A 57671-nucleotide genomic window follows, 5' to 3' on the forward strand; every position below is an offset into this window, starting at 1 on the left:
GAATGGTCTTGGGAATGGGTTCAGGCGTTCAGGCCGTGGTCGGCCAGCAGCTTCAGCAGCCCTTCTTCGTCCATCACCGCCACGCCGAGTTCCTGGGCCTTGGCCAGCTTGGAGCCGGCGCCGGGGCCGGCCACCACGCAATGGGTCTTGGCCGACACGGAACCGGCGACCTTGGCGCCCAGGCTTTCCAGTTTCTCCTTGGCGACGTCGCGGCTCATGGCCTCCAGGGTGCCGGTGAGCACCCAGGTCTGCCCGGCCAGCGGCAGGCCCTCGGCCTGCTTCTTCTCGCTCGCCCAGTGCATGCCGAACTCGCGCAGTTGCTCCTCGATCTCACGGGTGCGCTTGGCATTGCCGGCGTCGTCGAAGAACTCGCGCAGGCTCTTGGCCGCGCGCTCGGGCAGGCGCTCGACCTGGCGCAGGTCGAGCCAGTCGGCGTGGATGATGCCCTCCAGCGAACCGAAGCGGCTGGCCAGCTTTTCCGCGCCGGTGGCGGCGATGAAGGGGATGTTGAGCTTGTCGATGAAGCCGGCCAGGGTGGCGCAGGCGGCGAACTCGGCAGCCACCTCGCCCTCCTCCTGCAACTGCACGCCGTGCTCGGCGTCGAGCAGTTCGGCGATCACCTTGCGGTTGTGCTCGTCGGCGAAGAAGTTGTGGATCTCGTAGGCCACCTCGGCGCCGACGTCCGGCAGGTAGGTCAGCACTTCCGGCAGGGCCTTCTGGATGCGCGCCAGCGAACCCAGGGCGCGGGCCAGCAGCTTGGCGGTCTCCTCGCCGACGTCGGGGATGCCCAGGGCGTAGACGAAGCGCGCCAGGCTCGGCCGGCGGCTGTCGGCGATGGATTTGAGCAGCTTGTTGCTGGACACCTCGGCGAAGCCTTCCAGCTCGATCACCTGCTCGTAGGTCAGGCGGTAGAGGTCGGCCGGCGACTTGACCAGGCCCTTGTCCACCAGTTGCTCGACGATCTTGTCGCCGAGGCCGTCGATGTCCATGGCCCGGCGCGAGACGAAGTGGATGATCGACTGCTTGAGCTGCGCCTGGCAGAACAGACGGCCGACGCAGCGGTAGATGGCGCCTTCGCTGACCGACTCGCGGCCCTTGGCGCGCTTGACCAGTTGCGTGCGCTCGACCTGCGAGCCGCATACCGGGCAGGTCTCGGGGATGTGCACCGGGCGCGCGTCGGCCGGGCGGCGCTCGACGACCACCTGCATCACCTGCGGGATCACGTCGCCGGCGCGGCGGATGATCACGGTGTCGCCGATCATCAGGCCCAGGCGCGCCACTTCGTCCATGTTGTGCAGGGTGGCGTTGGATACGGTGACGCCGGCCACCTGCACCGGCTTCAGGCGCGCCACCGGGGTCACGGCGCCGGTGCGGCCGACCTGGAATTCCACGTCGAGCAGTTCGGTGAGTTCCTCGCGGGCCGGGAACTTGTGGGCGATGGCCCAGCGCGGCTCGCGGGCGCGGAAGCCCAGTTCGCGCTGGAAGTCGATGCGGTTGACCTTGAACACCACGCCGTCGATCTCGTAGGCCAGGCTGTCGCGGCGCTCGCCGATGTCGGCGTAGTAGTCCTGGCAGCCCTTCACCCCGCGGGCCAGCTTCAGCTCGCGGCTGACCGGGATGCCCCAGGCCTTGAAGGCTTCGAGGATGCCGATCTGGGTGTCCGGCAGGCTGCCGCCCTCGACGCGGCCGAAGCCGTAGGCGCACAACTCCAGCGGGCGGCTGGCGGTGATCTTCGGGTCGAGCTGGCGCAGGCTGCCGGCCGCGGCGTTGCGCGGGTTGGCGAAGGTCTTGGCGCCGGCCTCCATCTGCCGGGCGTTGAGCGCCTCGAAGCCGGCCTTGGACATGAACACCTCGCCGCGCACTTCCAGCACCGCCGGCCAGCCCTCGCCGTGCAGGCGCAGGGGGATGTTGCGCACGGTGCGCACGTTGGCGCTGATGTCCTCGCCGGTGGTGCCGTCGCCGCGGGTGGCGCCGCGGGTCAGCCGGCCGTTCTCGTACAGCAGGCTGACCGCCAGGCCGTCGAGCTTGGGCTCGCAGCTGTAGTCCACCTCGGCGCCGCCGCCGAGCAGGTCGCCGCCCGGCAGCAGGTCGGCCAGGCCTTCGCGCACGCGGCGGTCGAAGTCCAGCAGGTCCTGTTCCTCGAAGGCGTTGCCCAGGCTTAGCATGGGGATTTCGTGGCGGATTTCGCCGAAGGCCGAGGCGGCGGCCCCGCCCACGCGCTGGGTCGGCGATTCGGGGGTGACCAGGTCGGGGTGCTCGGCCTCCAGTTCCTTGAGTTCGCGGAACAGGCGGTCGTACTCGGCGTCCGGCACGCTGGGCTCGTCGAGCACGTAGTAGCGGTAGTTGTGCGCGTCCAGCTCGCTGCGGAGCTGGGCGATGCGTTGGGCGGCGGTCTGGGTGGTCATAGAAGAAGCCATAAGCGAAAGGCTGGAAGCTGGAAGCTAGAAGCTGAAAGCCAAAAAGCAAAGCCGGAAGGACAGGGGTCGCTTCCGGCTTCGGGCTTTAGGCTTCCAGCTTATCTTTTCTGCGTCAGCGCGCGGCGTTCGAACTCGATGATGCGCTGGCGGTAGTGCTCGATGGTCTGCGCGGTCATCACGCTGCGCTGCTCGTCCTTCAGCTCGCCGTTGAGTTCGTGGGCCAGCTTGCGGGCGGCGGCGACCATCACGTCGAAGGCCTGCTTCGGATGGCGCGGGCCCGGCAGGCCAAGGAAGAAGCTCACCGCGCGGGTGCTGAACTGGTCGATGTTGTCCAGGTCGAAGGTGCCCGGCTTGACCGCGTTGGCCATGGAAAACAGCACTTCGCCGTTGCCGGCCATGCTCTCGTGGCGGTGGAAGATGTCCATGTCGCCGAAGCGCAGGCCGCTCTCGAGGATGTTCTGCAGCAGGGCCGGGCCCTTGAAGCCACCCTCGTCGCGACAGATCACGTTGATGATCAGCACTTCTTCCACCGGAGCCGGAGCCGGGGCGGCGGCGGGCGCCGGGCGCTCCTTGTCCTTTTCCTTGTCCTTCCTGCGTTCCTTGCCGCGGGATTTTTCCTTGGGCGCCTCGGCCAGGGGGTCGGGGAAGTCTTCCTCGTCCAGCGGGCCGAGCAGGTTCGGCGCCGGGTCGTCCAGGGCCAGGTCGCCCTGGCGCGGCTCGCCACGGCGCTTGCCGCGGGCCGGGTCCTTGGCGCTGACCTTGGGCAGGTCGTGCTCGTCCAGCGAAGGTTCGTGGTGCTCGACCACCCGCGAGGGGCCCAGCACCTCGGCGCTGCCGCCGTCGTCATCGTCGTCCAGTTGGTTGGCGAAGTGGCGGTCCAGCTTGAACTTCAGCTTGCCCTTTCCGCCCCGCATGCGCCGCCAGCCATCGAACAGAATGCCGGCGATCACGATAAGCCCAATGACGATCAGCCATTCGCGCAGACCGATATCCATCTAATCCCAGTGCCCCTGATAAAAATGATGATGAAAAAGGGATGTCCTATCCCGGTAAAACGCGAACCCCGAGTTGTATGTTCGCGCGTAACAAAGTGGGCATTAAGCTAGCATGCCCGACACAACTTTTACACCGTCTGCGGCTGTTGTCCGCAGCAATAATCGCAACTTTTCCCGAGCCCGCCCAAGATCAGGCTTACCCCAATCGAATCAAGGGGTTAGGCATATCCCCCAGTACAGCACAAGTCAGCGCCCGGCGCTGGCGAATACTGTACGAAATTTGTCCAGGAGGCACTTCGTCAGGCTTCCGCCAGTGCCACGGCTTCTTCCACGTCGACCGCCACCAGGCGCGAACATCCCGGTTCGTGCATGGTCACGCCCATCAACTGGTCGGCCATTTCCATGGCGATCTTGTTGTGGGTGATATAGATGAACTGCACTTTCTCGGACATTTCCTTGACCAGGCGGGCATAACGCCCGACGTTGGCGTCGTCCAGCGGCGCATCGACCTCGTCGAGCATGCAGAACGGCGCCGGGTTGAGCTGGAAGATGGCGAACACCAGGGCCAGCGCGGTCAGCGCCTTCTCGCCGCCGGACAGCAGGTGGATGGTGCTGTTCTTCTTGCCCGGCGGGCGCGCCATGATCGCCACCCCTGTATCGAGTAGATCTTCGCCGGTAAGTTCCAGGTAGGCGTGACCGCCGCCGAACACCTTGGGGAACAATGCCTGAAGGCCAGCATTGATCTGGTCGAAGGTTTCCTTGAAGCGGTTGCGGGTTTCCTTGTCGATCTTGCGGATGACGTTTTCCAGGGTGTCCAGGGCTTCCACCAGGTCGTCGTTCTGCTCGTCCAGGTAGCGCTTGCGCTGGGATTGCTGCTGGTATTCGTCGATGGCCGCGAGGTTGATCGCGCCCAGGCGCTGGATGCGCCCGGCCAGTTCCTCCAGGCGGGTTTCCCAGACCTTCTCGGCGGCGTCGTGGGGCAAGGTGCCGAGCACCGTGTGCAGGTCGTAGCCGTCTTCGCCGAGCTGCTCCTGCAGCGCCTTGCGACGAACGGTCAGAGCCTGCCACTCCATGCGCTGCTGCTCCAGCTGGCCGCGCAGCAGCTGCGACTGCTGCTCGGCCTGGGTGCGGCGCTTCTCGGCGTCGCGCAACTGGCGGTCGGCGTCTTCCAGGGTCAGGCGCGCGGTCTTGAGTTCCTCTTCCACGCCCATGCGCCGCTCCAGCAGCTCTTCCAGGCGCATGCGCAGTTCTTCCAGGGGCGCGGCACCCTCCTCCAGGTTGAGGCTGAGCTGCTCGCAGCGCTCGACCAGGCGCACGGCCTGCACGTCGAGGCGCTCCAGGGCCTGGCGGGTGGATTCGTGCTGGGCCTTGAGCGAGCCGACGCGCACCGCCAACTGGTGGGCGTGGTCCTTGTGCTGGCGGGCTTCCTGGCGGATGCGGTCGAGGCGTTCGCGCAGTTCGTCGCGCTCGGCCAGCAGCGCCTCGCGGCGGCCGGTGTCCTCGGCCATGGCGTCCAGCGCCACCTGCAGGTGCAGGCGCGCCTCGCCCAGCTGTTCCTGCTCCAGGGCGCGCTGTTCGGCCAGTTCGGCCAGTTCCTCGTCGAGGCGGCGGCGGCGCAGGGTCAGCTGTTCGACCTTGGCCTGCTGGGCCGAAAGCGCGGCCTTCAGCTCGCCGTGGCGGCGGCCTTCCTCCTGGATGCGCCGGCGCAGTTGCTCGCGGCCGTCCTCGGCCTGGCGCTGGGCCTGGCGCTGGGCTTCCAGCTGTTCTTCCAGGGCGGCCAGGCGTTCTTCCAGTTCTTCGCGTTCGGCGTACAGCCGCTCCAGCTCCTGGCCGCGGGCCAGCACGCCGGACTCGGCGGAGTCGCCGCGGCACACGCGCAGGAAGTGCTTGCCGACCCAGTAGCCGTCGCGGCTGACCAGGCTCTGCCCGGCGCCCAGCGAGGCGCGCAGTTCCAGGGCCTGCTCCAGGCTTTCCACCGGGCGCACCCCGGCCAGCCAGGGCGACAGGTCGTGATCGGCGCTGACCTTGTCCAGCAGGCTGCCGGCGGCACTGGCGGCGCCGCGCGGCAGGTCGAGCAGGCGCAGCTCGCCCTTTTCCAGGCCGGCATAGGGCAGCCCGGCGAAATCCTCCAGCAGCACGGCGTGCAGGTCGGCGCCGAGCACGGTTTCCACCGCCAGCTCCCAGCCCGGCTCCACGCGCAGGCCCTCGGCCAGGCGCGGGCGCTGCTCCAGGCCCTGCTCGCGCAGCCAGTCGGCGGCGCCGGCGCCCGGGTCCAGGGCGGCCTGCTGCAGGGCCTCCAGGGAGGCGATGCGGCCGTTCAAGCGCTGCAGTTCGCCCTGGGCCTGGTGCTGGGCGGCGTTGCCGTCCTGCAGGCCCTGGCGCACCTGTTCCAGGCGCTCGACCAGTTCCAGTTCCTCGGCCTGCAGTTCTTCCAGCTGCAGCTCGACGGCGGCCAGTTGTTCGCTCAATTCGAGGATGGCCGCGCCTTCCGGGTCGGCGGCCAGCTGTGCGCGCTCTTCGCTCAGGCGGCGTTCGCGCTCGCCCTGGCGTTCCAGGCTGTGCTCCAGGTGCTGGATGCTCGACTGCTGCACCTCGGCCTCGCGGCGCGGCTCGGCGCTGCGCTGGTTGAAGGCGTCCCAGCGCTGCTGCCAGTCGTGCATGCCGGCCTCGGATTCCTCCAGCGCGGCGCTGGCCTCCTCGGCGGCGGCGGCGCTGGTTTCCTGCTCGGGCGCGAGCATTTCCAGCTCCTCGGCCAGGGTCGCCAGCAGGGTGCGGTCGTGGCCCAGGTGCGATTCGGTTTCCTGGCGGGTGCGCTCGGCCTCGCGCAGGTCGTCCTGCAGCTGGCGCATGCGCTGCTGGCCGTGCTGGATGCTCTGCTCGACGCGGGCGATATCGCCGCCCACCGAGTAGAAGCGGCCCTGCACCTGGTTGAAGCGCTCGGACAGCTCGTGGTGGCCATCACGCAGGCGCTCGATGCTGGCGTCGGCGCTGCGCTGCTCGGCCACCAGGGCCTCGAAGGCCACTTCCTGGTCGCCGATCACCCGCTCCTTCTGCCCCACCTGCTCGTTCAGCTCGCGCCACTTCAGGGCGCCGAGCTGGGCCTTGAGCTGGCGCTCCTCGGCCTTGTATTCCTGGTACTTCTCCGCCGACTGGGCCTGACGGTGCAGGCGTTCGAGCTGGCGCTCCAGCTCCTCGCGCAGGTCGGACAGGCGCGCCAGGTTCTCCTGGGTGCGACGGATGCGGTTCTCGGTCTCGCGGCGGCGCTCCTTGTACTTGGAGATGCCGGCGGCTTCCTCGATGAAGTTGCGCAGGTCTTCCGGCTTGGCCTCGATCAGCTTGGAGATCATGCCCTGCTCGATGATCGAGTAGCTGCGCGGGCCCAGGCCGGTGCCGAGGAAGATGTCGGTGATGTCGCGGCGCCGGCACTTGGTGCCGTTGAGGAAGTAGGTGTTCTGGCCGTCGCGGGTGACGCGGCGGCGGATGGAAATCTCGGCGTAGGCGGCGTATTCGCCCACCAGGGTGCCGTCGGTGTTGTCGAAGATCAGCTCGATGGACGCCTGGGTCACCGGCTTGCGCGTGTTCGAGCCGTTGAAGATGACGTCGGTCATCGACTCGCCGCGCAGATTCTTCGCCGAGCTTTCGCCCATCACCCAGCGCACGGCGTCGATGATGTTGGACTTGCCGCAGCCGTTGGGACCGACCACGGCGGCCATGTTGCTCGGGAAGCTGACGGTGGTGGGGTCGACGAAGGACTTGAAGCCCGCCAGCTTGATGCATTTGAGGCGCATGCCGCTCTCCTCAGCGTTCGGCCAGGGCAGCCAGCACCAGCTGGCTGTTGTGGCGGCCGTAGTCCAGAAGCACCTCGCGGATGACCGCCTCGTCGCGGTCGATCACCGCCTGCAGCAGGCGGGCGAAGCTGTCGAGGAACTGGCTCATCTCGCTTTTGCGCCGTTCCAGGGCCAGGTGATAGGTGCGGCTGATGGCCGGCAGCAGGTTCTCCACCGTCTCCTGCAGGTAGGGGTTGGCGGCGAAGGGGAAGGCCGCGCGCATGATGTCGAAGCTGGACTCGACGAAGGCGTCGATGTCGCCGCGCTGCAGGCTTTCCAGCAGGCGCTGCTGGATGGCCAGGAACGGCTGCAGGTCGCCCTCCTCGCGCCAGGTCCGCGCCACCGCGCTGGCGAGCATGATGTACAGCTCCATGACCAGGCCGTAGAGGCTTTCCACATGGCTGGCGGACAGCTCCGAGACCTGCGCGCCGCGGCGCGGCAGTATCACCACCAGGTGGCGGCGTTCGAGGATCAGCAGCGCCTCGCGCACCGAGCCGCGGCTGACGTTCAGGGCCTGGGTGACCTTCTGCTCCTGGATGCGTTCGCGTTCCTTGAGCTCGCCCCGGATGATGCGTTCGGCGAGGTGGTGGGCAATCTGCTCAGCCAGGCTGTCCGGGGCCTTGAACGTCATGGGTGTCCTTATCGCTGGAGGGCTGATGGAATGGGGCTTGCGGCCGCGAAGTGTAACACAGGGTGTTACCCGGCAACGCCCCGGTCAAGGGGCTCGACTGAACGAAGGTTGGTGCGTACGAAGAAAGGATTGGGCGCAGGATTGTCTGACAATCCTACAACGAGAATCGCGCCATGTTCGCCTTCCTTTCCCCTGCCTGGATGCTGCGCCTGAAGAAGGCCGGCTACTGGATCTGGCTGGTGCCGGTGTTCGGCATTCCGCTGAGCTACTGGTGGTCCTACGGCAGCGACCACCCCAACGCCTGGGCCTGGTTCGTCATCGCCGTGGTGTTCCTGGTCATCCCCGTGCTCGACGCCATCGTCGGCCGCGACCCGGCCAACCCCGACGAGGCCAGTGAAGTGCCAGTACTGGAGCGCGAGGGCTACTACCGCTTCCTCAGCCTGATGACCGTGCCGCTGCTGCTGGGCATGCTGGTCTACGGCGGCTGGGTGATCACCCACTACCAGGCGTGGAACTGGGTGGGCAAGCTGGGCTGGACTCTCTCGGTGGGCACGGTGATGGGCGCCATCGGCATCACCGTGTCCCACGAGCTGATCCACAAGGACCCGCAGCTGGAGCAGCGCGCCGGCGGCCTGCTGCTGGCAGCGGTGTGCTATGCCGGCTTCAAGGTGGAGCACGTGCGCGGCCACCATGTGCACGTTTCCACCCCGGAGGACGCCTCCTCCTCGCGCTACGACCAGAGCCTGTACGCCTTCCTGCCCCACGCCTACAAGCACAACTTCCTCAACGCCTGGCGCCTGGAGGCCCAGCGCCTGAAACGCAAGGGCCTGCCGGCGCTGCACTGGCGCAACGAGCTGATCTGGTGGTACGCCGTCAGCGCCCTCTTCCTGCTCGGTTTCAGCCTGGCCTTCGGCTGGCTCGGCGCGGTGTATTTCCTCGGCCAGGCGGCCATGGCCTTCACCCTGCTGGAGATCGTCAACTACGTCGAGCACTACGGCCTGCACCGCCGGCGCCTGGACGACGGCCGCTACGAGCGCACCACCCACGAGCATTCGTGGAACAGCAACTTCCTGCTGACCAACCTGTTCCTCTTCCACCTGCAGCGCCACTCCGACCACCACGCCTACGCCAAGCGCCGCTACCAGGTGCTGCGCCACTACGACGACAGCCCGCAGCTGCCCAACGGCTACGCCGGGATGATCGTCCTGGCGCTGTTCCCGCCGCTGTGGCGCGCGGTGATGAACCCCCGCGTGCGCGCCTACTACGCCGGCGAGGAATACCAGCTGAGCGATACCCAGCGCGCCTGAGCCCATCGCGTTCCACGCCTTTGCGGCAGCCACGTACCCCCGGCTGCCGTTTTTTTTGCGCCGCCGGGAGCGTAGGGCGCATAACGCCTACGGCGTTATCCGCCGTTTGGCCTTGGCTCCCGGCGGCTCCGGGGTTGACCTGGGCGTTGGCTCTGGCCTCGGTGTATCGGCGGATAACCGCGAACGGTTATTCGCCCTACGTTACTGCGCTGCATCAGCCATGGCGTACCCATGTAGGAGCGCGCCCTGCGCGCGAATCGCGGGCAGGGCCCGCTCCTACACCTGCCGGTAAACACAACGCCCCGCTCCTACGAAAAAGCGCCTTGCCGGAAATAGCTGACCGAAAGATCAGAATTTTTGTTGACTTAAAAGTCAGCTTTTCCTAGATTCACCTCCATCGCGCCCCGCCCAACAACAAGAAAGCCTGGAGGCATGCCTTGATCAGGTTCCTGCTCAACCGCGAGCTGCGTGTCGAAGACCGCCTCGACCCGAATCTCACCGTGCTCAACTACCTGCGCCAGCACCTGGGCAAGACCGGCACCAAGGAGGGCTGCGCCTCCGGCGACTGCGGCGCCTGCACCGTGGTGGTGGGCGAGCTGGTCGGCGCCGAAGGCGCCGAGCGCATCCGCTACCGCACCCTCAACTCCTGCCTGACCTTCGTTTCCGCCCTGCACGGCAAGCAACTGATCGTGGTCGACGACCTCAAGCACCGCGGCGAACTGCACGGCGTGCAGCAGGCCATGGTGGATTGCCACGGCTCGCAGTGCGGCTTCTGCACCCCCGGCTTCGTCATGTCGCTGTTCGCCCTGCAGAAGAACAGCGCCGGCGAAACGCCCGAAGCACGCAAGGCCGAGGCCTACGAGGCGCTGGCCGGCAACCTCTGCCGCTGCACCGGCTACCGGCCGATCCTCGACGCCGCCGAGCAGTCCTGCTGCCAGAAGCGCCCGGACCAGTTCGATGCAGCCCAGCAGCAGACCATCGCCCAGCTCAAGGCCATCGCCCCGCGCGAGACCGCCGAGCTGAACAGCGGCGACAAGCGCTGCCTGCTGCCGCTGACCATCGCCGACCTGGCCGACCTCTACAGCGCCAACCCGCAGGCGCGCCTGCTGGCCGGCGGCACCGACCTGGCCCTGGAAGTCACCCAGTTCCACCGCGAGCTGCCGGTGATGATCTACGTCGGCCACGTCGAGGAGATGAAACGCGTCGAAGTCCTCGCCGACCGCATCGAACTGGGCGCCGCCGCGCCGCTGACCGACTGCTACGCGGCCCTGGCCCACGACTACCCGGACTTCGGCGAGCTGCTGCACCGCTTCGCCTCGCTGCAGATCCGCAACCAGGGCACCCTCGGCGGCAACATCGGCAACGCCTCGCCCATCGGCGACTCGCCGCCGCTGCTGATCGCCCTGGGCGCGCGCATCGTGCTGCGCAAGGGCGAGAGCAGCCGCGAACTGCCCATCGAGGACTACTTCATCGACTACAAGGTCACCGCGCGCGAGGAAGGCGAGTTCATCGAGAAGGTCATAGTCCCACGCCCGCAGGCCAACCAGGCGTTCCGCGCCTACAAGGTGTCCAAGCGCCTGGACGACGACATCTCGGCGGTCTGCGCGGCCTTCAGCATCAGCGTCGAGGACTGCCGCATCAGCGCCGTGCGCAGCGGCTTCGGCGGCATGGCGGCGATCCCCAAGCGCGCCCGCGCCTGCGAGGCGGCGCTGCTCGGCCAGCCGTTCAACGCCGCCACCTTCGAACGCGCGGCAATCGCCCTGGGCGAGGACTTCACCCCGCTCTCGGACTTCCGCGCCAGCAAGGAATACCGCCTGCTCACCGCGCAGAACCTGCTGCGCAAATGCTTCCTCGAACTGGAAGCGCCCCAGGCCGTGACTCGGGTGACCGCATATGCATAAGCACAACAAGACCCAGGAAGAACTCCAGGCGCTGTTCCGCGCCGACCTGACCACCGGCGTGGGCAAGAGCGTCAAGCACGAAAGCGCGCCCAAGCACGTCAGCGGCGAGGCGATCTACATCGACGACCGCCTGGAATTCCCCAACCAGCTGCACGTCTACGCCCGCATGAGCGACCGCGCCCACGCGCGCATCACCCGGCTGGACGTCAGCCCCTGCTACGACTTCCCCGGGGTGGCCATCGCCATCACCAAGGACGACGTGCCCGGCCAGCTGGACATCGGCCCTGTGGTGGCCGGCGACCCGCTGCTGGCCGACGGCAAGGTCGAGTACGTCGGCCAGATGGTCATCGCGGTGGCCGCCGACAGCCTGGAGACCGCGCGCAAGGCGGCCATGGCGGCGATCATCGAGTACGAGGACCTGGAGCCGGTGCTCGACGTGGTCGAGGCGCTGCGCAAGAAGCACTTCGTGCTGGACAGCCACACCCACAGGATCGGCGATTCCGCCACCCAGCTGGCCAGCGCGCCGCACCGCATCCAGGGCACCCTGCACATCGGCGGCCAGGAGCACTTCTACCTGGAGACGCAGATTTCCTCGGTGATGCCCAGCGAAGACGGCGGCGTGATCGTCTACACCTCCACGCAGAACCCCACCGAGGTGCAGAAGCTGGTGGCCGAGGTGCTGGGCATCTCCTTCAACAAGGTGGTGATCGACATGCGCCGCATGGGCGGCGGCTTCGGCGGCAAGGAAACCCAGGCCGCCGCGCCCGCCTGCCTGTGCGCGGTGATCGCGCGCCTGACCGGGCGCCCGGCGAAGATGCGCCTGCCGCGCGTCGAAGACATGCAGATGACCGGCAAGCGCCACCCCTTCTACGTCGAATACGACGTGGGCTTCGACGACGACGGCCTGCTGCGCGGCATCCACATGGACCTGGCCGGCAACTGCGGCTACTCGCCGGACCTCTCCGGCTCCATCGTCGACCGCGCCATGTTCCACTCCGACAACGCCTACTTCCTCGGCAACGCCACCATCAACGGCCACCGCTGCAAGACCAACACCGCGTCGAACACCGCCTACCGCGGCTTCGGCGGCCCGCAGGGGATGGTCGCCATCGAGGAAGTGATGGACGCGGTGGCGCGCCACCTGGGCAAGGACCCGCTGGAAGTGCGCAAGCGCAACTACTATGGCAAGGACGAGCGCAACGTCACCCATTACCACCAGCAGGTCGAGCACAACCTCATCGCGGAGATGACCGCCGAGCTGGAGGCCAGCGCCGAGTACGCCAAGCGCCGCGCCGAAATCCGCGCGTTCAACGCCGCCAGCCCGATCCTCAAGAAGGGCCTGGCGCTGACCCCGGTTAAGTTCGGCATCAGCTTCACCGCCACCTTCCTCAACCAGGCCGGCGCGCTGATCCACATCTACACCGACGGCAGCATCCACCTGAACCACGGCGGCACCGAGATGGGCCAGGGCCTGAACACCAAGGTGGCGCAGGTGGTGGCGGAAGTCTTCCAGGTCGACATCGACCGCGTGCAGATCACCGCGACCAACACCGACAAGGTGCCGAACACCTCGCCCACCGCCGCCTCCAGCGGCGCCGACCTCAACGGCAAGGCCGCGCAGAACGCCGCCGAGACCATCAAGCAGCGCCTGGTGGAATTCGCCGCGCGGCACTGGAAGGTCACCGAGGAAGACGTCGAGTTCCGCAACAACCAGGTGCGCATCCGCGACCTGATCGTGCCCTTCGAGGAGCTGATCCAGCAGGCCTACTTCGGCCAGGTGTCGCTGTCCTCCACCGGCTTCTACCGCACGCCGAAGATCTACTACGACCGCGACAAGGCCGCCGGCCGGCCGTTCTACTACTACGCCTTCGGCGTGTCCTGCTCGGAAGTGCTGGTCGACACCCTCACCGGCGAGTACCGCATGCTGCGCACCGACATCCTCCACGACGTCGGCGACTCGCTGAACCCGGCCATCGACATCGGCCAGGTGGAAGGCGGCTTCGTCCAGGGCATGGGCTGGCTGACCATGGAAGAGCTGGTGTGGAACGCCAAGGGCAAGCTCGTGACCTGCGGCCCGGCCAGCTACAAGATCCCGGCCATCGCCGACATGCCGCTGGACCTGCGGGTGAAGCTGGTGGAGAACCGCAAGAACCCCGAGCAGACGGTGTTCCACTCCAAGGCCGTGGGTGAGCCGCCGTTCATGCTCGGCATCTCGGTGTTCTGCGCGATCAAGGACGCGGTGGCGAGCCTGGCCGACTACCGCGTGCAGCCGCAGATCGACGCGCCGGCGACGCCGGAGCGGGTGCTCTGGGGCGTGGAGCAGATGCGCAAGCTGAAAGCTGCGCAGGCCGGGACCACCCAAACCCAAGCCGAACCAGCGTAACCCTGTAGGAGCGAGCTTGCTCGCGAACAACCCAACCACCCTTCGCGAGCAAGCTCGCTCCTACGAAGAGCCATCTACCGAGGTAGACGTCATGAACTGGATCAGCGCCCTCGCCGACCTGCAGCAACGCGGAGAAGCCGCCGTGCTGGTGACCATCATCGAGGAGCTTGGCTCCACGCCGCGCAACGCCGGCTCGAAGATGGTGGTCAGCGCCGACAGGCTGTTCGACACCATCGGCGGCGGCCACCTGGAGTTCAAGGCCCTGCAGATCGCCCGCGAAATGCTCCGGCAGCGCACCCGGCAGCCGCGCCTGGAGCGCTTCAGCCTGGGCGCCAGCCTCGGCCAGTGCTGCGGCGGCGCCACCGTGCTGCTGTTCGAGCCGATGGGCCAGCCGCAGGCACACATCGCGGTGTTCGGCGCTGGCCACGTCGGCCGCGCGCTGGTGCCGCTGCTGGCCAGCCTGCCGTGCAAGGTGCGCTGGATCGACTCGCGGGAGGCCGAGTTCCCGGAAAGCATCCCGGCCGGCGTCGAGAAAGTGCTGAATGACGAAGTGCTCGATGAGGTCGAGAATATGCCGGCGGGCGGCTACTACATCGTCATGACCCACAACCACGCCCTGGACCTGGAGCTGACCGCGGCGATACTCAAACGCGACGACTTCGGCTACTTCGGCCTGATCGGCTCGGACACCAAGCGCGCCAAGTTCGAACACCGCCTGCGCGACCGCGGCTTCGCCAGCGAGACCGTGCAGCGCATGCGCTGCCCCATGGGCATCGCCGAGGTGAAGGGCAAGCTGCCGGTGGAGATCGCCGTGTCCATCGCCGGCGAAGTGATAGCCACCTACAACGCCGCCTTCGGCCAGGAAAAGACCAGCGGCGAACACTCGGTGGCCAAACTCCTGCCCAGCAGCCGCCGCGCCCGTACCGCCGAAAACGGCAGGTAACCGACATTCGTAGGATGGGTTGAGCGAAGCGATACCCATCGTTGCCAAGATCGAGAGAACGACATGACCAGCAAAGCCTACCGCGCCAGCATCCTGCACAGCGTCGCCGACCCCGCCGAAGTGGGCGTCGACAAGTCCTACCAGTACTTCGAAGACGGCATCCTGCTGGTGGAAGACGGCAAGGTCGCCCGCCTCGGCCACGCCGCCGAGCTGCTGCCGCAACTGGCCGGCGTGGAAGTGGTGGAATACCGCGACGCGCTGATCACCCCCGGCTTCATCGACACCCACATCCACTACCCGCAGACCGGCATGATCGCCTCCTACGGCGAACAGCTGCTGGACTGGCTGAACACCTACACCTTCCCCACCGAGAAGCAGTTCGCCGACCCGGCCCACGCCGCCGACGTCGCCGGCATCTTCCTCAAGGAACTGCTGCGCAACGGCACCACCACCGCCCTGGTGTTCGGCAGCGTGCACCCGCAGTCGGTGGACGCGCTGTTCGGCGCTGCCGAGAAGCTCGACCTGCGGCTGATCGCCGGCAAGGTGATGATGGACCGCAACGCCCCGGACTACCTGACCGACACCGCCGAAAGCAGCTACCGCGACAGCAAGGCGCTGATCGAGCGCTGGCACGGCAAGGGCCGCCTGCTCTACGCGGTGACCCCGCGCTTCGCTCCCACAAGCACCCCTGAACAACTGGACGCCGCCGGCCGCCTGCTCAAGGAGCATCCGGGCGTGTACCTGCACACCCATCTATCGGAGAACCGCAAGGAAATCGAGTGGGTGAAGGAGCTGTTCCCCGAGCGCAGCGGCTACCTGGACGTCTACGACCACCACGGCCTGCTCGGCGCGCGCTCGGTGTTCGCCCATGGCGTGCACCTGTGCGACGGCGAATGCCAGCGCCTGGCCGAGACCGGCTCGGCGGTGGCATTCTGCCCCACCTCGAACCTGTTCCTCGGCAGCGGCCTGTTCGACCTGGCCAAGCTTGAGAAGCACAAGGTCAAGGTCGGCCTGGGCACCGACGTCGGCGCCGGCACCAGCTTCTCCCAGCTGCAGTCGCTGAACGAGGCCTACAAGGTGATGCAGCTGCAGGGCATCAAGCTCGACCCGTTCAAGTCGCTGTACCTGGCCACCCTCGGCGGCGCCCGCGCGCTGGAGCTGCAGGACAAGGTCGGCAGCTTCGCCCAGGGCAACGAGGCGGACTTCGTGGTGCTGGACTACAAGGCCACCCCGCTGCTGGACTACCGCCTGCGGCAGGCGAAGAGCCTGGAGGAAAGACTCTTCGCCCTGATCATCCTCGGCGACGACCGCACGGTACGCGAAACCTTCGCCCACGGCCGCTCGGTGCACCAGCGCGGCTGACGCTTACGGTCACCCCGGCCGGGCCCTTGCTCAGGACCGCCGGCCGGTGTGGCCGCTTTTCATTTCGCGGGGGGACGGGGTCGAACCGTAGGGCGCATAACGCCTACGGCGTTATCCGCCGTTTGGCCTTGGTCCCAGTCGAGCACGAAGCCCCCGGCCCAGCCACGCATTCAGCGATAAGAAAGGTGAGGCGGCGGATAACCGCGAACGGTTATTCGCCCTACGCTTGTCGGGGGCTTTGTGCAATGCAAGAGCCCCTCTCCCCAGCCCTCGGCTGCGCGCCCCGCCCTGAAGGGAGAGGGGGCTTGTCCGTGCCGAGAAAGGATTTGGTGTCAGTCGGGCACTCGGTACAAGCAGGCTAACGCCGAAATATCAGCATCTGCCCAACGGTCCCCTCTCCCTTCAGGGAGAGGGTTAGGGAGAGGGAGCGGAGTCAACCCCGCACACCAAATCCCCAGGGAAACTCCATTCGCGAGCAAGCTCGCTCCTACGAAAAACATCCCCCAACTACTCCCGCACCTCCACCAACACCGGACAAGGCGCCCGCTCGATCACCCGCTGCCCCACCGACGGATCCAGCAGCCGCTCGATGCGCCCCAGGTGGCGGTGGCCGATGACGATCAGGTCGCAGCCCAGGCGCTCGGCCTCGCGCAGGATCGCCCGCGCCGGGTCGCCGGCCAGTATCCGCCCCGTGGCGCGGCCCGCCGGCAGTTGCGCCAGCGCGGCGTCCAGCAGGGCCTGGGCCTCGTGCTGCTCGTGCTCGGCCGGCGGGTAGTCGAGCACGTCCGGCTGCGGCAGGGCGAAGGCGCGGTCGACCACGCAGACCACCTCCAGGCGCGGCGTGCCGGCCCCGGCCAGTTGCGCGGCGGTGGCGATGAGGCGCTGGGCCTGCGGGGTGCCGTCGATGGCGACCAGGATGCGTTCGAACATGGGGTTTCCTTAATGAAACGGTGCACGCCGATCATTCTTCGGGCTCCCGCGGAGTGCGTAAAGGCATCCTGGCCGCACGCCAGAGTTGCACCACACGCACGTATCGCCGAGCATCCCTGGGAACCAATGCTCCCGGAGGCACCATGGCCCTGCCCGACCTCAACCTGCTGGTCGCCCTCAACGTGCTGCTGGAAGAAGGCAGCGTGGTCGGCGCCGCGCGCCGCCTGCACCTGAGCCCGCCGGCCATGAGCCGCACCCTGGGGCGCATCCGCGAGGCGGTGGGCGACCCCATCATGGTCCGCGCCGGTCGCAACCTGGTGCCCACGCCGCGGGCGCTGCAGCTGCGCGAGGAAGTGGCGCAACTGGTGGAGCAGGCCACCTGCCTGTTCAACGCCCGCGAGAACCTGCGGATGGACCAACTGGAGCGCTGCTTCGTGCTGCGCTCGAACAACGTGCTGGTGGGCGGCTTCGCCGCGCGCATGCTGGCGGTGATGCGCGAGGAGGCGCCGCGTTGCACCCTGCGCCTGGTCCCGGAAGCGGAGATCGACGACGAGGCCCTGCGGCAGAACCGCATCGACCTCTACCTCGGCGCCACCTCCACCCTGGAACCGGAAATCCGCACCCAGCCGCTGTTCACCACCAGCTTCGTCGGCCTGGCGCGGCGCGACCATCCGATCTTCGACGCCGAGATCACCCCCGAGCGCTTCGTCGCCTACCCGCAGATCAGCGTGTCGCGCCGCGGCCGCGCCACCGGGCCGCTGGACGACGCCCTGGCCGACCTCGGCCTGCGCCGCGACATCCGCCTGATCACCCCGACCTTCCATTCCTCGATCTTCGCCCTGTTGGAATCCGACCTGGTGCTGCCCATCGCCGAGCACTCGCTGTGGCGCCTGGACCGCCTGGGCCTGGCGCTGCGCAAGTTCGACATCCCGCTGCCGCTGAAGACGGTGGTGGTGATCCAGGCCTGGCACCCGCGCTTCGACAACGACCCGGCGCACCGCTGGCTGCGGCAGACGGTGAAGCGGGTGTGCACCGAGCTGCGGGAAAGCGCGGGCCTGCTGCCTTGAGGGCCAATAAGTGCACTAAACGCACTAATTTGTTTTAGTCATTTCAATTTTCACACTGATCAGCGCTCCCTAGACTGGGCAAAACCCCAGAATCCAGTGACGCCATGCCTTGCACTCCCCTCTGCGCGGCGCCTGGCCTCCCCCGCGAGGCCCGGCCATGACCGCCGCGCTCACCCCGCTCGCCACCCCGGCCGCCGCGCAGCCGGCCAAGCCCGCCGCCCAGCCCTTCGGCCCGCGCATCCTGGTGGGCATGCTCGGCGTGCTGCTCGCCTCGCTCAGCGCCGGGCTCAACGACAAGGTCACCGACCTTGCGATGAACGACGTGCGCGGCGCGCTGGCCATCGGCCACGACGAAGGCACCTGGCTGCTGGCCCTGTACGCCGCCTTCCAGGTCGCCGGCATGGCCTTCGCGCCCTGGTTCTCGGTGACCTTCTCGCTGCGCCGCTTCACCCTCGGCGCCATCGCCGCCTTCGCCCTGCTGGCGCTGCTCTGCCCCTTCGCCCCCAACGTGCACACGCTGTACCTGCTGCGCGCCCTGCAGGGCCTGGCCGGCGGCTGCATGCCGCCGATGCTGATGACCGTGGCACTGCGCTTCCTGCCGCCGGGCATCAAGCTCTACGGCCTGGGCGCCTATGCCCTGACCGCCACCTTCGCGCCCAACCTGGGCATGCCCCTGGCGGCACTGTGGACCGAGTATGTCGGCTGGCAGTGGGTGTTCTGGCAGGTCATTCCCTTGTGCGCCCTGGCCATGGCCACGGTGGCCTGGGGCATCCCCCAGGACCCGCCACGCCTGGAGCGTTTCCGCCAGTTCGACTGGCTTGGCGTGGTCCTTGGGCTGCCAGGCATCCTCATGCTGGTGCTGGGCCTACTGCAGGGCGAGCGCCTGGACTGGTTCGAGTCCGACCTGGTCGCCCTCCTGGTAGTAGGCGGCGCGGCGCTGCTGGCGGCCTTCTTCCTCAACGAATGGACGCACCCGCTGCCGTTCTTCCGCCTGGACATCCTCAAGCGGCGCAACCTCAGCCATTCGCTGCTGACCCTCGGCGGCATCCTGGTGGTGCTCGGCGCCTGCGCCGGCGTGCCGGCCTCGTACCTGGCCGCCGCCCACGGCTACCGCCCGCTGCAGAGCGCACCCATGGCCCTGCTGGTGGCCCTGCCGCAACTGCTGACGCTGCCGCTGGTGGCCGCCCTATGCAACATCCCGCGCGTCGACTGCCGCTGGGTGCTGGCCATCGGCATCGCCCTGTGCGGCCTCTCCGCCTACGGCATGAGCCAACTGACCGGCGACTGGACGCGGGACAACTTCTACCTGCTGCTCTGCCTGCAGATCATCGGCCAGCCGATGGCGGTGGTGCCGCTGCTGATGTCCTCCACCAGCGTGGTGGCGCCCGTCGAAGGGCCCTTCGCCTCGGCCTGGTTCAACAGCGTGCGGGCCTTCGCCTCGGTGGTCGGCAGCGCCGTGGTGGGCATCCTCATGACCGCCCGCGAGCACTACCACTCCAACCGCCTGGTCGACCACCTGGGCGCCGCGCCCCAGGCCCTGGCGCTGCGCCTGGACCAGCTCGACGGCAACCTGCCGCGCCTGGCCGCACAGGTCCACGGCCAGGCCTCGGTGCTGGCCGCCGCCGACACCCTGTGGTGCATGGCCTGGCTGGCCGCCGCCCTGCTCCCGCTGATCGCCGTCATGCCGCTGCGGGTCTACCCGCCGCGCCCGGTCGCCCCCGCTCACTGAAATCCGGAAAGCCATCATGTCCAAGACATTCCTCACTTCCCGCCGCGCGAGCCTGACAATGGCCACGCTGCTGCTGCTCGCCGCCCTGGCCTGGCTGCTGCTGCGCCTGCTCGGCCCGGAGCGCGAACAGAGCACCGACGACGCCTACGTGCGCGCCGACTTCACCTTGGTGGCGCCCAAGGTCGCCGGCATCGTCGACAGCGTACTGGTGGAAGACAACCAGTCGGTGAAGGCCGGCCAGGTGCTGGCGCGCATCGACCCACGCGACTACCAGGCCGCGCTGGCGGCCGCCGAAGCCGACCTGCTCTCGGCGCGGGCGCGCCTGCGCCATGTCGGCGCCGACCTGGAGCGCCAGCAGGCGGTGATCGCCCAGAGCGCCGCCCAGGTCTCGGCCGACCAGGCCACCCAGCGCTTCGCCCAGCAGGAACTGCAGCGCTACCAGCACCTCGCCAGCCAGGGCGCCGGCACCCTGCAGAACGCCCAGCAGGCGCGCTCGCGCCTGGACAACGCCCAGGCCGCGCTGGACAAGGCGCGCGCCGCCAACCTGGCCGCGCGCAAACAGCTGGACGTGCTGCTGGCCCAGCAGGCCGAGGCGCAGAGCGCGGTGCAGCGCGACGAGGCGCAGTTGCAGCAGGCGCAGCTGAACCTGTCCTATTGCGAGATCCGCGCGCCCTTCGACGGCATGGTCGGCCGCCGCGGCGTGCGCGTCGGCGCTTACGTCACCCCGGGCAGCCCGCTGCTCGCAGTGGTGCCGCTGCAGCAGGCCTACGTGGTCGGCAACTTCCAGGAAACCCAGCTCACCGAGGTGCATCCCGGCCAGGCGGTCGAAGTGCGCGTGGACACCTTCCCCGGCCAGGTGCTGCGCGGCCACGTCGACAGCATCGCCCCGGCCACCGGCCTGAGCTTCGCGCCCATCGCCCCGGACAACGCCACCGGCAACTTCACCAAGGTGGTGCAGCGCATCCCGGTGAAGATCGTCCTGGAGCCGAACCAGGCGCTGCTGGCCCGCCTGCGCGTGGGCATGTCGGTGGTGGCCAGCATCGACACAGCCTCCGCCGACGAACAACGGGTGGCCGCGCAATGAAGCACGCCCCGCTCCTGCTCGCCTGCCTGGCCCTGGGCGCCTGCAGCTTCGGCCCGGACTTCCGCCAACCCGACGCCCGGGCGCCGGCCGCCTGGAGCGCCAAGGGCGACGACGTCGCCAGTCGCCCCGCCGGCGGCGCCGTGGAAAGCCAGTGGTGGAAGCTGTTCAACGACCCGCAACTGGACCGCCTGCAGGCCCGCGTGGCCGCCGGCAACCTCGACCTGCAGGCCGCCGCCGCGCGCCTGGAACAGAGCCGGGCGATCCGCCAGGCGCTGGGCGCCGACGCCATGCCGCAGGTGGATGGCAACGCCGGCTATGCACGCCAGCGCAACAGCGAGGTGGGCCTGTCCGATCCGTCCGGCGAGGCTGGCCGGCACAACTTCAACCAGCTCGACGCCGGCTTCACCCTGAGCTGGGAGCTGGACCTGTGGGGCCGCGTGCGCCGCGAACTGGAGGCCGCCGACGCGCAGGTGCAGGCCAGCGAAGCGAGCCGCCATGACGTGCTGGTGGCAGTGCTGGCCGAAAGCGCCCGCAACTACGTGCAATTGCGCGGCGAACAGGGCCGCGAGGCGATCCTGCGCGGCAACCTGGACATCGCCCGGCACAGCCTGCAACTGACCCAACTGCGCCGCGCTGAGGGCGTGGCCACCGAGCTGGACGTCGCCGAGGCCAAGGCCCAGGTGGCGGTGATCGAGTCGCAGCTGCCCGGCAGCCAGAAACGCCAGGCGCGCCTGCTCAACGCCCTCGCCTTCCTCCTCGGCGAACAACCCGGCGCCCTCGCCGGCGAACTGGCCCAAGCCGCGCCCATCCCGCGTCCGCCCCTGGCGGTGCCGGTGGGCCTGCCTGCGGAACTGGCCCGGCGCCGCCCGGACATCCGCCAGGCCGAGGCCCTGCTGCACGCGGCCACCGCCAGCATCGGCGTGGCCCAGGCGGACTTCTATCCGAGCATCAGCCTCAACGGTGACTTCGGCTTCCAGGCCCTGCAACTGGCCAACTTCGGCGACTGGAACAGCCGCACCTTCGGCATCGGCCCCAGCCTGCACCTGCCGATCTTCGAAGGCGGCCGGCTGAAAGGCACCCTGGCCCTGCGCGAGGCGCAGCAGAAGGAAGCAGCCATCGCCTACCGGCGCACCGTGCTCAATGCCTGGCGCGAGGTGGACGATGCGCTGAACGACTACGCCGCCGACCAGCGCGAGCTGGCGGCCCTGGATGAAGCGGTGGAGCATGGCCGCACGGCCTTGGCCAATGCCCGCGAGCAGTACAAGGCGGGGGCGGTGGATTTCCTCAATGTGCTGAGTGCGCAGCGTGAATTACTGGCCAGTGAGGAGCGCCAGGTGCGCAGTAGCGAGGCGGTGGGGGTGAACCTGGCGCTGCTGTACAAGGCACTGGGTGGGGGGTGGGAGTCGTAGGGCGTACAACCGTTCGCGGTTGTACGCCGTTACACCTGTCTCGTGGCTGGCTTCGTGGTTGGGGCCGGAGCGTTGTGGGGCCACGGTCAGGCGGCGGATAACCGCGAACGGTTATTCGCCCTACGTTTGTCTGGGGCTTCTGTGCGATGCGAGAGCACCCTCTCCCCAGCCCTCTCCCTGAAGGGAGAGGGGGCTTGTCCGTGCCGAGAAAGGATTTGGTGTTAGCCGGGCACTCGGTACAAGCCGGCTAACGCCGAAACATCCGACCGCACCGAACGGTCCCCTCTCCCTTCAGGGAGAGGGTTAGGGAGAGGGAACGGAGTCAATCCTAAGCACAGCAGCCCCCGGGAAACTCCATTCGCGAGCAAGCTCGCTCCTACAAAAAAGCACGCCCTAGCGCGAAGCCTTCCTCCGCAGCGCCGCCGGGCTGAACTCCGCCACGTCCGGCGCCGGCTTGCTGAAGTCGGCGGTGCCCGGCTCCTCGTTGTCCAGCCACTGCACGCTGTAGCGCCGCGACTGCAGGTCGTGGAAGGTGTCCAGCGCGGTCCAGACCATGGGCTGTTCGTAGAAGTTCTTCAGGTAGGCCATCGACACCCGCCACAGCTCGCCGCGGCCGTCGTACTGGTCGACCACCGCCGCGCCCCAGCTGTCTTCGTCGAGGTACAGGGTGCGCTTGCTGTAGATGTGCCGCGCGCCGGGCTTGAGCTTGCCTTCCACCACCCACACCCGGTGCAGCTCGTAGCGGGTGTATTTCGGGTTGATGTGGCCGGGGGTGAGCAGGTCCTTGTACTTCACCTCGGGGCTGGTGACCCGGTAGTTGTTGTAGGGAATGTAGATTTCCTTCTTGCCCACCAGCGTCCAGTTGTAGCGGTCCGGCGCGCCGTTATACATGTCGGTGTCGTCGGCGGTGCGCAGGCCGTCGGAGTCCTCGATCGGGGTGTCGTAGGCCAGCGTCGGGGCGCGCCGCACGCGGCGCTGGCCGGGGCTGTAGCCCCAGGCCTGGCGCGGCTCCTTGACCTGGTCGAGGGTCTCCTGCACCAGCGCGCCCTCGCCCGCCAGGCGCGCCGGCGCGGTGGTGAAGGTCATGTAGTAGAACAGGGTGTTGCCCAACTGCTCGAAGCTGCCCTTGGGATCGTAGAAGCGGAACAGCGCGGCGTCCTGGCTGGTGACCAGCGAGTAGGCGCCGTTGCGCTGCACGCCGGTCTGCGCCGAGCGCCGTTCGATGTAGCTGCCGCGGTAGCGGGCGATGTGGTTCCACAACGCTTCCAGGCCGCTCTGCGGGATCGGGAAGGGAATGCCGCCGTAGGCATCGGCGAAGCCGTTGCCGCCTTCCACCAGCTTGCCGCTGGTGGCGTTGCGGAAGGTGTTGTCGTACACCCACTGCGGCGCCGCGCCGCTGCGGCGGGTCGGGTAGACCGGCATCTGGAAGCTGTCCGGGTAGGTGTTGAACAGGGCGATCTGGCCGGGGGTAAGGTTCGCCTTGTACTGCTCCAGGTTGGCCTTGGTAATGGTGAATTGCGGCTTGTCGCCGGCGAAGGGGTCGACGTGGTGGCTGCCCGGGCCCTTGTAGCCGGCCGGGGCCTGGGTCAGGCCGCCGCTCCAGGCGGGGATGCTGCCGGCGGCGTTGCCGGCCTTCTCGGCGCCCAGCGGCGTCAGGCTGCTCTTGAGCTGTGCGGCCTGGTCGGCGCTCACCGCCGCGCGGGCGTCGGTCGCCACCAGGGCCGCCAGGGCCAGCAGCGCGATCATGGGTTTCTTGGCGATCATGCGAGTCTCCATCACCTGGCTGATCAGAACGAGTACTTGGCGCTGATCGAGACGTTGTCCCGGTCACGCATGGAGTTGTTCACCCCGGCGCCGTAGTAGTTGGTGTACTGCATGCCCACCTGGAAAGTGTTCAGGTAGGTGGCGTCGGCGCCGAGGGTGTAGGCCTTGCGCCCTTCGATGAAGTTGCCGGTGCGGTCGGAGTTGCCCTTGAAGTCGTCCTGGTAGACCACGTAGGGGCTGAGCTTCACGCCGGCGAACACGTCGTTCCAGGTGCCGCTGAGCAGCAGGGTGTAGCCGTAGCTGTCGCGGCTGATCTGGTCGCCGTCGTCGGAGCCGCCGACATAGGACTTGTCCTGGGCGCCGACGAAGCGGCGCTTGCTGCCGTCCCAGGCGGTGTACTCCAGGCTGCTGCCGCGGATGAACTCGCCGGCCAGCTCGGCCACGCCCACCACCGAGTCGAAGGTCATGTGCGGGCCGAAGTTGTAGATGCCGGTCAGCGAGGCGTTGTAGGTCTCGGCGCGCTCGTAGTTCTGGAACAGCGAGCCGCGGCACAGCTGCTTGCCGGACACCGCCGCGCAGGCCTGGTCGGCCGGGGTGTTGGCGTCGTAGAGGTTGGTCAGGCCGAGCACGCCCTGGGTCAGCAGGTCGCCGAGCAGGTCGTTGGTGGCCGCGATGCTGATCGGCATGTTCGGCCGGTAGGCCAGCTCGCCGGCCACCGAGGCGTCGCCCAGGGTGGTGTTGAAGCTGAAGCCGTACATGTGGATGTCTTCGACGTAGTCGCGGCGCGCCTGGGCGTTGCTGGCCAGGTCCAGGGTGGCCAGGCCGGGCACCGCCTCGCCCAGGCCCAGCGGGCCGAGCACGCCGTTGAGGGCGGCGATGTCGGCGCCCTGGTAGCTGCGCAGGTCCACCGCCACCTGGGGTTCCTTGGCGTGGTAGTTGACGAAGTACAGGCCGAACTCGGTGGAGTTGAGCTGCTCGGCGATGTAGCGGAAGGCCACGCCATACTGGCCGCTGTCGCGCGCGTCGAGGTCCTTGCCGATGCTGGCCACCTTGAAGGTGCCGGTGTTGGGGTTGAGGTAGGCGTTCGGGCCGGCCGGGCCGTTGCCCAGCAGGCCGAGCCCGGCCACCAGCGGGTAGCCGGCCAGCAGCTGCTTGAACTCCGGGCTGTCTTCGGTGGTGTAGGCGACGTCGCCGCCGTCGGCGAACAGGTCGGTGTCGGCGAAATAGGTGCCCACCGGGTCCAGGCGCGTCTCCTTCCACTTCCACTGGTAGTAGCTTTCCATCGACAGGTTGTCGGTCAGCCCGATGTTGAAGCTCAGCGCCTCCACCGGCACCAGCACTTCCTTGAGCTCCGAACCCGGCAGGTGGAAGCGCGAGGCGTCCACCGGGTTGATGGTGTTGATGCCGCCGCGGTAGAAGGTGCTCTCGCCCCAGTTCAGCACCTGGCGGCCGACGCGCCCGGTGACCGGGTGCTCGGCGACGTCCCAGTCGCCGGAGAGGTAGGCGTCGAGCAACTCGGCCTTGCGCCCGGCGATGTGGCGGGTGTCCTGGGTGAAGCGGTCGTCGTCGGGGTAGGACTGGCTGGGGCGCTCGACACCGTCGGTGGTGCTCAGGTAGTCGTTGCGCTTGTCCATGATCTGCGTGTCGTAGTAGGCGGTGCCACGCATGAACAGGCCGTAGTTCTGGTACTTGGCCGAGAGGTCCGAGGTGAGCTTGAACACCTGGGAGACCAGGCCCTTGTCGAAGTTGCGGTTGCCGTCGTCGGTGTTGATGTCGTCTATGTTCTCGGTGCCGCGGCCCTGCACACGCCACATGGCGCCATAGGACAGGGTGCTGTCCAGGGAGCCGGTGACCTGGTTGTCGGCGAAGCTGAATTCGACGGCCTGGACACTGCCCGCCACCAGCAACGGCAGCAGCCCCATGAGCGCGCCGGCGCGCCTGGGCGCCCAGAACGACGGGTTGCCCCAACCCCTTTCGATGCACGTACGACGGTTCATCGAAGCATTACCTCCATGACGGCCAAGATTTATCGCCCCGGGCATTGCGTCCGGCGCTGTTCTTATTCGTTTCTCGGCTGCTGGCCGGTCTGGCGGCCCAGCAGTACAACTCCTCGTATGGCGCTTGCCGGCGCCGGCTGGCTCCTCTGGCGAATCCCCTGCACGCGGAATCTGGCACGATAGTGCAAGCAAGGTAACAAACTGTTTCCCCCCTTGCCAACCCGAAAGCATGAACGCCCATCGCACGAAAGCGCGATCCAGACGGATTGGACTTCAGGCAGCGAAGGCTCCGCAATGACAGGTCGCGCCACTGCGACTCACAAATCTGACCGTCGGCCCGGCGGCGGCAGGCAGCCGGCGCACGAAACGAGGCGGCCTGCGCCCGGGCACAGCGCTGCGGCGGCGAGCGGCTATCCTATTGGCCATAGCCTTCCGGAAGCCTCGCCATGACCGCCGCCCCCTTCGCCATCCGCCCCCACGCCGACGACGTGGAGGGCATGCCCATCCTGCGCGCCCTGCCCTCCGCGCAGTTCCGCAGCATCGGCCCCTTCGTGTTCTTCGACCACATGCTGGCCACCGACTTCGCGCCGGGCCAGGGCATGAACATCAACCAGCACCCGCACATCGGCCTGTCCACCCTCACCTACCTGTTCGAGGGCCAGGTGCAGCACAAGGACAGCCTGGGTTCGGACCAGTTGGTGCGGCCCGGCGACGTCAGTTGGATGACCGCCGGGCGCGGCGTCGCCCACATCGAGCGAACCCCGCAGGCGCTGCGCGAAAGCGGCTCGCGCCTGCATGGCCTGCAGCTCTGGCTGGCCCTGCCGCGGGCCGAGGAAGGCCGCGAGCCCAGCTACAGTCATCACCCGGTGGCCAGCCTGCCGCAGAGCGAGAGCCTGGGGGTGCGCATCCGCCTGATCGCCGGCAGCGGCTTCTGCCTGGTCTCGCCGGTGCCGGTGCTGTCGCCGACCCTGTACGCCGACATCGAGATGGTCGCCGGCAGCACCCTGACGCTGCCGCCCGAGCATCCGCAAAGGGCGCTCTATCTATTGGAAGGCGAGGCGCTGCTCGACGACGATCCCGCGCCGCTGCGCCAGCTGCTGGTCCTGCCCGAGGGCGAAAGCCCGGTGCTGAGCGCCTGCGCCGACTGCCGCGCGGTGCTGATCGGCGGCGAGCCGCTGGACGGCGCGCGGCGGATGAACTGGAACTTCGTCGCCAGCGACCCCGCGCTGATCGACGAGGCCCGCCGGCGCTGGGCCGCCGGCGACTGGCCGACGGTCCCCGGCGAGCGCGAGCGCATCGAGCTGCCGCGCTGAGCCGCGGCCCTCCCCCCTTTCCTTCCACGTCCTGGAGCTGCCATGCCAGAGCAGAATCGTCACACCGGCGCACTCACGGTGCTCACCGTGCTGTTCTTCATGTGGGGCCTGATCACCTCGCTGAACGACATTCTGGTGCCGCACCTGAAGGCGGTGTTCACCCTCAACTACGTGCAGGCGTCGCTGGTGCAGTTCAGCTTCTTCACCGCCTACTTCGTCATGTCCTTCCCGGCCGGGCGGCTGGTGGAGCGCCTGGGCTACAAGCGCGGGATCATCGTCGGCCTGGTCACCGCCGGCGTCGGGTGCCTGTTGTTTCTGCCGGCGGCCGGCGCGCAGTCCTACCCGGCGTTCCTCGCCGCGCTGTTCATCCTGGCCTCGGGCATCACCCTGCTGCAGGTGGCGGCCAACCCCTACGTCAACGTGCTGGGCAGCCCGCAGTCGGCCGCCAGCCGGCTGAACATGACCCAGGCCTTCAACTCCCTGGGCACCACCGTCGGCCCGCTGGTGGGTTCGGTGACCATCCTGGCCATAGGCGCGGGCGCGGCCAGCGAACTGGGCAGCGCCGCCGCCGAGGCCGACTCGGTGAAGATGCCCTACCTGGTGCTGGCCGCCCTGCTGTTCGCCATCGCCGTGCTGATCGGCCTGTTCCGCCTGCCGCGCATCAGCCACGACGAACCCAGCGACGGCGCGGCCGCCGGCCGGCAGTCGCTGCTCGCCCATCGGCACCTGGTGTACGGGGTGGTCGGCATCTTCGCCTACGTCGGCGCCGAGGTGGCCATCGGCAGCTACCTGGTCAGCCTGATGGGCCAACCGGACATCGCCGGCCTGCCCGGCGAGCAGGCCAGCAAGTTCCTCTCGCTGTACTGGGGCGGCGCCATGCTCGGCCGCTTCATCGGCAGCGTGCTGATGCGCAGCATCCGCCCCAACCGCATCCTGGCCTTCAACGCGGTGACCAACGCCGTGCTGCTGGCGGTGGCCATCGGCGTGGGCGGCCATGTGGCGATGTGGGCGCTGATCCTGATCGGCCTGTTCAATTCGATCATGTTCCCGACCATCTTCTCCCTGGCCCTGGAAGGCCTGGGCAACCTGACCAGCAAGGGCTCGGGCCTGCTGTGCATGGCCATCGTCGGCGGCGCCCTGGTGCCGCTGGTGCAAGGCTTCTTTGCCGACCATATCGGCCTGTTGCAGTCCTTTGCCATTCCGCTGGTGTGCTACCTGTACATCTGCTGGTTCGGCGCGCGGGGGTATCGGGCGGATGAGGCCAGGGTGACGCGGGTGGAAGGGGTGCGCTGAAGGGGGCAATCGCGGACGGAGTCCGCTCCTACAGCATGAGCGAGCATGGCTCTTCGTAGGATGGGTTGAGCTTGCGAACCCATGCGGTTGCGCTGATGGGTATCGCTTCGCTCAACACCATCCTACGAAGAGCGCCTCGGTGCGGTCCGCAGGGAAGCACGGGCGCAGGAGCGGACCTTGTCCGCGATTGGACTCAGCGGCCGCACCGGACGCCCCGGTGTGCCGGACTTTTGCATGGCAGAACGAAACCGCTCTACTCGCCGAACTTCTCATCCAGCAGGTCGTACATCGCCTGGAACGCCCGGCGGGCCACCTTGGCGTCGTACTGCATCTTGCCCGGGATCTGCGCGTGCGGATCGGTGAAGGAATGCGCGGCGCCGCCGTAGCTGGTCAGCGCCCAGTCCACGCCGGCGTCGTTCATTTCCTTGGCGAAGTCGAGCAACTGCTCGCGCGGCACCAGCGGGTCGATGGCGCCGTCGAGGACCAGCACCGAACCCTTGATGTTCTTCGCATCCGCCGGATTCGGCGAATCCAGGGTGCCGTGGAAGGACACCGCCGCGGCCAGCGGCGCGCCGTCGCGGGCCAGGTCCAGTGCGCAGCAGCCGCCGAAGCAGAAGCCGAACGCAGCCAGCCTGGCGCCATCGATCGGCGCCTTGCCGGCCTGGGCCTGCAGCGCCTTGAAGGCCGCCTGCATGCGGCGGCGCAGCGCGGCGCGGTCGTTCTTCAGCGGCATCATGGCGGCGCCGGCCTGTTCCGGGCCGTCGGGGCGCACGTCCTTGCCGTAGAGGTCGGCCACCAGCACCACGTAGCCGTGGCCGGCGACCTGGCGGGCGATGTCCAGCGCGCCCTGGCCGACGCCCATCCAGTTCGGCGCCATCAGCAGGCCGGGGCGCTGCACGGTGCTGGAGGCGTCGAACACCAGTTGACCTTCGAAGGACACGCCGTCGACTTCATAAGCGACGGGTTGGACGCTGATCTGACTCATGGGGTGACTTCCTTCAGTGGGAGTAGGAAAAGCACAAAGCCCGCTTAAGGCGGGCTTTGTGTGAGGTTACCGGCTCAGGCGGAAAGTTCCACCAGCAGCTTGTTCAGGCGACGCACGTAGGCGGCCGGGTCCTTGAGGCTGTCGCCGGCGGCCAGGGCGGCCTGGTCGAAGAGGATGTGCGCCAGTTCGCCGAAGCGGTCCTCGTCCGGCTCCGCGTCGAGCTTCTCGATCAGCGGGTGGGCCGGGTTGAACTCGAAGATCGGCTTCGACTCCGGCACCTTCTGCCCGCTGGCCTCGAGGATCTGGCGCATCTGCAGGCCGAGGTCGGCCTCGCCGATGGCGAGGATCGCCGGCGAGTCGGTCAGGCGGTGCGACACGCGCACTTCGGCGACTTCCTCGCCGAGGGCGGCCTTCAGGCGCTCCACCAGGCCTTCCTTCGCCTTGGCCACCTCTTCCTGGGCCTTCTTGTCCTCCTCGGAGTCCAGCTTGCCCAGGTCCAGGTCGCCGCGGGCGACGTCGACGAAGTCCTTGCCGTCGAAGCTCGGCAGGTAGCTCATCAGCCACTCGTCGATGCGGTCGGTGAGCAGCAGCACCTCGATGCCCTTCTTGCGGAAGACTTCCAGGTGCGGGCTGTTCTTCACCTGCGCGTAGCTCTCGCCGGTGAGGTAGTAGATCTTGTCCTGGCCTTCCTTCATGCGGCCGATGTAGTCGGCCAGGGACACGCTCTGCTCGCCGGAGTCGTCGTGGGTGGAGGCGAAGCGCAGCAGGCCCGCGATCTTCTCCTTGTTGGCGAAGTCTTCCGCCGGGCCTTCCTTGAGGACCTGGCCGAAGTTCTTCCAGAAGCCCTTGTAGGCCTCGGCGTCGCTGCTCGCCAGTTTCTCCAGCATGTCCAGCACGCGCTTGGTCAGCGCCGACTTCATCGAGTCGATCACCGGGCCGGACTGGAGGATCTCGCGGGAGACGTTCAGCGACAGGTCGTTGGAGTCCACCACGCCCTTGATGAAGCGCAGGTACAGCGGCAGGAACTGCTCGGCCTGGTCCATGATGAACACGCGCTGCACATACAGCTTCAGCCCGCGCGGGGCCTCGCGGTGGTACAGGTCGAAGGGCGCGCGGCCGGGCACGTAGAGCAGCGAGGTGTACTCCAGCTTGCCTTCGACCTTGTTGTGGCTCCAGGTCAGCGGGTTCTCGAAGTCGTGGGCGGTGTGCTTGTAGAACTCCTGGTATTCCTCGTCCTTGATCTCGGTGCGCGGACGGGTCCACAGGGCGCTGGCGCGGTTGACCACTTCCCATTCCGGCTCGGCCGGCTTGTCCTTCTCTTCGCCGTGGAATTCCTTCGGCAGCTCGATGGGCAGGGCGATGTGGTCGGAGTATTTCTTGATGATGTTGCGCAGGCGCCAGCCGTCGGCGAACTCTTCCTCACCGCTCTTCAGGTGCAGGACGATGCGGGTGCCGCGCTCGTGCTTGTCGATGGTGGCGACTTCGAACTCGCCCTCGCCCCTGGACGACCAGTGCACGCCCTCGCTGGCCGGGGCGCCGGCGCGGCGGGTGAAGACGTCGACCTTGTCGGCGACGATGAAGGCGCTGTAGAAGCCCACGCCGAACTGGCCGATCAGGTGCGAGTCCTTCTTCTGGTCGCCCGAGAGGTTCTTCAGGAAGTCGGCGGTGCCGGACTTGGCGATGGTGCCCAGGTGCGCGATCACTTCCTCGCGGCTCATGCCGATGCCGTTGTCTTCGAGGGTGACGGTCCTGGCGTCCTTGTCGAAGCTGACGCGGATCTTCAGCTCGGCGCCGCCTTCGAGCAGCTCGGGCTTGGCCAGGGCCTCGAAACGCAGCTTGTCGGCCGCGTCGGAGGCGTTGGAAATCAGTTCGCGGAGGAAGATTTCCTTATTCGAATACAGGGAATGGATCATCAGGTGAAGCAGTTGCTTCACTTCGGTCTGAAAGCCCAGTGTCTCTTTTTGAGTCTCCACGCTCATCGTTTCTCGCTCCGAGGATGACAAAAGCCGCATCGGGCGGCGGATGTCAGCGAGATGGGGGCTTCCTGAAGCTTTTCAAGGGTTTGCCGCGACGAACGTCACTGCGGCAGGAGTTCGATGGCGCTGATCTCCGCAGGCCGCAGGCTGTAGCTGGCCTGGCCGGCGCCGGTGAGCAGGTGGCGGATGACCACCCGGCCGTTCGCGTCCAGGCCGGTGAACACGCCTTCGGCCACGCGCCCGCGCTCGGTGGTCACGCGCATGCCGCGGTTGACGTAGCGCTGCGGCTCGGCCTGCAGGCGCTCCAGGCTCAGCGGCCGCGTCGCGCTGCCGGGCTGCGGCGCGGCGGGCCCGGGTTCGGCCGCCGGGGCGCTGGCCTCGGCGCGCGGCGCCAGCTTCGGGTAGCGGTCGCCGCGCACCGCCCAGCCGCGGTTGGCGCTGCGCGCAAGCTCCAGGTCCAGGTGTTGCGCTTCGCCGTCCAGGCGGAAGTCCAGCGGCACCTGCATGATCGGGCCCAGGGGCTCCAGGCGCGATGCGGGCAATTCCAGCTGGCGGCCCGGGAAGCGCCGCTGCAGGTAGTCGCGCAGGACGTAGGCCAGGGTGTCGGCGGAGTCGAAACGGGTGTCCACCTGGCCGTCGCGGTAGCGCAGGCGGTCGGTGTACAGCTCGATACGGCCGCTGAGGGTGGTGCGGTACTGCGTCGGCAGAACCAGGTGGAAGTCGCCGCGCAGGCGGTTGGGCGCCTCGGGCCGCAGGTCCAGGTGCAGGCTGTAGCCGCGTTCCAGGCGCACGGCCTCGGGCAGGTCGGCGCCCGGCGCCAGCCAGCTGACCTCCACCACGGGCCGCGGCCCGCGGTCGTCCGGCAGCACGTCCAGGCGCAGCGGCCCGTGCGGCTGGGCGGCCAGGCGGATGCGCACCTCGCGGTGGGCATAGAAGTCCTGGCCCTCGCGCAGGCTGAGCACGCCGTCGATCAGCTCCGCCTGCTGCGGCGCGAAGGCCTGGCCATCGAGTTCGCCGCGCAGGGCGATGTCCAGCTCCGGCGCCGCCACGGGCTCGCTGCGCAGCCACTGCAGGCTGAGGATGGCCTCCAGCCGCGCGCTGTCGCGGCTGGCGAGCATGGCCAGGCCGACGACCAGGGGAATGCAGCCCAGGGCGCCGAGGAACAGCGCCTTGCGCGCGAAGCCCCAGTGCCGCGCCAGGAACACCGGCGCCAGGGGCGGCAGCAGGCAGGCCAGGCCCCACAGCGGGCCGCGCGCGAACGCCAGCATGACCAGCCAGGCGTAGCCGGCCAGGATCAGCAGCAGCCCGCCGAGGATCAGCAGCGTATCCATCGCGCCCCCGGCCTCAGGCGCCGTCGACCTTGAAATGCGCCCGCGCGGTGGCGATCGGCTCGGCGCGGCTGGTCTGCCAGGCGGTGATGGCGACGTTGGCCACGCGCCGGCCCTGGCGCCACACCTGGCACTGGGCGTAGGTGTCGCGGAAATGCCCGGCGCGCAGGTAGTCGACGGAGAAGTCGATGATCTTCGGCAGGTGCGGCACGCCCATGAGCATCAGCAGGTGCAGCATGGCCGCGTGCTCCATGAAGCCGGCGATCACCCCGCCGTGCAGCGCCGGCAACGTCGGGTTGCCGATGTTGTCGCGGCTGGCCGGCAGGTGGAAGATCACCTCCTCGCCCAGGCGCAGGCAGCGGATGCCGATCAGCCGGGCGTAGGGGATCATCTCCAGCAGCGGGCTGAAGTCGTTGTCCTGGTGCATCTGCCGCAGCAGCTGCTCGATGTCCGGCGTGCTCATGCGCCCTCCCCCTTGGCGCCCACCGTAGCGCCGGTGGCGCCCTTGCCCAGGCGCATGAAGGTGCCGACCACGTGGGCGATGGGCTGCTCGGGGTCGTCCTGGTAGGCGATGCCGCGGGTGAAGATGACGGTGGGCGTCACCCGGTAGCACTCGGCGAAACCGAAGATGTCCTTGTGCGGCTCGGCCGGGTGCATGTAGTCGATGCGCAGGTCGAGGGTCGGGCAGATCTCGAACTGCGGCAGCACGCAGATGGTGGAGATGCCGCAGGTGGTGTCCATCAGGGTGGTGATGGCGCCGCCGTGGATCACCCCGGTTTCCGGATTGCCAACGATCGCTTCGCTATAAGGCAGGCGCAGGGTCAAACCCTTTTCGTCCGCGGCATGGGCCGCGATGCCCAGCACCTGGCAATGGCGCAGGACGGCGAGGAAGCGCTGCGCACGCTCTAGAATGGACATTTCACTCATGCGGATCGGGGCCCCGGGCTGCTCGAAAGCGCATGATACTCCGCCGCCAACGGGCCCTGCAGTGAATAATCGTAGCGTCGGCGCAAACTTGCGTTGAACTTCTGAGGCGGGCCTCAGCTCAAAGGGCTAACACCAGGAACGCCGCACATGGAGGCTCCACGATGAAAAAAACCCTTCCCTTCGCTCTGATGCTGGTTGCAGGCCTGACTCTGGCCGGTTGCGACAAGAAAGAAGAGCCCAAGGCCCCGCCGGCCGCGCCGAGCACCGAGCAGCCGGCGACCCCCGCGCCGACCACGCCGCCGGCCAACGAAGCCGCTCCGGCGCCGACCACCCCGGCTCCGGACACCGCGCCGGCGCCGTCCAACGAGGAGCAGAAGTAACCGCCCGCTCCCCGTACAACGCACAAGGCCCGCATTCGCGGGCCTTGTCGTTTCTTCACTCCGGCTCTTTCGCCGGCTCCGCGTGGGGCGTGGGGGTGAACACCATCACCTTGAGCACGTCGGAGTGGAACTCGCGCTGGTACAGCACCCCGACCACCCCGGCGGTGACCAGCATGAAGATCCACGGGTTGATGAACCAGGCCAGCATGGCCAGGCCGAAGTAGTAGGAACGCAGGCCCTGGTTGAACTGGTGCGCGGCCATGGACACCACCCGCGCGGCGCGCTCGGCGAAGGCGTTGCGCTCCTGCTCGCCGACGTGGCGCTCGCCGATCATCGGCGCCGAGCCCACCAGCACCGCGGCGAAGTTGTACTGGCGCATGCACCAGCTGAAGGTGAAGAAGGCATACACGAACACCACTGCCAGGCACAGCAGCTTCAGCTCCGACAGCCCGCGGGTCGGCGAGGCCACGAAAGGCAGGTCGGCCAGCACCGACACGGTGCGCTCGGCCGAGCCCAGCAGGGTGAGGATGCCGGCCAGGATGATCAGGGTGCTGGAGGCGAAGAACGAGGCGTTGCGCTCCAGGTTGCCGATCACGCTGGCATCGGCCACGCGGTTGTCGCGCAGCAGCAGGCGGCGCATCCAGTCCTTGCGGTAGAGGTGCAGCACGCTGGCCAGGCACGCGGTGTCGCGGGCCCTGTGGCTGGCGTAGCGGGCATAGCCGACCCAGCAGAAGGCGAACCAGAGCATGGCCAGCAGGTTCCACAGGTACTGGATATCGAAGAGGTCGACGACGTCGGTCATGGGCTTCCTTGGCGGGCCCTGTCGGCGGGCCGGGCCTGTTGATCGGGTGATTGAGGGAGAACGCGGCAGATAGACGCCGGATGTCGGCGGGAAGACACGAAGCTGCGTCACCTCCCCCATCGGGACACTTGACCGCCCCAAACCGAAGGCAATTCCTACAAGCAAACGAGCCTTTCCCTCAAAAGCCCTGCCCTAGAATCGCGGCGGCCATCACGGCATTGCCGGCGCATCTGTGCAGATCGCCCAGTGAGTCGTGAGCAAGCGCACAAACCCGACATCCCTCACTTGTAGTTGGACCAAAATGAAAACAATTGCCTTTGCCTTCGCCCTGTCCACAACCCTACTGGCCAGCAACGCCCAAGCCGCCGCAGGCTCGGTGGGCTTCGACGGATACATCACCCCTTCCACCTGCGCCGTCGCCGTCAACGGCCAGGGCGAACATGGCGCCGTGACCTTGAAGCCGGTCGGCTGGGAAAAGCTGCAGAACGCCGGGGATTTCGCCGGCGACACGCCGTTCACCATCACCCTCACCGGCTGCGGTGAAAGCGGCGCGCCGGCCTGGGTCCGCCCCAAGTTCGCCTCCACCGGGGTGAACCCCGCGACCGGCAACCTCCGGAACCAGAGCGGCGACGGCAACTCGGACATCGAAATCCAGCTGCGCAACGGCACCTACGCCACCATCGACCTGATGACCAACGAAAACAACTCCCCGCAGGTGGCCGACTCGGTCATGACCTTCGACTACCACGCCCACTACTACCGCGCCGGGACCACGGGCACCGTAAGCGGCCGCGTCACGGCGAAGCTGGAGTTCTCGGTGGAGTACATCTGAGAGGCACGTCCAACGGCGTATAACCGCGAACGGTTATACGCCCTACGTTCCCGTGTTCGCGTGGTTGGGGAGCATCCGGATGACTCCGGACTCACCACCCACGCCGGACAGCCCCCTCTCCCGCTTGCGGGAGAGGGTTGGGGAGAGGGCGCTCTTACACCCAACGCTGTAGCCACCGACGACTCCCATTCGCGAGCAAGCAAAAGCACCTCGGCGCGTCGGCAAGGCAGTCGCGCAACGAAAAAGGCCGCCTCGTGGGCGGCCTTTCTCATTGCGGCGGGCCCGGTCAGGCCACGGCTTCGCTCGGTTCGCCGAGCAGGCGGTCGATCACCACCATCACGGCGAGCATGGCCACCGAGGGGATCAGCCAGGCCAGGCCCTGCTCGGACAGCGGCAGATGGGCCAGCCATTCCGGCACGGCGAAGCCGGCGCCCTTGAGCGCGTCGACCATGCCGAACGCCAGCGACACCGTCATCACCGGCGCGACTATGCGCGTCTGCGACTTCCACAGGCCGGCGCAGAAGCTCAGCGCCACCAGCACGATGCACGGCGGGTAGATGGCGGTCAGCACCGGCACCGAGAACTGGATCAGCTTGGTCAGGCCGAGGTTGGACACCAGCAGCGAGAAGCCGGCCAGGATCACCACCAGGCTACGGTAGGACAGCGGCAGGATGCGGCAGAAGTATTCGGCGCAGGCGCAGGTCAGGCCCACGGCGGTGACCAGGCAGGCCAGGGCGATGAGCACGGCGAGGAAGCCGCTGCCCAGGGAGCCGAAGGTGTGCTGTACGTAGGCGTGCAGCACGGCCGCGCCGTTGGTTGCGCCGGCGGCGATGTCGTGGCTGCCCGAGCCCAGGCGGAACAGGCTGATGTACACCAGCGCCAGGCCTACCCCGGCGATCAGCCCGGCGATCACCGCGTAGCGGGTGATCAGGCGCGGCGACTGCACGCCGCGGGAGCGGATGGCGTTGACGATGACGATGCCGAAGACCAGGGCGCCCAGGGTGTCCATGGTCAGGTAGCCGTTGATGAAGCCCTGGGAGAAGGCCGCGTGCTCGTAGCTCGGCTCGGCCTGGCCGATGGTCCCGGCCGGCAGCATGAAGGCGGCGATGCCCAGCGCGGCCAGGGCGATGATCTTCAGCGGGGCGAGGAAGCGGCCCACGGTGTCCAGCAGCTTGCCGGGGTACAGGGAAATCACCAGGACGATGGCAAAGTACACCAGGCTGTAGAGGAACAGCGGCAGCGGGCCGTCGCCGGTGAGCGGCGCCAGGCCGACTTCGAAGGACACGGTGGCGGTGCGCGGGGTGGCGAACAGCGGGCCCACGGAGAGGTAGCAGACCGCCGCCAGCAGGCCGCCGGCGACGCGCCCGATGGGGTGGCTCAGGGTGTCCATGGCGCCGCCGACCTTGGCCAGGGCGACCACGGTGATGACCGGCAGGCCGACCGCGGTGATCAGGAAGCCGAGGGCCGCCATCCATACGTGCGGGCCGGAGTGCAGGCCGACGATGGGCGGGAAGATGATGTTGCCGGCCCCGACGAACAGGGCGAAGGTCATAAAGCCGAGCGCCAGGATGTCCTGGCCTTTCAAGACGTTCATTTAGGGGAATACCACAGTGCTTAAACGGGTTTCGTGGCCTCCCAAGGCACAACAGCCGAACGGGCACGGCGCAGCCGCATCGGGGATGCCTGCGTTCATACCTGCGCGGGAGATTGTTCTTGGAAGTCCGATAGCAGAGGTTTTCCATGGGCTCGTGGCCCCTTTGCTCCTGCATTCTGGTTGTCCCGCCATCCATGACGGTCCGGAATAGCCGCCGCTCCGGGTAGGAGTTGGCGGTTAGCACGCCTTCCCTTGTGGGGAACGCAGTGCTGGGGATAGTTGCTAGCCTAACGATCTATCCCGATGAACTGTACTGACGTATGTCAGCTCGTCGGCGGGATGAAAGGGCGTGTCGCCTGAACGACACTTCTTGCGACGCCTCGCCAAAACAAGAGGCCACCCGAAGGTGGCCTCTCGCGACGAGCAATAAGCGAAACGCTTACTTGGTCGCCCAGCCGGTCAGCTCGGCCAGGGCCTTGCCGATGTCGGCCAGGGAACGCACGGTCTTCACACCGGCGTCCTGCAGGGCGGCGAACTTCTCGTCCGCGGTGCCCTTGCCACCGGAGATGATGGCGCCGGCGTGGCCCATGCGCTTGCCGGGCGGTGCGGTGACGCCAGCGATGTAGGACACCACCGGCTTGGTCACGTTGGCCTTGATGTAGGCAGCGGCTTCTTCTTCAGCCGAACCACCGATCTCGCCGATCATGACGATGGCTTCGGTTTTCGGGTCTTCCTGGAACAGCTTCAGGATGTCGATGAAGTTGGAGCCCGGGATCGGGTCGCCGCCGATGCCCACGCAGGTGGACTGGCCGAAGCCGGCGTCGGTGGTCTGCTTCACGGCTTCGTAGGTCAGGGTGCCGGAACGCGACACGATGCCCACTTTGCCCGGCAGGTGGATGTGACCGGGCATGATGCCGATCTTGCACTCGCCGGGGGTGATCACGCCCGGGCAGTTCGGGCCGATCAGGCGCACGCCCAGCTCGTCGCACTTGACCTTGGCGTCCAGCATGTCGAGGGTCGGGATGCCTTCGGTGATGCAGACGATCAGCTTGATGCCACCGAAGGCGGCTTCCAGGATCGAGTCCTTGCAGAACGGAGCCGGAACGTAGATCACCGAGGCTTCGGCGCCGGTGGCTTCGACGGCTTGCTTGACGGTGTCGAACACCGGCAGGCCCAGGTGGGTGGTGCCGCCCTTGCCGGGGGTCACGCCGCCGACCATCTTGGTGCCGTAGGCGATGGCCTGTTCGCTGTGGAAGGTGCCCTGCGAGCCGGTGAAGCCCTGGCAGATGACCTTGGTGTCTTTGTTGATCAGGATGCTCATTACTTACCCTCCGCGGCCTTGACGACTTGCTGGGCAGCGTCGGTCAGGCTGGTCGCCGCGATGATGTTCAGACCGCTTTCGGCCAGTACCTTGGCGCCGAGTTCGGCGTTGTTGCCTTCCAGACGGACGACAACCGGAACCTTCACGCCGACTTCCTTGACGGCACCGATGATGCCTTCGGCGATCATGTCGCAGCGGACGATGCCGCCGAAGATGTTCACCAGTACGGCAGCGACGTTGCTGTCGGAGAGGATGATCTTGAACGCTTCGGTCACGCGCTCTTTGGTCGCGCCGCCGCCAACGTCGAGGAAGTTGGCCGGCTTGCCGCCGTGCAGGTTGACGATGTCCATGGTGCCCATGGCCAGGCCGGCGCCGTTGACCATGCAGCCGATGTTGCCTTCCAGCGCGACGTAGTTCAGCTCCCACTTCTGCGCATGGGCTTCACGGGCGTCGTCCTGGGACGGGTCGTGCATGGCGCGCAGCTTGGGCTGACGGTACAGGGCGTTGGAGTCGATGTTGATCTTGGCGTCCAGGCAGTGCAGGTTGCCGTCTTTCTTGATCACCAGCGGGTTGACTTCGAGCAGGGCCAGGTCGTAGTCCTGGAACAGCTTGGCCAGGCCGACGAAGATGTGCACGAACTGCTTGATCTGGTCGCCTTTCAGGCCCAGCTGGAAGGCCAGCTCGCGGCCCTGGAACGGCTGGGCGCCGACCAGCGGGTCGATGGTGGCCTTGAGGATCTTCTCGGGAGTGTCGTGGGCGACCTTCTCGATGTCCACGCCACCTTCGGTGGAGGCCATGAAGACGATACGGCGGCTGGAACGGTCGACGACGGCGCCGAGGTACAGCTCCTTGTCGATGTCGGTGCAGGATTCCACCAGGATCTTGCTGACCGGCTGGCCATTGGCGTCGGTCTGGTAGGTCACCAGACGCTTGCCCAGCCAGTTGGCGGCGAACGCCTTGGCGTCCTCCTTGCTCTTGACCAGCTTCACACCGCCCGCCTTGCCGCGGCCACCGGCGTGCACCTGGGCTTTCACGACCCACTCGGTGCCACCGATTTTCTCACAGGCTTCTGCGGCCTCTTCGGGTGTGTCGACGGCGAAGCCCTTGGATACGGGCAGGCCGTACTCAGCGAACAGCTGCTTACCCTGATACTCGTGGAGATTCATGCTTGTCTACCGTTTTTCGTCTTGGGTATTGCGCATTCGGCGCAGCGCTCGTGGCGCCGCACCACCTGTGATTCCCACGCCGCGGCGCGGGAATCCGGCGGGGTGGTCACGACAGCCCCTCGCGAATGACTGCCGCCCTGCCCCGCCGTGGTCCTACCGCCTCAGCGCTTCTTGCGGTTGGCGATGTGGATGGCGTGGCCATTCACCGCCAGGGCCGCTTCGTGCAGCGCCTCGGACAGAGTCGGGTGGGAGAAGACCATCATGCCCAGGTCTTCGGCGCTGGTGCCGAATTCCATGGCGATCGCGCCCTGCTGGACCAGCTCGGCGGCGCTCGGGCCGATCACGTGGACGCCCAGGACGCGGTCGGTCTTGGCATCGGCAATGACCTTGACCAGGCCGGTGGTGTCGTTGGCAGCCATGGCGCGGCCGCTGGCGGCGAACGGGAAGGTGCCGACGTTGACTTCGACGCCTTCGCCCTTGAGCTGCTGCTCGGTCTTGCCGACCCAGGCGATTTCCGGGTGGGTGTAGATGACCGACGGGATCAGGTCGTAGTTCATCTGCGCCTTGTGGCCGGCGATGCGCTCGGCGACCATCACGCCCTCTTCCGAGGCCTTGTGCGCCAGCATGGCGCCGCGGACCACGTCACCGATGGCGAACACGCCCGGAACGCTGGTCTTGCAGTGGTCGTCGACGAAGATGAAGCCACGCTCGTCGAGGGTCACGCCGCTGTCGGCGGCCAGCAGGTCGGTGGTCACCGGGCGACGGCCCACGGCCACGATCAGCTTGTCGAAGGTTTCCTTCTGCTCGCCGTTGGCGTCGGTGAAGGTCACGGTGACCTGCTTCTTCTTCACCTCGGTGCCGGTGACGCGGGCGCCCAGGCGGATGTTCAGGCCTTGCTTGGTCAGGACCTTCAGGGCTTCCTTGGCGATCTGCTCGTCGGCGGCCGGGAGGAACTTGTCCAGGGCTTCCAGGACGGTGACTTCGGCACCCAGGCGGGCCCAGACCGAACCCAGCTCCAGGCCGATGACGCCGGCGCCGATCACGCCCAGCTTCTTCGGCACGGCCTGGAATTCCAGGGCGCCGGTGGAGTCGACGATGATGTCGTCGGTCAGCGGGGCCGGCGGAATCTCGACCGGCTTGGAACCGGAGGCGATGATGATGTTCTCGGCTTCCAGGACCTGCACCTTGCCGTCCAGGCCGGTGATTTCGACCTGCTTGTTGGCCAGCACCTTGCCGTGGCCTTCGAAGGAGGTGACGCCGTTGGCCTTGAACAGGGTGGCGATGCCGCCGGTCAGGTTCTTAACGATGTTGGCCTTGCGCGCGACCATGGCCGGTACGTCGATGGTGACGCCCTTGGCTTCGATACCGTGGACGGCGAAAGCCTCCTTGGCCTCGTGGTACTTGTAGGAGCTGTCCAGCAGCGCCTTGGACGGAATGCAGCCTACGTTCAGGCAGGTACCGCCGAGGGCGACCTTGCCCTCCTTGCCGATGTACTTCTCGATGCAGGCGGTCTTCAGGCCGAGCTGGGCGGCACGGATGGCAGCCACGTAGCCGCCGGGGCCGGCACCAATCACAACCACGTCGAATTTCTGGCTCATATCTCAATCCTTATTCCGGTGAAGCGGACGGCCCCTCGCGGGGCCGTCGTGTAGTACGGGGCCGTCAGGTGAAATGACGAATCAGACGTCCAGCAGCAGACGAGCCGGATCTTCCAGCAGGTCCTTCATGGCGACCAGGAAGCTCACCGCTTCCTTGCCGTCGATCATGCGGTGGTCGTAGGACAGCGCCAGGTACATCATCGGCAGGATCACCACCTGGCCGTTAACGGCCATCGGGCGTTCCTGGATCTTGTGCATGCCGAGGATGGCGGTCTGCGGCGGGTTGACGATCGGAGTCGACAAGAGGGAACCAAATACGCCACCGTTGGAAATGGTGAAAGTACCACCGGTCATGTCTTCGATGGACAGCTTGCCGTCCTTGGCCTTCTTGCCGAAGGTGGCGATGCCGTTCTCGATCTCGGCCAGGCTCATGAACTCGGCGTTGCGCAGTACCGGTACCACCAGGCCACGGTCGCTGGACACGGCGACACCGATGTCCTGGTAGCCGTGGTAGACGATGTCGTTGCCGTCGATCGAGGCGTTGACGCCGGGGAAGCGCTTCAGGGCTTCGGTGGCGGCCTTGACGAAGAAGGACATGAAGCCCAGGCGCACGCCGTTGTGCTTCTTCTCGAACAGGTCCTTGTACTTGTTGCGCAGGTCCATGATCGGCTTCATGTTGACTTCGTTGAAGGTAGTCAGCATGGCCATGGAAGACTGGGCTTCGACCAGGCGCTCGGCGACCTTGGCGCGCAGGCGGGTCATCGGCACGCGCTTCTCGACGCGGTCGCCGGCGGCGAACACCGGGGCCTCGGCGGCCGGAGCGGCCGGCTTGGCGGCGGCCGGAGCGGCTGCCGGGGCGTTCTTCTTGGCCTCGACGGCGGCGACCACGTCTTCCTTGGTCACGCGACCGCCCTTGCCGGTGCCGGCGATGCTGTTCGGGTCGATGCCGTTCTCTTCGGCCAGCTTGCGCGCGGCCGGCGAGAGGATGGCGTCTTCGCCGGCGGCGGCCGGAGCGGCAGCGGCAGCCGGGGCAGCAGCCGGAGCGGCGGCGGCCGGGGCCGGAGCGGCGGCAGCGGCGCCGCCTTCGCTCAGCTTGCCGAGCAGTTCGTTGGAGAGGACGGTGTCGCCTTCGTTCTTGACGATCTCGGCCAGTACGCCGTCGGCCTCGGCCAGCACCTCGATGACCACCTTGTCGGTCTCGATGTCGACGATCAGTTCGTCACGCTTGACGGCTTCACCGACCTTCTTGTGCCAGGTGGCGACGGTGCCGTCGGCAACCGATTCCGGGAAGGTTGGGGCTTTGATTTCGATAGCCATTCTGTGTGTTTCCTTAAATTCGGTATCTACTGCGCGTTGGCGTTAAACAGTGAAGGCGTCTTGCAGCAGTTTTTCCTGCTGCTCGGCGTGCATCGAAGCGTAGCCGCAAGCCGGGGCGGCCGAGCCGTCGCGGCCGGCGTATTCCAGGTTGAGGCCCTTCTTGTGCGCGGCGATGACACGGCGCATGTGGTGCTGCGAGCAGTACCAGGCACCCTGGTTCATCGGCTCTTCCTGGCACCAGACGATGTGCTTGAGGTTCTTGTACTGCGACAGGACCTCGGCCAGGTCGTCTTCCGGGAACGGGTAGAGCTGTTCCAGGCGGACGATCGCGATGTTCTCGCGGCCTTCGGCGCGGCGCTTCTCCAGCAGGTCGTAGTACACCTTGCCGCTGCACAGGACGATGCGGTCGACCTTCTTCGGATCCAGGCTGTCGATCTCGTTGATGACGGTCTGGAACGAGCCGTTGGCCAGCTCTTCCAGGGTCGAGATGGCCAGCTTGTGGCGCAGCAGCGACTTCGGCGTCATGACGATCAGCGGCTTGCGCAGCGGACGGATCACCTGGCGGCGCAGCATGTGGTAGACCTGCGCCGGGGTGGTCGGCACGCAGACCTGGATGTTCTGCTCGGCGCACAGCTGCAGGTAACGCTCCAGACGCGCGGAGGAGTGCTCCGGGCCCTGGCCTTCGTAGCCGTGCGGCAGCAGCATGGTCAGGCCGCACAGGCGCTGCCACTTGGTCTCGCCGCTGGTGATGAACTGGTCGATCACCACTTGCGCACCGTTGGCGAAGTCGCCGAACTGGGCTTCCCAGATCACCAGCGCGTTCGGCATGGTGGTGGCGTAGCCGTATTCGAAGGCCAGCACCGCTTCTTCCGAGAGGAAGGAGTCGTACAGGCTGACGCGCGGCTGGCCGTCGAACAGGTGGGCCAGGGGGATGTAGACCGAGTCGTCCTTCTGGTTGTGCAGCGCCGCGTGGCGGTGCGAGAAGGTGCCGCGGCCGACGTCCTGACCGGTCATGCGCACCGGATGGCCTTCGAACAGCAGGGTGGCGTAGGCCAGGTTCTCGGCGAAGCCCCAGTTGATCGGCATGCCGCCGGCCGACATCTTGGCGCGGTCTTCGTAGATCTTCTGCACCTGGCGCTGCATGACGAAGCCGTCCGGAGTCTCCAGCAGCTTGTTGGACAGCTCCTGCAGGGTCTTCAGGTCGAAGCGGGTGTCGTGACGCGCGGTCCAGGCATGGCCGACGTACGGACGCCAGTCGACGAACAGCTCCTTGTTCGGCTCCTTGACCAGGCTCTTCACCACGTGCAGGCCGTTGTCCAGGGCGTCGCGGTATTCGTCGACCTTCTCCTGGGCCTGCTCGGCGGTCTGCACGCCGGCGGCGATCAGCTCGTCGGCATACAGGTCGCGGGTGGTGCGCTGCTTGGCGATCTGCTGGTACATCAGCGGCTGGGTGCCGCTCGGCTCGTCGGCCTCGTTGTGGCCGCGGCGGCGGTAGCAGACCAGGTCGATGACCACGTCACGCTTGAACTGCATGCGGTAGTCGACGGCCAGTTGGGTGACGAACAGCACCGCTTCCGGATCGTCGCCGTTCACGTGGAAAATCGGCGCCTGGATCATCTTGGCAACGTCGGTCGCGTACTCGGTGGAGCGCGCGTCGTCCTGGCGGCTGGTGGTGAAGCCGACCTGGTTGTTGATCACGATGTGGATGGTGCCGCCGGTCTTGTAGGCACGGGTCTGGGACATCTGGAAGGTTTCCATGACCACGCCCTGCCCCGCGAAGGCGGCATCGCCGTGGATGGAAATCGGCACGACCTTGTCGCCGCTGCCGTCCTTGCGACGGTCCTGGCGGGCGCGTACCGAGCCCTCGACCACCGGGGAGACGATCTCCAGGTGCGAGGGGTTGAACGCCAGCGCCAGGTGGACTTCGCCGCCCGGGGTCATGACGTTGGAGGAGAAGCCCTGGTGGTACTTCACGTCACCGGAGCCCAGCTCGACCAGCTTCTTGCCCTCGAACTCGTCGAACAGGTCGCGCGGGTTCTTGCCGAGGGTGTTGACCAGGACGTTCAGACGGCCACGGTGGGCCATGCCGATGACCACTTCCTTGACGCCGTAGGAGCCGGAGCGCTGGATGATCTCGTCGACCATCGGGATCAGGCTCTCGCCGCCTTCCAGACCGAAACGCTTGGTGCCCGGGTACTTGGTGCCCAGGTACTTCTCCAGGCCCTCGGCCGCGGTCAGGCGCTCCAGCAGGTGGGCGCGCGCCTCGGTGGAGTACGCCGGACGACCGCGCACGCTTTCCAGGCGCTGGGCGAACCAGTGGCGCTGCTCGGAATCGACGATGTGCATGAACTCGGCGCCGATGGTGCTGCAGTAGGTCTGCTTCAGGGCGTCGATGATCTCGCGCAGGGTCGCCTCTTCCTTGCCGATGTAGAGCTCACCGGTGCGGAAGGTGGTGTCGAGGTCGGCGGCGGTCAGGCCGTAGTGATCCAGCGACAGGTCCGAAGGCGCGGTACGCACCCAGAGGCCCAGCGGATCGAGCTTCGCGGCCTGATGCCCACGCAGCCGGTACGCCAGGATCAGGCGCAGGACTTCGACCTGCTTCTTCTCGTGCTCGGTGCTTACGCTGCCGGCGGAAACGGGCGCGGCGCGGCGCTGGTTCTTGGCCAGGAGCACGAAATGATCACGGATGGAGGAATGCGAGACGTCGGGAGCGGGATTGCCGTCGGCGGGGAGCTTCTGGAAGTATGTGCGCCACTCTTCTGGCACAGCGTTCGGGTCGTGCAGGTAGAGCTCGTAGAGCTCTTCGACGTAGGCAGCGTTCCCACCGGATAAATGGGCACTGTTCCACATCCGCTGCATTACGCTTTCGTGCATGCTTGGTCACCCTCGGTAAGGGGACTCCACCTGATGGAACTCTCGGGGGACCCAGCCCTGTGCAGCGACTGGTAGCCACAAAGGTTCCCGCAGATAGTCCGGGTACCAGCCCGGATGCCCCTGCTGGTCATATATACGTTTTCGAGTCAGACCCCGGCTTTGTGGGCTGGGGCCCGTTGCAACCGCACCGCCGGACAATGTTCCGGCGGCACGGGTATTGCTCTTGTCGCACGCGACGGCGAAGTGGGATCAGGTCCCGCTCTGCAGCAGCATGTTGCGAATGTGACCGATGGCCTTGGTCGGGTTCAGGCCTTTCGGGCAGACATTCACGCAGTTCATGATTCCACGGCAACGGAACACGCTGAACGGATCGTCCAGGCTGGCCAGGCGCGCCTGGGTTTCCGTGTCGCGGCTGTCGGCCAGGAAGCGATAGGCCTGCAGCAGCGCAGCGGGGCCGAGGAACTTGTCCGGGTTCCACCAGAACGACGGGCAGGAGGTCGAGCAGCAGGCGCACAGGATGCACTCGTACAGACCGTCCAGCTTTTCGCGCTCTTCGGGGGTTTGCAGGCGTTCGATCGCCGGCGCGGCATACTTGTTCTGCAGATACGGCTTAACGCTCTCGTACTGCTTGTAGAAGATGCGCATATCGACGACCAGGTCACGGATCACCGGCAGGCCCGGCAGCGGGCGCAGCACCAGCTTGCCGCCCTTCAGGCCGGCGGCCGACAGCGGAGTGATGCAGGCCAGGCCGTTCTTGCCGTTGATGTTCATGCCGTCGGAGCCGCAAACGCCTTCACGGCAGGAACGACGGTAGGAGAAGCCCTCGTCCTGTTCCTTGATCAGCGCCAGCACGTCCAGGACCATCACGTCCTTGCCCTGGGTATCGACGTCGAAGTCCTGCATGTAGGGTGCAGAGTCCTTCTCCGGGTTGTAGCGGTAAACACTTACTTTCAACATGACGGGCACCCTTAGTAAGTACGAACCTTGGGTTCGAATGCCGGAACGGTCTTCGGCGCGAAGTTGACGGCACGCTTGGCAACGCGCTTCTCACCCGGGAAGTACAGGGTGTGGCACAGCCAGTTCTCGTCATCGCGCTCCTCGAAGTCTTCGCGGGCATGGGCGCCGCGGGACTCCTTGCGGTTTTCGGCCGCAATGGCGGTGGCTTCGGCCACCTCGAGGAGGTTCTGCAGTTCCAGCGCTTCGATGCGCGCCGTGTTGAAAGCCTGGCTCTTGTCGTTGATCTTGACGGTGGCGATACGCTCGCGCAGGTCAGCCAGTTGAGCGATACCCTTCTGCATGTATTCGCCGGTACGGAATACACCGAAGTAGTTCTGCATGCACTGCTGCAGTTCGCGCTTGAGCGGGGCGACTTCTTCGCCGCTGGTGCGCTCGTTCACGCCGTTCAGGCGCTTGAAGGAGGCTTCCAGGTCGGACTCGGAGGCGCCGCGGTGCTCGATGCCCTCTTTCAGGGCCTTTTCCAGGTGCAGGCCGGTAGCGCGGCCGAAGACCACCAGGTCGAGCAGCGAGTTGCCGCCCAGGCGGTTGGCGCCGTGCACCGATACGCAGGCGACTTCGCCGACCGCGAACAGGCCTTCGACGATGGTGTCGTTGCCGTTGGCGTCCATGGTCAGGGCCTGGCCATGGATGTTGGTGGCGACGCCGCCCATCATGTAGTGGCAGGTCGGGATGACCGGGATGGGCGCGACCACCGGGTCGACGTGGGCGAAGGTCTTGGACAGTTCGCAGATGCCGGGCAGGCGGCTGTGCAGGACTTCCTCGCCCAGGTGGTCGAGCTTCAGCAGCACGTGGTCCTTGTTCGGGCCCACGCCGTTGCCGGCGATCACTTCCTTGACCATCGAACGGGCGACCACGTCGCGGCCGGCCAGGTCCTTGGCGTTCGGCGCGTAACGCTCCATGAAGCGCTCGCCATGGGCGTTGATCAGGTAGCCGCCTTCACCGCGGCAGCCTTCGGTGACCAGTACACCGGCGCCGGCGATGCCGGTCGGGTGGAACTGCCACATCTCGATATCCTGCACCGGTACGCCGGCGCGCAGGGCCATGCCCACGCCGTCGCCGGTGTTGATCAGGGCGTTGGTGGTGGAGGCGTAGATGCGGCCTGCACCGCCGGTGGCCAGGACCACGGCCTTGGAGCGGATATAGATGGTGTCGCCGGTCTCGATGTCGATGGCGATGATGCCGACCACGTGGCCGTCCTGGTTCTTCACCAGGTCGACGGCGTACCACTCATTAAGGAAGGAGGTGCCGTTCTTCAGGTTGGCCTGGTACAGGGTGTGCAGCAGGGCGTGACCGGTACGGTCGGCCGCGGCGCAGGTACGGGCGGCCTGGCCACCCTTGCCGAAGTCCTTGGACTGGCCACCGAACGGACGCTGGTAGATGCGGCCCTGCTCGGTACGGGAGAACGGCAGGCCCATGTGTTCCAGCTCGAACACGGCTTCCGGGCCGACGGAGCACATGTATTCGATGGCGTCCTGGTCACCGATGTAGTCGGAGCCCTTGACGGTGTCGTACATGTGCCAGCGCCAGTCGTCGTTCGGGTCGGCCGAGGCGATGGCGCAGGTGATGCCGCCCTGGGCGGAAACGGTGTGCGAACGGGTCGGGAAGACCTTGGTCACCACGGCGGTCTTGTGACCACCCTGGGCCAGTTGCAGCGCGGCACGCATGCCGGCGCCGCCGCCACCCACGATGATGGCGTCGAAGGAGAGAGTGCGAATGCTTGCCATGGATCAGTTACCCCAGAGAATCTGCACACCCCAGACGAAGAATGCGAACATGGCCATGCCGCATACCGCCTGGACGAGGAAACGCACGATGGTCGCGGGCTTGCCCAGCGCCATCTGAGTCAGGTAGTCGGTGGTGATGGTCCACATGCCGACCCAGGCGTGCACGCTCAGGGCAACCAGCGTGAGAAGACTGAAGATCTTCATCAGGCCGTGGGAGAACAGACCATGCCACTCCTCGTAGGAGATGTTCGGGTGTGCGATCAGGTAACCCAGCAGGAAAAGCACATAAGCCGCGAGAACGACCGCAGAAACGCGTTGGGCCATCCAGTCGTAGAGGCCGGAACGCGAGAAGTTTGTGACGTTAGTTACCATACCCAGACCCCCGCCAGAACGATCAGCACCACGGCAATGGCGATGACGATTTTCGAACCACGCTTGCCACCTTCCAGCGTCTCGCCGATACCTGCGTCCATGACGAGGTGACGAATGCCGGCTACCAGGTGGTACAGCAGCGCGGAGAGCAGGCCCCAGATCACAAGCTTGGCCAACGGATGGGCCAGACACGCCTTCACCTGCTCGAAGCTGTCTTCCGATGCGAGGGACTTGTCGAGCGCGAACAGCAGCACGGCAATGCCCAGGAACAGGATGACGCCAGAGATGCGGTGGAGAATGGACGTGTAAGCAGTGACAGGGAGTTTGATGGTCCTTAGGTCTAGGTTTACAGGTCGTTTGCTATTCACGGCTTTTTTCACACTGAGAGCCCTTCGAACTGCAGGGCTAGTTGTCGGGAGGTGCACTTGTCAGGTACCCATCACCTTCGGGAGTGACAACCGCCTGTGGAGCGAGGCCTGGAGGGCCCCGGCGGCTGGTCGCCGAGTATAGACAGTTAGGCTCCTAATGACAACGGAATCGCCTTCGCCTAAGGACTTATTGCCGCACCCCCATAAAAGGCGTAAATAGGCGATTTTTTTCGCCAAAACAGGCAGTTGGAGGGGCTGTCCGCTACCGATTCTTGCAAATTGACAATCGGATTTATCTCTCTATAGTGGTGCGGGCCCTGCGTGGGGGGTCGTACAGATGATTTCAAGCATTAATAGGAGGCCTAATCATGGCTGACAAGAAAGCGCAGTTGATCATCGAGGGCGCAGCCCCCGTCGAACTGCCCGTCCTCTCCGGCACGCTGGGCCCCGATGTAGTGGATGTGCGGGGTCTGACCTCCACGGGCCACTTCACGTTCGATCCTGGCTTCATGTCCACCGCCTCCTGCGAGTCGAAGATCACTTATATCGACGGCGACAAGGGCGTGCTGCTGCACCGCGGCTATCCGATCGAGCAACTGGCCGAGAAATCCGACTACCTGGAAACCTGCTACCTGCTGCTCAAGGGCGAACTGCCCACCGCCGAGCAGAAGGAACAGTTCGTCGGCACCATCAAGAACCACACCATGGTTCACGAGCAGCTGAAGACCTTCTTCAACGGCTTCCGCCGCGATGCCCACCCGATGGCCATCATGTGCGGCGTGATCGGCGCCCTCTCCGCCTTCTACCACGACTCCCTGGACATCAATAATCCCAAGCATCGCGAGATTTCCGCGCATCGCCTGGTCGCCAAGATGCCGACCATCGCCGCCATGGTGTACAAGTATTCCATGGGTCAGCCGATGATGTATCCGCGCAACGACCTGAGCTACGCAGAAAACTTCCTGCACATGATGTTCAACACCCCCTGCGAGACCAAGCCGATCAGCCCTGTGCTGGCCAAGGCCATGGACCGCATCTTCATCCTGCACGCCGACCACGAGCAGAACGCCTCGACCTCGACCGTGCGCCTGGCCGGCTCCTCCGGCGCCAACCCGTTCGCCTGCATCGCCTCCGGCATCGCCGCCCTCTGGGGCCCGGCCCACGGCGGTGCGAACGAAGCGGTACTGCGCATGCTGGACGAGATCGGTGACGTTTCGAACATCGAGAAGTTCGTGGCCAAGGCCAAGGACAAGAACGATCCGTTCAAGCTGATGGGCTTCGGCCACCGCGTGTACAAGAACTTCGACCCGCGCGCCAAGGTCATGAAGCAGACCTGCGACGAGGTGCTCAGCGAGCTGGGCATCAACGATCCGCAGCTGGAACTGGCCATGAAGCTGGAAGAGATCGCCCGCCACGACCCCTACTTCGTGGAGCGCAACCTCTACCCGAACGTGGACTTCTACTCGGGCATCATCCTCAAGGCCATCGGCATCCCGACCAGCATGTTCACCGTGATCTTCGCCCTGGCGCGTACCGTGGGCTGGATCTCGCACTGGCAGGAAATGCTCTCCGGCCCGTACAAGATCGGCCGCCCGCGCCAGCTGTACACCGGCCACACCCAGCGCGATTTCGTCGAGCTCGGCGCTCGCAAGTAAGTTTCGCCGGGATACGGAAAAGGCTGCTTCGGCAGCCTTTTTTGTTGTCTGCTCTCCTGCCTTCCTTTCTGACTCCGCAACTCAAACCCGCCATTCCCACGAACGCGGGACGCGGCTCCATCGCGAACAGCGCTTGCGCTGACCCGAAGGAGATAACCTAGCTGCCTCGGCTTGGGTGTTTCTGCGCCGCTCCGAGTTTGCCCGACCGTCTTGTTTCGCCCCCTCGGGCGAGTCACTTCTTTCAAACGCCAAAGAAGTAACCAAGAAGGCTTGCCCCGCCATACGGGCCCGACAGAGTCGGGCTACCCTCACGAATTCCCCCGCCACGGAGGCCCGCCCCGAGGGTACGTCCCTGTAGCCCATCGGGGCTCTCGCGACATCCATGTCGCATGACCTCCTGAGCGCCGGTTTCGCTCGGCCTTCTGAAGGGGCACTCCGGTGCGCTCGGCTATTTCTCTGGAAGTCCAAGAGCAAACGCGCTTTTGCTTTTCGTAGGAGCGAGCTTGCTCGCGAACCGCCCGTCACTGGGTTATTCCCCTTCGGGCCAGCGCAAGCGCTGTTCGCGATGGAGCCGCGTCCCGCGTTCGCGGGAATGGCGAGGGGGAGTGAGGAGTATCAGGATGACTCTGGGCTTCCCGGCAGTTCAGGACAGCCCCCTCTCCCTTCAGGGAGAGGGTTGGGGAGAGGGCGCTCTTAACCCCAACTCCGCAGCCACCGGCAAACCCCATTCACGAGCGAGCCCTCTCCCCTCCCCCCAAACACAAAAAAAGGCCGCCCAGGCGGCCTTTTCCATAACGCCAAGCCTCAGCGCTTCTCCGCCGCCGCACGCAGTCCCTTCAGGGTATTCATCGGCGCATCCACCACGAAGCTGTTGGCCAGCCAGGACGGAATGCTGCCGCCCGGCTCGGTCTGTACCTGGTAGGTCACTTCGGTGACGCCCGCGCCCTTGGGCACCAGTTTCCACTCGCCGACCAGCTTGGGCACGCGGATCTCGCCCTTCTCTTCCGGGATGTAGGTCGGCTCGGCCTGCAGGTGGCGGATGAGGCCGCCGTCGGCGGTCTTCTCGGTGGTCACGTGGATCACCACGTCGCGGCCGGTCACAGGCCAGGGCATGTCGATCTTCGAGTAGGTCCAGGAATTGTCGCCCTCGCTCTTGAGCAGGCGCATCTCGGCGCAGGCATGGATCCACTTGCAGGAGCCCTTCACGTCTTCCTGCAGGGCGTTGATGCTGGCCACGTCGGCCTTGATGTCGACCACGCCGCGGTAGGCCTTGTACTTGGAGCCCGGGACGCTGCTCAGGTAGACCTTGACGCCGTCCTCGTCCTTGGCCAATTGCCAGTCCTCGGCCATGGCGGCGCCGGAGGCGCCCAGCAGGGCGGCGCTCAACAGGGTCATACGCAGGATGCCACGCATCGTCATCTTCCTCTGGTTATTGTTGGTCTGGCCGGGCCGGCGAAGGGCCGTACCCGTTGCAAATCCGCGATCCTGAGCGGTTCGGCAGTCAGGATGGGCGCCAGTATGGCCCCTGGAAACGTGACTTCCAAGTCACTCAGGCGGCGGTGATCCGTTCCCATTCGGCGAGGATGCGCAGCGCCTCCTCGTTGCTGCTGCCGCAAGCCTCGGCGTCGGCGTCGAAAGCCGCGCACACCGCCGGGCGCTCGGGCCGGCCGAACAAGCGGCAGAGGTTGCGCTCGTCCAGTTGCACGCAGCGCACGCCCGCGGGCTTGCCGCCGGGCATGCCGGGGATAGGCGAGGAAATCGACGGCGCCACGCAGCAGGCGCCACAGCCGGCACGGCATTGCATCGTTGCTGGGCTCATAAAAAGGCACGGAGGAAGATCGCGTACCGCAGGGCCGGTGCGCGCGCGAAGGATAAGCCCAGCGACGCCCGCCGCCAAGGGCCTTGCATCGCCCTCCCCCTTGGCGGCACGAGCGCGGCGATTTAGGCTGGCGCCCTCCTCACCTCCGAGAGCTCCCCATGCCGGTCTGGGCCCAAACCGCCACCCTCCTGGCGTTCTCCAACCTGTTCATGACCTTCGCCTGGTACGGCCACCTGAAGACGCTGAACACCAAGCCCTGGATCATCGCCGCCCTGGTCAGTTGGGGCATCGCGCTGTTCGAGTACCTGCTGCAGGTGCCGGCCAACCGCATCGGCTATACCGCGCTGTCGGTGGGCCAGCTGAAGATCATGCAGGAGGTCATCACCCTGGCGGTGTTCGTGCCCTTCAGCGTGTTCTTCATGCAGCAGCCGCTGAAGCTGGACTACCTGTGGGCGGGCCTGTGCCTGCTGGGCGCGGTCTACTTCATCTTCCGCAGCTGATTCACCCGCGCGGCTTCAGCCGGGTGATCAGGCTGGAAGTGTCCCAGCGCCCGCCGCCGGCGGCCTGCACCTCGGCATAGAACTGGTCGACCAGCGCCGTCACCGGCAATTGCGCGCCGTTGTGCCGCGCCTCGTCGAGCACGATGCCGAAGTCCTTGCGCATCCAGTCCACGGCGAAGCCGAAGTCGAAGCGCCCTTCCAGCATGCTCTTGTGGCGGTTCTCCATCTGCCAGGACTGCGCCGCGCCCTTGCTGATGACCTCGATGGCGGCCTCGCCGTCCAGCCCCGCGCACTGGGCGAAATGCAGGGCCTCGGACAAGCCCTGGAGCAGGCCGCCGATGCAGATCTGGTTGACCATCTTGGTCAGTTGTCCGGCGCCGCTGTGGCCCATCAGCCGGACCATCCGCGCATAGGCGGCGATCAGCGGCTCGGCGCGCCGGTAGAAGACCTCCTCGCCGCCCACCATCACCGTCAGCACGCCATTCTCGGCGCCGGCCTGGCCGCCGGACACCGGCGCGTCGAGGAAGCCCAGCTCGCGCTCGGCGGCCTGCACCGCCAACTCCCGGGCCACCGCCGCCGAAGCCGTGGTGTGGTCGACGAAGACGCTGCCCGGCTGCATCCCGGCGAGGGCGCCGTCCGGCCCCAGCACCACGCTGCGCAGGTCGTCGTCGTTGCCCACGCAGCACATCACGAATTCCGCCTGCGCCACGGCCTCGCGCGGCGTGGGCGCACTGCTGCCGCCGTGCTCGGCGACCCACTGCGCGGCGCGCGCCGGGGTACGGTTGTAGACGCAGACCTCATGCCCCTTGGCCTGCAGATGCCCGGCCATGGGATAGCCCATGACGCCCAGGCCGATGAACGCGACTTTCGCCATGGCTCGGTTCCCCCTGTTGTCGATCGGGCTAGCCTAGCAGCGGTTTGCCGAGCCCCGAAAGGCCTTCCATACTGCATGCCAGGCGCCGCGCACGCGGTCCGGACCGTCCCACTTCAGCGCACGAGCAGGCCCTATGCCCCATTGGCTGGTGATCGACCTGGAAGCCACCACCGAGGAAGGCGGCTGGCCGGTCGAGGAAATGGAGATCATCGAGATCGGCGCGAGCCTCGTGGCCGCCGCCGACGGCCGCGAGCTGGACCACTTCCAACGCTTCGTGCGGCCGCAGCGCCGCCCGCTGCTGACCAGCTTCTGCCGCGAACTCACCCACATCAGCCAGGCCGACGTCGACGGCGCCGCGCCCCTCGCCGAGGTCTGGCCGCAGTTCGAGCGCTGGCTCGCGCAGCACAGCCCGCGCCTGGCCGGCTGGGCCAGCTGGGGCGACTACGACCGCCGCCAGCTGGAACTGGAATGGCGCCAGCAGCACATCGACAGCCACCTCAGCCAGGTGCCGCACCTGAACCTCAAGCAGCGCTTCGCCCAGGCCCGCCAGCTCAAGCGCCCGGTGGGCCTGAACACCGCGCTGCAACTGGCCGGGCTGCACTTCCAGGGCCAGCAGCACCGCGCCCTGGAAGACGCGCGCAACACCGCCCGGCTGCTGCCGCTGGCGCTGTGACGGCCGCGTAGTGACGCTGCCCATCGCCTTGGGCATACTGGCGCTCCTTTTTTCGCCCTCCCTACCCCCTGTTGCAGGAGCAGCCCCATGTTCAAGGTCAACGAGTACTTCGACGGCACCGTCAAATCCATCGCCTTCGGCATGACCGAGGGCCCGGCGACCATCGGCGTGATGGCCCCCGGCGAGTACGAATTCGGCACCGCCCAGCTGGAGATCATGCACGTGGTCGCCGGCGCCCTGACCGTCAAGCTGCCGGGCAGCGACGAGTGGGAAACTTTCGCCGCCGGCAGCCAGTTCACCGTGCCGGGGAACAGCAAGTTCCAGCTGAAGGTTGCGGTGGATACTGCTTACCTCTGCGAATATCGCTGAGGTCGGGTGGTGTGGTGAAGAAACCGGCCTTTGGGGCCGGTTTTTTATTGGGCGGCTTGCGAAAGCAGTGGCGTAATGCCGAAGAGCGCCCTCTCCCTAACCCTCTCCCTGAAGGGAGAGGGGACTGTCCTCTGCCAATCGAAGCATCAGCGCACTCCTGCAGTTTCCGGCTTGAGCCTGGCTACCAGAGCACACCGAACGGCCCCTCTCCCTTCAGGGCGGGGCGCGCAGCCGAGGGCTGGGGAGAGAGAGCGGAGTTACCCCAGGCGCCGGAGTAACCGGTAAGCACCATTCGCGAGCAAGCCCCCTCCTACACGCCTCTCCCACCAAGCCTCTGCAACCGCTGCTGCGTTGCACTGGGCGTCTCCCCGAACAGCTTGCGATAGTCCCCCGCAAAACGCCCCAGGTGAGCAAAACCCCACCCCATCGCGATCTCGGAAATGCTGCGCGCCCCGCCCGCAAGAATGTCCTCGCGCACCCCATGCAGCCGGTAATGCTTCAGATAGGTCATGGGCGCACTGCCAAAGTACTTGCGAAACCCCTCGAACAGCTTGAACCGCGATACCCCGGCCGCCGCTTCCAGGTCATACAGGCACAGGGCCTCGCGCGCATGGGCATGGATGTGTTCGCGGGCGCGCAGCAGATAGTGCGGCACCTTCTCGGCCAAACACCGGCGCAGCGCCTCGCTGTAGTTGTTCGGCTGGGCGAGGATCAGCCCCTTGAGCAGCGCGCGCTCCAGGTCGCGGCTGAAGAAGGCCTGGCCGAACAGCTCGCTCAGCGCCATCTCCTCGTTCAGGTGGCGGACCATGCGCCACCAGGCGGCCGCCGCGCCGTCATGGGCGTCCATCTCCGGCTCGAACACCAGGGGCTGCTCGGCCGGGCGCTGGAGCATTTCCTCCAGGGTCCGGCGCATGGCCAGCAGCGGGATCACCACCTGCAGCTTGCGGCAGTCGCCGGTGATGTTCAGCTCCTGGCTCTGGTTGGGCGAGACGATCACCCCGCGCTGCGGGTTCGACTGCAGGTAGCGCCCGGCCACGCTCAGCTCCTGCTCGCCCACCAGCGGCAGGCTCAGGCTGTAGCTGTTGAAGCGCTCGGTCTCGACGATGCCGATGGTCACCTCGGTGCCGTATTCGATGCAGCCCAGAGTGGTGGACATGCCCTTGAGCACGCTGCCGCTGTGCTGGAAGCGCACCGCCTCGGGGTGGCCGGCGTGCAGGCGGTGGGGCCCGCAGATGGCCGACATCCAGTTGCGGGCGGCGGCAAGGTCGAGGCGATCGGCGTGGATGTCACGGAAGTGACCGGGGTTCTTCGGATTCATCGCTGGGCACTCACGGCTTGTTCGGGGCGGCTCTGGCGGCGCTTGCGCCCAGTGTGCAGCAAGACGCGTACCCGCGGGCCACGGATCGTCGGCAAAGCCTCAGTATGCGGATAGTGTTCGACCATTTTCCGGACCATTCGCACCCCGCCGGCGCCCCACCCGCCCCCTCCGCCGCCGCCCGGCGCAGCGCGGCTGGGCAGCTTCTACCCAGCCCCCGCACCGCGGTGTTACCCCGCCGCCAATTTTGCGGATCGCCTTCCCCCACTGGGCGGATAGACCGCCATGGCGCGCCGGCCGTGAAATGGCGCCACCGATCCGCCCGATGGGACAACAACAATGAACGCACCAAGCAAGAGCCTTGCGCAGTGGCAGGACTACATCCGTGGCTGCCTGGATTTCCGCCCCGCCGAAGGGGTGTACCGCATCGCCCGGGACATGTTCACCGAGCCGGAACTGTTCGACCTAGAGATGGAGCTGATCTTCGAGAAGCAGTGGATCTACGCCTGCCACGAAAGCGAAATCCCCAACCCCAACGACTTCATCACCCTGCGCGCCGGGCGTCAGCCGATGATCGTCACCCGCGACGCCGGCGGCCAGCTGAACGCCCTGGTCAACGCCTGCCAGCACCGCGGCGCCACCCTCACCCGGGTGTGCAAGGGCAACCAGTCCACCTTCACCTGCCCCTTCCACGCCTGGTGCTACAAGAGCGACGGGCGCCTGGTGAAGGTCAAGGCGCCCGGCGAATACCCGGCGGACTTCGACAAGGCCAGCCGCGGCCTGAAGAAGGCGCGCATCGACAGCTACAGGGGCTTCGTCTTCATCAGCCTGGACGCGACCGCCACGGACAGCCTGGAAGACTTCCTCGGCGATGCGAAAGTGTTCTTCGACATGATGGTGGCGCAGTCCCCCACCGGCGAGCTGGAAGTGCTGCCGGGCCGCTCCGCCTACACCTTCGAGGGCAACTGGAAGCTGCAGAACGAGAACGGCCTGGACGGCTATCACGTCAGCACCGTGCACTACAACTACGTGGCCACCGTGCAGCACCGCCAGCAGGTCAACGTGGAGAACGGCACGGCCAGCAGCACCCTGGACTACAGCAAGCTCGGCGCCGGCGACGCGCAGACCGACGACGGCTGGTTCAGCTTCCGCAACGGCCACAGCGTGCTGTTCAGCGACATGCCCAACCCCGCCGTGCGCCCCGGCTACGCCAGCGTGATGCCGCGTCTGGTCGAGGAACACGGCCAGGCCAGGGCCGAGTGGATGATGCACCGCCTGCGCAACCTGAACATCTACCCCAGCCTGTTCTTCATGGACCAGATCAGCTCGCAGCTGCGCATCGTCCGCCCCATCGCCTGGAACCGGACCGAAGTCATCAGCCAGTGCATCGGCGTGAAGGGCGAGTCCGACCAGGACCGCGAGAACCGCATCCGCCAGTTCGAGGACTTCTTCAACGTCTCCGGCATGGGCACGCCGGACGACCTGGTGGAATTCCGCGAGCAGCAGCGCGGCTTCCAGGGCCGCCTGGAGCGC

At 66.9% G+C, this 57671-nt stretch carries 45 protein-coding genes (1 of these 45 cut by a window edge); 18 read left to right on the forward strand and 27 right to left on the reverse strand.

Annotated elements, in window-relative coordinates; all coding sequences use genetic code 11:
* Positions 1 to 20: 20 nt before the first annotated feature.
* From ligA to QSJ95_RS13095, 4 genes are all read right to left on the reverse strand, one after another.
* Entirely contained in the window at positions 21 to 2405 is a 2385-nt protein-coding gene (gene ligA, locus QSJ95_RS13080; protein WP_058071923.1) for an NAD-dependent DNA ligase LigA, read from the reverse strand.
* Between the two features lie 110 nt (positions 2406 to 2515).
* Positions 2516 to 3412: a cell division protein ZipA gene (gene zipA, locus QSJ95_RS13085; RefSeq protein ID WP_043266692.1), complete on the reverse strand. Its 897-nt coding sequence runs from the start codon at positions 3410 to 3412 to the stop codon at positions 2516 to 2518.
* A gap of 299 nt (positions 3413 to 3711) precedes the next feature.
* A complete protein-coding gene (gene smc / locus QSJ95_RS13090) occupies positions 3712 to 7200 on the reverse strand; it encodes a chromosome segregation protein SMC (RefSeq protein ID WP_285642894.1) in 3489 nt (1162 codons plus the stop codon).
* A gap of 10 nt (positions 7201 to 7210) precedes the next feature.
* The gene (locus QSJ95_RS13095; protein ID WP_043266695.1) at positions 7211 to 7870 is read right to left on the reverse strand and encodes a GntR family transcriptional regulator; all 660 of its coding nucleotides are present in this window, start codon (positions 7868 to 7870) and stop codon (positions 7211 to 7213) included.
* Between the two features lie 173 nt (positions 7871 to 8043).
* Between QSJ95_RS13095 and QSJ95_RS13100 the strand changes: the two genes are divergently transcribed.
* The 5 genes from QSJ95_RS13100 to guaD all read left to right on the forward strand — a co-directional run bounded on the left by QSJ95_RS13100 (position 8044) and on the right by guaD (position 15766).
* Positions 8044 to 9177 carry an alkane 1-monooxygenase gene (locus tag QSJ95_RS13100; protein WP_285642896.1) on the forward strand — a complete coding sequence of 378 codons (1134 nt, stop codon included), beginning with the start codon at positions 8044 to 8046 and terminating at the stop codon, positions 9175 to 9177.
* A gap of 437 nt (positions 9178 to 9614) precedes the next feature.
* The gene (gene xdhA, locus QSJ95_RS13105; protein ID WP_285642897.1) at positions 9615 to 11078 is read left to right on the forward strand and encodes a xanthine dehydrogenase small subunit; all 1464 of its coding nucleotides are present in this window, start codon (positions 9615 to 9617) and stop codon (positions 11076 to 11078) included.
* Positions 11071 to 13461 carry a xanthine dehydrogenase molybdopterin binding subunit gene (gene xdhB, locus QSJ95_RS13110; protein ID WP_285642899.1) on the forward strand — a complete coding sequence of 797 codons (2391 nt, stop codon included), beginning with the start codon at positions 11071 to 11073 and terminating at the stop codon, positions 13459 to 13461. The genes xdhA and xdhB overlap by 8 nt, the downstream gene beginning before the upstream one ends.
* 91 nt (positions 13462 to 13552) lie before the next feature.
* Positions 13553 to 14404: a xanthine dehydrogenase accessory protein XdhC gene (gene xdhC, locus QSJ95_RS13115; RefSeq protein WP_043266702.1), complete on the forward strand. Its 852-nt coding sequence runs from the start codon at positions 13553 to 13555 to the stop codon at positions 14402 to 14404.
* Positions 14405 to 14467: 63 nt separating this feature from the next.
* Positions 14468 to 15766 carry a guanine deaminase gene (gene guaD / locus QSJ95_RS13120; protein ID WP_285642901.1) on the forward strand — a complete coding sequence of 433 codons (1299 nt, stop codon included), beginning with the start codon at positions 14468 to 14470 and terminating at the stop codon, positions 15764 to 15766.
* Between the two features lie 507 nt (positions 15767 to 16273).
* On the opposite strand, the gene QSJ95_RS13125 is transcribed toward guaD, so the two are convergent.
* Positions 16274 to 16696, reverse strand: coding sequence for a universal stress protein (locus QSJ95_RS13125; protein ID WP_285642903.1), 423 nt, complete (start codon positions 16694 to 16696; stop codon positions 16274 to 16276).
* Between the two features lie 143 nt (positions 16697 to 16839).
* On the opposite strand from QSJ95_RS13125, the gene QSJ95_RS13130 reads away from it, so the two are divergent.
* The 4 genes from QSJ95_RS13130 (at position 16840) to QSJ95_RS13145 (ending at position 21985) form a co-directional block, all read left to right on the forward strand.
* Entirely contained in the window at positions 16840 to 17763 is a 924-nt protein-coding gene (locus tag QSJ95_RS13130; RefSeq protein ID WP_009619405.1) for a LysR family transcriptional regulator, read from the forward strand.
* 157 nt (positions 17764 to 17920) lie between these two features.
* Positions 17921 to 19492, forward strand: coding sequence for an MFS transporter (locus QSJ95_RS13135; RefSeq protein ID WP_285642905.1), 1572 nt, complete (start codon positions 17921 to 17923; stop codon positions 19490 to 19492).
* A gap of 16 nt (positions 19493 to 19508) precedes the next feature.
* Positions 19509 to 20576, forward strand: coding sequence for an HlyD family secretion protein (locus QSJ95_RS13140; RefSeq protein WP_285642907.1), 1068 nt, complete (start codon positions 19509 to 19511; stop codon positions 20574 to 20576).
* Positions 20573 to 21985 carry an efflux transporter outer membrane subunit gene (locus QSJ95_RS13145; RefSeq protein ID WP_285642909.1) on the forward strand — a complete coding sequence of 471 codons (1413 nt, stop codon included), beginning with the start codon at positions 20573 to 20575 and terminating at the stop codon, positions 21983 to 21985. The genes QSJ95_RS13140 and QSJ95_RS13145 overlap by 4 nt, the downstream gene beginning before the upstream one ends.
* 393 nt (positions 21986 to 22378) lie before the next feature.
* Here the strand turns inward: QSJ95_RS13145 and QSJ95_RS13150 are convergent, their stop codons facing one another.
* Positions 22379 to 23749: a DUF1329 domain-containing protein gene (locus tag QSJ95_RS13150; protein ID WP_009619400.1), complete on the reverse strand. Its 1371-nt coding sequence runs from the start codon at positions 23747 to 23749 to the stop codon at positions 22379 to 22381.
* A gap of 23 nt (positions 23750 to 23772) precedes the next feature.
* Complete coding sequence (locus QSJ95_RS13155; protein ID WP_285642911.1) at positions 23773 to 25746, reverse strand: DUF1302 domain-containing protein; 1974 nt, start codon at positions 25744 to 25746, stop codon at positions 23773 to 23775.
* Between the two features lie 446 nt (positions 25747 to 26192).
* On the opposite strand from QSJ95_RS13155, the gene QSJ95_RS13160 reads away from it, so the two are divergent.
* Together QSJ95_RS13160 and QSJ95_RS13165 are read left to right on the forward strand one after the other, a co-directional pair.
* A complete protein-coding gene (locus tag QSJ95_RS13160) occupies positions 26193 to 27059 on the forward strand; it encodes a pirin family protein (RefSeq protein ID WP_285642913.1) in 867 nt (288 codons plus the stop codon).
* A gap of 42 nt (positions 27060 to 27101) precedes the next feature.
* Positions 27102 to 28352 (forward strand): sugar MFS transporter, encoded by a 1251-nt coding sequence (locus tag QSJ95_RS13165; RefSeq protein WP_285642915.1) that lies wholly within the window; start codon positions 27102 to 27104, stop codon positions 28350 to 28352.
* 253 nt (positions 28353 to 28605) lie between these two features.
* Here QSJ95_RS13165 and QSJ95_RS13170 read toward each other — a convergent pair whose 3' ends face one another.
* From QSJ95_RS13170 to QSJ95_RS13190, 5 genes are all read right to left on the reverse strand, one after another.
* On the reverse strand, positions 28606 to 29337 hold the full coding sequence (locus QSJ95_RS13170; RefSeq protein WP_061561318.1) for a dienelactone hydrolase family protein: 732 nt from the start codon (positions 29335 to 29337) through the stop codon (positions 28606 to 28608).
* 74 nt (positions 29338 to 29411) lie between these two features.
* Entirely contained in the window at positions 29412 to 31316 is a 1905-nt protein-coding gene (htpG, locus tag QSJ95_RS13175) for a molecular chaperone HtpG (RefSeq protein ID WP_285642916.1), read from the reverse strand.
* A 98-nt stretch (positions 31317 to 31414) separates the two neighbouring features.
* Positions 31415 to 32644, reverse strand: a complete 1230-nt coding sequence (locus QSJ95_RS13180; RefSeq protein WP_285642917.1) for an MFS transporter — start codon at positions 32642 to 32644, stop codon at positions 31415 to 31417.
* Between the two features lie 13 nt (positions 32645 to 32657).
* Positions 32658 to 33104 (reverse strand): PaaI family thioesterase, encoded by a 447-nt coding sequence (locus QSJ95_RS13185; RefSeq protein WP_009619392.1) that lies wholly within the window; start codon positions 33102 to 33104, stop codon positions 32658 to 32660.
* Positions 33101 to 33568: a PaaI family thioesterase gene (locus QSJ95_RS13190; RefSeq protein ID WP_009619391.1), complete on the reverse strand. Its 468-nt coding sequence runs from the start codon at positions 33566 to 33568 to the stop codon at positions 33101 to 33103. The genes QSJ95_RS13185 and QSJ95_RS13190 overlap by 4 nt, the downstream gene beginning before the upstream one ends.
* 161 nt (positions 33569 to 33729) lie before the next feature.
* On the opposite strand from QSJ95_RS13190, the gene QSJ95_RS13195 reads away from it, so the two are divergent.
* Positions 33730 to 33948 (forward strand): hypothetical protein, encoded by a 219-nt coding sequence (locus QSJ95_RS13195; protein WP_009619390.1) that lies wholly within the window; start codon positions 33730 to 33732, stop codon positions 33946 to 33948.
* A 55-nt stretch (positions 33949 to 34003) separates the two neighbouring features.
* Here QSJ95_RS13195 and QSJ95_RS13200 read toward each other — a convergent pair whose 3' ends face one another.
* Entirely contained in the window at positions 34004 to 34750 is a 747-nt protein-coding gene (locus QSJ95_RS13200) for a DUF599 domain-containing protein (protein WP_009619389.1), read from the reverse strand.
* Between the two features lie 301 nt (positions 34751 to 35051).
* Between QSJ95_RS13200 and QSJ95_RS13205 the strand changes: the two genes are divergently transcribed.
* Positions 35052 to 35582, forward strand: a complete 531-nt coding sequence (locus QSJ95_RS13205; RefSeq protein WP_009619388.1) for a fimbrial protein — start codon at positions 35052 to 35054, stop codon at positions 35580 to 35582.
* Positions 35583 to 35868: 286 nt separating this feature from the next.
* Here the strand turns inward: QSJ95_RS13205 and brnQ are convergent, their stop codons facing one another.
* The 10 genes from brnQ to sdhC all read right to left on the reverse strand — a co-directional run bounded on the left by brnQ (position 35869) and on the right by sdhC (position 48945).
* The gene (gene brnQ / locus QSJ95_RS13210) at positions 35869 to 37176 is read right to left on the reverse strand and encodes a branched-chain amino acid transport system II carrier protein (RefSeq protein WP_285642922.1); all 1308 of its coding nucleotides are present in this window, start codon (positions 37174 to 37176) and stop codon (positions 35869 to 35871) included.
* A gap of 439 nt (positions 37177 to 37615) precedes the next feature.
* Entirely contained in the window at positions 37616 to 38497 is an 882-nt protein-coding gene (gene sucD, locus QSJ95_RS13215) for a succinate--CoA ligase subunit alpha (RefSeq protein WP_009619384.1), read from the reverse strand.
* Positions 38497 to 39663 (reverse strand): ADP-forming succinate--CoA ligase subunit beta, encoded by a 1167-nt coding sequence (gene sucC / locus QSJ95_RS13220; protein WP_009619383.1) that lies wholly within the window; start codon positions 39661 to 39663, stop codon positions 38497 to 38499. The genes sucD and sucC overlap by 1 nt, the downstream gene beginning before the upstream one ends.
* Before the next feature lie 161 nt (positions 39664 to 39824).
* Positions 39825 to 41261, reverse strand: a complete 1437-nt coding sequence (gene lpdA, locus QSJ95_RS13225) for a dihydrolipoyl dehydrogenase (protein ID WP_043266726.1) — start codon at positions 41259 to 41261, stop codon at positions 39825 to 39827.
* A gap of 81 nt (positions 41262 to 41342) precedes the next feature.
* The gene (odhB, locus tag QSJ95_RS13230) at positions 41343 to 42578 is read right to left on the reverse strand and encodes a 2-oxoglutarate dehydrogenase complex dihydrolipoyllysine-residue succinyltransferase (RefSeq protein ID WP_009619379.1); all 1236 of its coding nucleotides are present in this window, start codon (positions 42576 to 42578) and stop codon (positions 41343 to 41345) included.
* A gap of 42 nt (positions 42579 to 42620) precedes the next feature.
* The gene (locus tag QSJ95_RS13235) at positions 42621 to 45452 is read right to left on the reverse strand and encodes a 2-oxoglutarate dehydrogenase E1 component (protein ID WP_009619378.1); all 2832 of its coding nucleotides are present in this window, start codon (positions 45450 to 45452) and stop codon (positions 42621 to 42623) included.
* Positions 45453 to 45701: 249 nt separating this feature from the next.
* Positions 45702 to 46409 carry a succinate dehydrogenase iron-sulfur subunit gene (locus QSJ95_RS13240; protein WP_009619377.1) on the reverse strand — a complete coding sequence of 236 codons (708 nt, stop codon included), beginning with the start codon at positions 46407 to 46409 and terminating at the stop codon, positions 45702 to 45704.
* An 11-nt stretch (positions 46410 to 46420) separates the two neighbouring features.
* Positions 46421 to 48193, reverse strand: a complete 1773-nt coding sequence (sdhA, locus tag QSJ95_RS13245) for a succinate dehydrogenase flavoprotein subunit (protein WP_043266732.1) — start codon at positions 48191 to 48193, stop codon at positions 46421 to 46423.
* A gap of 3 nt (positions 48194 to 48196) precedes the next feature.
* Positions 48197 to 48565, reverse strand: coding sequence for a succinate dehydrogenase, hydrophobic membrane anchor protein (gene sdhD / locus QSJ95_RS13250; protein ID WP_009619375.1), 369 nt, complete (start codon positions 48563 to 48565; stop codon positions 48197 to 48199).
* Positions 48559 to 48945: a succinate dehydrogenase, cytochrome b556 subunit gene (gene sdhC / locus QSJ95_RS13255; protein ID WP_009619374.1), complete on the reverse strand. Its 387-nt coding sequence runs from the start codon at positions 48943 to 48945 to the stop codon at positions 48559 to 48561. Before sdhC ends, sdhD begins: the two co-directional genes overlap by 7 nt.
* Before the next feature lie 356 nt (positions 48946 to 49301).
* Between sdhC and gltA the strand changes: the two genes are divergently transcribed.
* Positions 49302 to 50588: a citrate synthase gene (gltA, locus tag QSJ95_RS13260; RefSeq protein ID WP_009619373.1), complete on the forward strand. Its 1287-nt coding sequence runs from the start codon at positions 49302 to 49304 to the stop codon at positions 50586 to 50588.
* Between the two features lie 804 nt (positions 50589 to 51392).
* On the opposite strand, the gene QSJ95_RS13265 is transcribed toward gltA, so the two are convergent.
* Together QSJ95_RS13265 and QSJ95_RS13270 are read right to left on the reverse strand one after the other, a co-directional pair.
* Positions 51393 to 52001 (reverse strand): START domain-containing protein, encoded by a 609-nt coding sequence (locus tag QSJ95_RS13265; protein WP_009619372.1) that lies wholly within the window; start codon positions 51999 to 52001, stop codon positions 51393 to 51395.
* A 136-nt stretch (positions 52002 to 52137) separates the two neighbouring features.
* Positions 52138 to 52392: a YkgJ family cysteine cluster protein gene (locus QSJ95_RS13270; protein ID WP_009619371.1), complete on the reverse strand. Its 255-nt coding sequence runs from the start codon at positions 52390 to 52392 to the stop codon at positions 52138 to 52140.
* A 173-nt stretch (positions 52393 to 52565) separates the two neighbouring features.
* On the opposite strand from QSJ95_RS13270, the gene QSJ95_RS13275 reads away from it, so the two are divergent.
* Positions 52566 to 52907 carry a DMT family protein gene (locus QSJ95_RS13275; RefSeq protein ID WP_009619370.1) on the forward strand — a complete coding sequence of 114 codons (342 nt, stop codon included), beginning with the start codon at positions 52566 to 52568 and terminating at the stop codon, positions 52905 to 52907.
* Between the two features lies 1 nt (position 52908).
* Here QSJ95_RS13275 and QSJ95_RS13280 read toward each other — a convergent pair whose 3' ends face one another.
* On the reverse strand, positions 52909 to 53781 hold the full coding sequence (locus QSJ95_RS13280) for an NAD(P)-dependent oxidoreductase (protein WP_285642929.1): 873 nt from the start codon (positions 53779 to 53781) through the stop codon (positions 52909 to 52911).
* A 133-nt stretch (positions 53782 to 53914) separates the two neighbouring features.
* Here QSJ95_RS13280 and QSJ95_RS13285 point away from each other — a divergent pair, with 133 nt between their 5' ends.
* Together QSJ95_RS13285 and ppnP are read left to right on the forward strand one after the other, a co-directional pair.
* Positions 53915 to 54454: a 3'-5' exonuclease gene (locus tag QSJ95_RS13285; RefSeq protein ID WP_064583576.1), complete on the forward strand. Its 540-nt coding sequence runs from the start codon at positions 53915 to 53917 to the stop codon at positions 54452 to 54454.
* A gap of 87 nt (positions 54455 to 54541) precedes the next feature.
* Positions 54542 to 54823, forward strand: a complete 282-nt coding sequence (gene ppnP, locus QSJ95_RS13290; protein ID WP_009619363.1) for a pyrimidine/purine nucleoside phosphorylase — start codon at positions 54542 to 54544, stop codon at positions 54821 to 54823.
* Positions 54824 to 55133: 310 nt separating this feature from the next.
* On the opposite strand, the gene QSJ95_RS13295 is transcribed toward ppnP, so the two are convergent.
* A complete protein-coding gene (locus tag QSJ95_RS13295; RefSeq protein WP_285642930.1) occupies positions 55134 to 56141 on the reverse strand; it encodes an AraC family transcriptional regulator in 1008 nt (335 codons plus the stop codon).
* Between the two features lie 336 nt (positions 56142 to 56477).
* On the opposite strand from QSJ95_RS13295, the gene antA reads away from it, so the two are divergent.
* Positions 56478 to 57671, forward strand: partial view of an anthranilate 1,2-dioxygenase large subunit gene (antA, locus tag QSJ95_RS13300; protein WP_285642932.1) — the 5' portion only. It continues 201 nt past the right edge of the window; 1194 of the gene's 1395 nt are visible here — the first part of the coding sequence; it begins with the start codon at positions 56478 to 56480; the stop codon falls past the right edge of the window.

The organism is Pseudomonas sp. NBRC 100443, assembly GCF_030268185.1.
GTDB lineage: Bacteria > Pseudomonadota > Gammaproteobacteria > Pseudomonadales > Pseudomonadaceae > Pseudomonas > Pseudomonas citronellolis.

Coding starts and splice junctions, on each gene's coding strand:
- ligA (WP_058071923.1), bottom strand. CDS start 2,405: ATGACCACCCAGACCGCCGCCCAACGCATCGCCCAGCTCCGCAGCGAG.
- zipA (WP_043266692.1), bottom strand. CDS start 3,412: ATGGATATCGGTCTGCGCGAATGGCTGATCGTCATTGGGCTTATCGTG.
- smc (WP_285642894.1), bottom strand. CDS start 7,200: ATGCGCCTCAAATGCATCAAGCTGGCGGGCTTCAAGTCCTTCGTCGAC.
- QSJ95_RS13095 (WP_043266695.1), bottom strand. CDS start 7,870: ATGACGTTCAAGGCCCCGGACAGCCTGGCTGAGCAGATTGCCCACCAC.
- QSJ95_RS13100 (WP_285642896.1), top strand. CDS start 8,044: ATGTTCGCCTTCCTTTCCCCTGCCTGGATGCTGCGCCTGAAGAAGGCC.
- xdhB (WP_285642899.1), top strand. CDS start 11,071: ATGCATAAGCACAACAAGACCCAGGAAGAACTCCAGGCGCTGTTCCGC.
- xdhC (WP_043266702.1), top strand. CDS start 13,553: ATGAACTGGATCAGCGCCCTCGCCGACCTGCAGCAACGCGGAGAAGCC.
- guaD (WP_285642901.1), top strand. CDS start 14,468: ATGACCAGCAAAGCCTACCGCGCCAGCATCCTGCACAGCGTCGCCGAC.
- QSJ95_RS13125 (WP_285642903.1), bottom strand. CDS start 16,696: ATGTTCGAACGCATCCTGGTCGCCATCGACGGCACCCCGCAGGCCCAG.
- QSJ95_RS13130 (WP_009619405.1), top strand. CDS start 16,840: ATGGCCCTGCCCGACCTCAACCTGCTGGTCGCCCTCAACGTGCTGCTG.
- QSJ95_RS13135 (WP_285642905.1), top strand. CDS start 17,921: ATGACCGCCGCGCTCACCCCGCTCGCCACCCCGGCCGCCGCGCAGCCG.
- QSJ95_RS13140 (WP_285642907.1), top strand. CDS start 19,509: ATGTCCAAGACATTCCTCACTTCCCGCCGCGCGAGCCTGACAATGGCC.
- QSJ95_RS13145 (WP_285642909.1), top strand. CDS start 20,573: ATGAAGCACGCCCCGCTCCTGCTCGCCTGCCTGGCCCTGGGCGCCTGC.
- QSJ95_RS13150 (WP_009619400.1), bottom strand. CDS start 23,749: ATGATCGCCAAGAAACCCATGATCGCGCTGCTGGCCCTGGCGGCCCTG.
- QSJ95_RS13155 (WP_285642911.1), bottom strand. CDS start 25,746: ATGAACCGTCGTACGTGCATCGAAAGGGGTTGGGGCAACCCGTCGTTC.
- QSJ95_RS13160 (WP_285642913.1), top strand. CDS start 26,193: ATGACCGCCGCCCCCTTCGCCATCCGCCCCCACGCCGACGACGTGGAG.
- QSJ95_RS13165 (WP_285642915.1), top strand. CDS start 27,102: ATGCCAGAGCAGAATCGTCACACCGGCGCACTCACGGTGCTCACCGTG.
- QSJ95_RS13170 (WP_061561318.1), bottom strand. CDS start 29,337: ATGAGTCAGATCAGCGTCCAACCCGTCGCTTATGAAGTCGACGGCGTG.
- htpG (WP_285642916.1), bottom strand. CDS start 31,316: ATGAGCGTGGAGACTCAAAAAGAGACACTGGGCTTTCAGACCGAAGTG.
- QSJ95_RS13180 (WP_285642917.1), bottom strand. CDS start 32,644: ATGGATACGCTGCTGATCCTCGGCGGGCTGCTGCTGATCCTGGCCGGC.
- QSJ95_RS13185 (WP_009619392.1), bottom strand. CDS start 33,104: ATGAGCACGCCGGACATCGAGCAGCTGCTGCGGCAGATGCACCAGGAC.
- QSJ95_RS13190 (WP_009619391.1), bottom strand. CDS start 33,568: ATGAGTGAAATGTCCATTCTAGAGCGTGCGCAGCGCTTCCTCGCCGTC.
- QSJ95_RS13195 (WP_009619390.1), top strand. CDS start 33,730: ATGAAAAAAACCCTTCCCTTCGCTCTGATGCTGGTTGCAGGCCTGACT.
- QSJ95_RS13200 (WP_009619389.1), bottom strand. CDS start 34,750: ATGACCGACGTCGTCGACCTCTTCGATATCCAGTACCTGTGGAACCTG.
- QSJ95_RS13205 (WP_009619388.1), top strand. CDS start 35,052: ATGAAAACAATTGCCTTTGCCTTCGCCCTGTCCACAACCCTACTGGCC.
- brnQ (WP_285642922.1), bottom strand. CDS start 37,176: ATGAACGTCTTGAAAGGCCAGGACATCCTGGCGCTCGGCTTTATGACC.
- sucD (WP_009619384.1), bottom strand. CDS start 38,497: ATGAGCATCCTGATCAACAAAGACACCAAGGTCATCTGCCAGGGCTTC.
- sucC (WP_009619383.1), bottom strand. CDS start 39,663: ATGAATCTCCACGAGTATCAGGGTAAGCAGCTGTTCGCTGAGTACGGC.
- lpdA (WP_043266726.1), bottom strand. CDS start 41,261: ATGAGCCAGAAATTCGACGTGGTTGTGATTGGTGCCGGCCCCGGCGGC.
- odhB (WP_009619379.1), bottom strand. CDS start 42,578: ATGGCTATCGAAATCAAAGCCCCAACCTTCCCGGAATCGGTTGCCGAC.
- QSJ95_RS13235 (WP_009619378.1), bottom strand. CDS start 45,452: ATGCACGAAAGCGTAATGCAGCGGATGTGGAACAGTGCCCATTTATCC.
- QSJ95_RS13240 (WP_009619377.1), bottom strand. CDS start 46,409: ATGTTGAAAGTAAGTGTTTACCGCTACAACCCGGAGAAGGACTCTGCA.
- sdhA (WP_043266732.1), bottom strand. CDS start 48,193: ATGGCAAGCATTCGCACTCTCTCCTTCGACGCCATCATCGTGGGTGGC.
- sdhD (WP_009619375.1), bottom strand. CDS start 48,565: ATGGTAACTAACGTCACAAACTTCTCGCGTTCCGGCCTCTACGACTGG.
- gltA (WP_009619373.1), top strand. CDS start 49,302: ATGGCTGACAAGAAAGCGCAGTTGATCATCGAGGGCGCAGCCCCCGTC.
- QSJ95_RS13265 (WP_009619372.1), bottom strand. CDS start 52,001: ATGCGTGGCATCCTGCGTATGACCCTGTTGAGCGCCGCCCTGCTGGGC.
- QSJ95_RS13270 (WP_009619371.1), bottom strand. CDS start 52,392: ATGCAATGCCGTGCCGGCTGTGGCGCCTGCTGCGTGGCGCCGTCGATT.
- QSJ95_RS13275 (WP_009619370.1), top strand. CDS start 52,566: ATGCCGGTCTGGGCCCAAACCGCCACCCTCCTGGCGTTCTCCAACCTG.
- QSJ95_RS13280 (WP_285642929.1), bottom strand. CDS start 53,781: ATGGCGAAAGTCGCGTTCATCGGCCTGGGCGTCATGGGCTATCCCATG.
- QSJ95_RS13285 (WP_064583576.1), top strand. CDS start 53,915: ATGCCCCATTGGCTGGTGATCGACCTGGAAGCCACCACCGAGGAAGGC.
- ppnP (WP_009619363.1), top strand. CDS start 54,542: ATGTTCAAGGTCAACGAGTACTTCGACGGCACCGTCAAATCCATCGCC.
- QSJ95_RS13295 (WP_285642930.1), bottom strand. CDS start 56,141: ATGAATCCGAAGAACCCCGGTCACTTCCGTGACATCCACGCCGATCGC.